The sequence below is a fragment of the Mesorhizobium sp. B2-8-9 genome, assembly GCF_006439475.1.
Taxonomy (GTDB): Bacteria; Pseudomonadota; Alphaproteobacteria; order Rhizobiales; family Rhizobiaceae; genus Mesorhizobium.
In genome coordinates this window covers 113,096-169,371 of the sequence record NZ_VFTQ01000014.1, presented here as the reverse complement: position 1 = coordinate 169,371, position 56,276 = coordinate 113,096, and the positions used below count along the sequence as shown (strand labels likewise).

Here is a 56,276-nt window from a genome sequence, read left to right as displayed (position 1 = left end):
GCGATAGAGAACAAGGTGAAGCAGCATCAGGAGGATGTCGCCGAATTGCGCCAGGAGATCGAGGCGAACGCCCTGCTCTTCAACGCGATCGATTCGCGACGAGTGCAGGCCGAGGACGTGCTCGCCGTAGAGTTCGACAATCCGGGGAAGGTCGTCATCTATGCCGCCGCCAAGCCTCCGAAGTGATGTGAGCGCGCCGGCGGACGTCACAGCTTGCCCATCACCTTTTGCTGGAAGCCATAGACCTCGCGTTTGCCGCCCAGCGGCACCAGCGTGACGTCGCGCTCCTGCCCGGGCTCGAAGCGCATCGCGGTGCCGGCGGCGATGTCGAGCCGCATGCCGCGCGCCCTCTCGCGGTCGAATGTCAGGCCCTCATTGGTTTCGTAGAAATGATAGTGGCTGCCGACCTGGATCGGCCGGTCGCCGCTGTTGGCGACCTTGAGCGTTACGGTCGGCAGCCCCTTGTTGAGCTCGATCTCGCCCTTGGCCGCGATGATTTCGCCGGGGATCATCGCGCCCTCACAACACGCCGAAGGCGAGGCCGACGCCGGCCGACGCGCAAGCCGCACCTGCAGCGCGCGCCAGGCTGCGGAAGCGCATGCCGAGGCTGAAGGCCGCCGCGATGCCCACGGCATGGAGAAGGGCCGTCGCGGCGGCGAAGCCCGCAATGTATTCCAGCCCGCCGGCGTTTTCGGGCACTTCCGTGCCGTGGGCGTGACCATGGAACAGCGCGAACAGACCGATGACCGCGATCCCGGTCGAGACCGGCAGGTCGATCGCCAGCGCCACCAGCAGGCCAAGCGTCACCACGGAAGCGAGGATGCCGGGCTCGACGAAAGGCATCGGCACATGCAGCATGCCGAGCGCGCCGCCGGCCAGCATCACGCCGACAAAGGCCAGCGGCCAGGCCCAGATAGCCTTGCCGCCCTTCAGCGCCGCCCAAAGGCCGACGGCGATCATGACCGTCATGTGGTCGAGACCGGACAGCGGGTGCGCGAAACCGGCGGCGAAGGACGAGGTCGTGGCGATGCCGACATGGGCATAGGCCGGCATGGCGGCTGCCAGGAAAAGGATCATGGCAAGCGTGCTACGTTTCGTCGAAGCGGGGATCATCTTTCTGCCCTTCCAATTGAGCCGGTCAAGCGGCCTTGCGCGGACCGCAGCCTTCGGCCTTGAGCACGCGCCTGGTCGACGGCGGATATTTCGTCAGCTTGGCCGCCGGCCGGATCGGCCGTGGCGCGAAATTGCCGCCGCAATTGGGGCAGACGCCACCCAGCACATTGTCCACGCAGTCGGCGCAGAAGGTGCATTCGAAGGTGCAGATCAGCGCATCGGTCGCTTCCGGCGGCAGATCCTTGTCGCAGCATTCGCAATTCGGCCTGAGCTCCAGCATCTGTCTTCCTCCTCACCGGATCGGTTCATGCACGGTCACCAGCTTGGTGCCGTCGGGAAATGTCGCCTCGACCTGGACGTCGTGGATCATCTCGGCGATGCCGTCCATGACCTGGGCGCGGGTGACGACATGCGCGCCCGCCTCCATCAGTTCCGCGACCGGGCGGCCGTCGCGCGCGCCTTCGACGACGAAGTCGGTGATCAAGGCGATGGCTTCGGGATGGTTGAGCTTGACGCCGCGCTCCAGCCGCTTGCGCGCCACCATCGCCGCCATGGCGATCAGCAGCTTGTCTTTTTCACGCGGCGTCAGGTTCATGCAACTTCCCGGCAATCGAAATCAGAGTGACCACAATTTAGGCAGTCCCGCCCGCCCATTGAGCAGTTCAACGAGCGGAACCAGCCGCTTGCGGAGCTGGTAGCCGTCGCCGGCACAGAGCCTCGCAAGAAGCTTGCCAGATCGGCCGACGCGCCAGAAACTGGCGCCGCCCCAACCACCGATGGCGGGGTCGCCGATGATGGCGCGGGCGGGCTCCAGCAGACTTTCGGCCTGCGGCGACACCAGCAGCAATGTGGCGACGGCAAGCGCGCCGCCGGTCGCCGCCGGCCGCTGGAGCGTTGCGGCGATGTCCGGGCCGAGCCGAAAATCCTCCGCATGGATCAGCGCGCCGCCCTGGCGGACCCGCCAGCGGTCATGGAAACTGCCGTTGGTTGTCCGCTCGCCCATCGCCAGCCGGCCGAACAGCGTGGCTTCGAGCATCAATGCCTCGGCATCGTCGCCAAGCTCGACATCCAGCGTGCGGACGAAGGCGGCCCGGTCGAAAACGATGGTTTCCTGCGGCAGCCAGGCGATGCGGCCGCCCGGACCGACCCGCAGGTTGACGCTTGTCTCGGCCCTGTCGGCGGCGGCACGATAGACCTTCTCGCAGGCCTGGGTGGTGACGGCGGCGGAGGCGTCGGCGCCGACCTCGACCGTCCAGCCGAGGCGATCACCGCCGGTCAGCCCGCCGGCGGTGTTGATCAGCACCGCCTCGAGCGGATCGCCTTGCACCGCCGGCAGGCGGATCTTGGCCGATCCGTCCTGATAGAGCCGCCGCAGGCGCGTCTGGCCGCCGCTCTTGCCGCAGAAAAGCCTGCCCAGGCCGGCAACGCGTTGCGCGGCAGGCAAAGGAGCGGCGGCCAAAGGCGAGGCAGGCTGGGATGTCAAAGTGTTGCCGATCATGTCCATGATCCCAGGTTAAGCACTCCGGCGGCTTTGTCGATATCGCTTGTTGCTTGACATCGTTTCGGTTTCTATAGAGGGAAGCCACCTTGGAGCGGTCGCGCGGTGCCTGGCGAGGTAAGGGCAACGGCGTTTGTTGGGTCCGGGGATCAAAAAAAGAGGCGCTGATCAGTTGGCGTCGGGCAACGACAGGGAAGGAACCGAATGGCTGACCAGCTGACGACCGAGATCATCGAAAAGATCAAGGCGCATGCCGATACCGGCGGCGAGGAAATCACCGCCAGCACCGATCTCGGCACGCTCGGCATCCATTCGCTGGAGCTGACCGAGATCATCTTCGATCTCGAGGAAAAGTACGGCATCGAGATCGAGATGAACACGGTCGATGCCTGGAGCAACCTCAAGAACGTCGGCGACATGGTCGAGGCGGTTCGCGAACTGATCGCGAAAAAAGCCTGACTGCATGCAAAAACGCGTCGTCATCACCGGTATTGGCGGGATTTGCGGGCTCGGCAACGATGCGGCGGCGATATGGGACGCCATGCGCGCCGGCCGCTCGGCCATCGGCCCTATCGACAATCCGTCGCTGCATGACCTCAAGGTCAAGACCGGCTGCGAAATCAAGCAATTGCCGGACCATGGCATCGACCGCAAACAAGTGGTGTCGATGGACCGCTTCAGCCTGCTGGCGGTGATCGCGGCGCGGGAAGCGATGCGACAATCGGGCCTGACCGCGCATGCCGACAACACCTACCGGATGGGCGCAGTCGTCGGCGTCGGCGTCGCGGGCTTCGAGACGATCGAGGAGAATTACCGCGCCATCCTGCTCGAAGGGCGCAACCGCGCCGCCATCTTCACCGTGCCGAAAGTGATGCCAGGCGCCGCCGCCGGCCAGGTCAGCATGAATCTTGGGTTGCGTGGCCCTGTTTTCGGCGCCACCTCGGCCTGCTCGTCGGCCAACCATGCGATCTCCTCGGCGGTCGACCAGATCAGGCTCGGCCGCGCCGACGTGATGGTCGCCGGCGGCACCGAAGCGCCGCTGGTGTGGGGCGTGCTGAAGGGCTGGGAGGCGCTCCGGGTGCTTTCGCCCGATACGTGCCGGCCGTTCTCGGCCGATCGCGCCGGCCTGGTGCTCGGCGAAGGCGCCGGCATGGCGGTGCTCGAAAGCTACGATCACGCGATGGCGCGCGGCGCCACGATTCTGGCCGAGATCGCCGGTGTCGGGCTTTCGGCCGATGCCTCCGACATCGTCGCGCCGACCATCGAGGGACCGGAAGCGGCAATGCGTTTTTGCCTCGCGGATGCCGGGCTCAATCCGGAAGATGTCGACTACCTCAACGCGCACGGCACCGGCACCAAGGCTAATGATCAGATCGAGACCGCGGCGATCAAGCGCGTCTTCGGCGAGCATGCCCGTTCGCTTTCGGTGTCCTCGACCAAGTCGATGCATGCGCATTGCCTCGGCGCTTCCGGCGGGCTGGAGATGATCGCCTGCGTGATGGCGATCCGCGACGGCATCGTGCCGCCGACCGCCAATTACCGCGAGCCGGACCCGGAATGCGATCTCGACGTGACGCCGAACACGGCGCGCGAGCGCAAGGTGCGCGCGGCGCTCAGCAACAGTTTCGCCTTCGGCGGAACCAATGCAGTGCTGGCCTTCAAGACGGTTTGACCGCGGCCCACTGGTTGACTGTGTATCCGTGCCAAGCCGCTTGCCGGTGTATTGATCCCGGCCGGCCGGGATCCTAATTCTCCTTCACCCGCCAAAAAGCGCCGCCCCGCGCCAATCCGCATCCGGAGTTTGCGATGACCGACCTGTCCGCCTTTCCGATCGCCAAGCGCTGGCCGGCCAAGCACCCCGAGCGCCTGCAGCTTTATTCCGCCACGACGCCCAATGGCGTGAAGGTCTCGATCGCGCTGGAGGAGATCGGCCTTCCCTATGAGCCGCATTATGTCGATATCGGCAAGAATGAGAGCTGGACGCCGGAATTCCTGTCGCTCAACCCGAACGGCAAGATACCGGCGATCATCGATCCGGACGGCCCGGGCGGCAAGCCGATCGGCCTGTTCGAGTCCGGCGCCATCCTGCTCTACCTGGCCGACAAGACCGGCAAGCTCATTCCCGCCGATCCGGCGCGCCGCTACGAGGCGATCCAGTGGGTGTTCTTCCAGATGGCGGCGATCGGCCCGATCTTCGGGCAGGTCGGCTTCTTCCACAAATTCGCCGGGCGCGAGATTGCCGACAAGCGGCCGCTGGAGCGTTACCGCGACGAGTCGCGGCGGCTGATCGGCGTCATGGAAACGCGCCTGAAGGGCCGCAAGTGGATCATGGACGACTATACCATCGCCGATGTGTCGATGCTGGGCTGGGTGCGCAACCTGATCGGCTTCTACGAAGCACGCGACCTGGTCGGTTTCGACGATTTCCCGACCGTTGCCGAATGGCTGGAGCGCGGCCTGGCACGGCCTGCGGTGAAGAGGGGCCTGACCATCCCGGCGAAGGGCTGAAGTAGCTTCGGGAAACGTGCAGCGGTGGGCGCAACAAAAAAAGCCCTGCGGGCGCGCTTGACCGAGGTTGATCGCGCGGCCCATGCCGGGCTGGTTCGACGCTCGGAAAAGGCGCTTTGGCTGAAGATGGCGGTGGCTAAGCGGGCGCGGCTAGCGCCTGCGTTGGAGATTAGCCGAAACCCCCGTGTCGTCGTCATACTCGGGCTTGACCCGAGTATCCATGCCGTGGCCCTTGCCGTAGAGTGCAACGGTGCAGAATTCTGTAACCGCAGCAACGCCTTAGCGTCACGGCATGGATTCTAGGGTCTGCGCGCGTCGCTTCGCTCCTTGCTCCGTCCTAGAATGACGACCGTGCTGTCGTGGTGGCCAATCGCGAAGGTCCGGCTCGGCGACTTCGCCGTCCGGAATCGCGTAAAGGGGCTACTTCGCCTTGGCCTTGGCATCACCGCGACCGAACACGGAAGCCGCGAGCCGCGCGGTGGCGACGACTGCTCCTGTGGCGACGCTGGCCACGGTGCGGATCGGCCCCGATTTGCTTGCCGGCGACTTGGCATGTTTCGCGCTCTTGGCCGCGACCTTGTGGGCCGCGCCGGGCGTCACTTTCTTCGGCGCTGCCTTACCGAAGGTCGGCTTGGCTTCCTTCGATCGTTCGGCCGCCGCGGCGCCGGCTTGGGCTTGCGTCGTCCTGGATTGGCTGGCCCTGGCCTTTTTGGGCGCGGTTTTTCTGCTGTTCGTTGCCATCTGACGGCTCCTGCATTCTCGGTCGCAGTTTCGGAGGGAAAGCGTCCACCGCCTTCCTGGAATTGCTCCGGCGCCGGACAATTCGGGATAGGGTCATAACGGCGCGAAAACCTTAAGGTTCCCGCCCAAAACTATTGAAAATTGAGCAGGTTAACCAATAACCAAGGAACCAACGACCATGTCGGCAGGCCGGCGCCGCGCCAGCACCCGCTCGATGTTGGGCATGTCGTTGGAGGCGATCCATGCGCGGGCGTCCTCGTCGGACTTGCCATGTTCGCGCCAGCGCTCCATCAGGCGGCTTTCGAGCTCGGCCCGCGGCACGTCGACGAAGATGGTGAAATCGAACAAAGGCGCCAGCCGCGACCACGGCTCCTCGTCGAGCAGCAGATAGTTGCCCTCGACCAGGATGAACTTGGTGTCGGTGCCGACGATTTCGGCCGCCGCGCGCGACAGTTCCATGCTGCGGTCGAACACGGGAATCGCGATATCGGGTTCGCCGGAGCGGATGCGCTTCAAGAGCGTCTCGAAACCGGCGAAATCGAACGTTTCCGGCGCGCCCTTGCGGGGGCGCAGGCCGCGGCGGTTGAGAATGATGTCGTCATAATGAAAGCCGTCCATCGGTACGACCTCGGATGTGCCTTCCGGCAGCAGTTCATGCAATGCAGCTGACAGTGTCGACTTGCCGGAGCCGGGCGGACCGGCGATGGCGACAACGAAGCGCCTGGCTCCGCCGGCGCGCTTGAAGATGGCGGCTGTGATATGGGCGATCTCGGACATCGGCGGCTTTCCGGCTGCGGTTCAGCCGACATCTTGGCGGGTGTCGGCGGAAAATTCAAACCTTAGGACGTCGTTTAGACTGCAGCCTGGCAGTCGCATGCTGCCGGTTCATGCAGAAATCCAAAACGCCGGCGGGACTGCACCCCCCTCTGTCCTGCCGGAAGGGGGGAGATTGGCGGTTCCGTCGACCGCGCTCTTCCTTCAACGCAGGCGATTGGCGAAAGCGGTGGCGACGTCTAATCTCCCCCCTTGCGGGAGATGGCCGGCAGGCCAGAGGGGGGTGTGACGGAACTCGGCGTCGCAGAGCAACGTAACCGTCCTTCCTTAGAGGCCCGCCCGGAATGACGAATTTCTAGACGCACTGCCCCAACTACGCAGGAACCGAGCGGCCGATGCGCAGGAACCCGCCGTCGAACGGCACCTCCCGCGCTGCCCCGCCGGCAGCGAGGACACGCAGGCGGTCAGGCGCCGATTCCAAGCCGCTCGGCGGCTCCACGTCCGCGGACGGAACCCCACCGATGACATGACGAAACGACACCGACCGCCCCTCGGCGAGTGCAAAGACTGTGGCCACGCCTTCATGCTTCAACCAGTTGTCGCCGAGCGAAGCGGCGTGGCCGACGGCCGTGCGGCCGTCCTCGATGCCGAGCACGCCGACGTGACGGCCGCTCCAGGGCGCGTAGTCGCGGCCACCATTCGAGAACCACAGCATGGTGACCGGCAGCTCGGCCGGGTTCTTCAGCACCAGAACCAGATCCTGCTCGGCGCGGCGGGCAATCGCCGACCAGCCCGGACCGCCGTGGTCCGCCTCGACCAGGGTGATGAAATCCTCGCGCCTGTCTTCCATGCGGTAGTCGGTGAGGTCGGTTGTGCCGCCGGCGGCGAGCGGGAACTTTGTGAGGTCGGCGGCGCGAGCCGGATAGGCCAGCATGAAGCGGCCGCGGGCCGGATCGGGCTCCGGCGGCACCGGCGGCGTGACGGCCATGCGTTTCGGCGAGAAGGCCAGCCGGCCGCCGCCTTGCATGACCGTCATCGGATGATGGGCGACGGAAATCGCGCCGGCGCCGCCGGAAAAGACGTGCTCCTGGTAGAGGAAAGGATGGCCGTCGCGCAGCGTGAAGACCTTGTCGACAGTGGCGCCCATCACCTTGCGGCGCAGCCGGAAACCGGCCCGCCAGCCGCCGGCAATGGCGGCGCTTTCGACGACATCCCATTCGCTGTTGGCCGGCCAGCCATGCAGGGGTGCGGCCTCGACGTCGCTGGCCGAGAAGGGCGCGCAGAGGAAATCGCCGGAGAGCCGCACCGTGCCTTCGGGAAGATTCGCGGGCAATGTCTCGCGTGGCGAGTCGACCCAGGGCGCTCGATGCAGCGGTTTCAGAGCACGGCCTTCGGCTTCGATCTCCATGGCACTGATGTGACCGACGGCGAGATCGAGCGAGACGGAGATGCCCTTTGCGGTGATGGTGAGCGTGTCCATGAGTGCTTCCCCGAATCTCTTTCGCGCGGCAGCAAAGCCTGTCCAGCACCGGATACGCAAGCGTGATGGCAGGCAATTCGCATCAGGCGTTTTCGCCCCCGCCAACCTATCCTTCGTCATTCTAGGGCGAAGCAAGGAGCGAAGCGACGCGCGCAGACCCTAGAATGACGAAGGATAAGTCGCCGCTTCACGCGCGATAAAAAATCGCAAGAGAGGGGAACAGCGCCACGCTGAAAACGACCCTACTGCCTTTTATACTCCCTGACCGGCGACTTGGTGCCATCGGTATAGGTCACCTGCACCGCCATCGATTTCACGTCATCCTTGACCTCGAAATAGGGCTGGTAGTCGGACGGAATTGCATAAGGGTCCTTGGCGTCGCAGGGCGGCATCTTGATCTCCTTGTCGAGCGCGGTTCCGTTCAGGCTGTAATGCACTTGCCTGATGGCGCAGCGGAAGGAGAGCATCTGGGTGAAATAGACCAAACCGCGATTGCCGCCTGCGTCGAAGGCGATCCATGAGGTCCAGAATTGGTCGAGGATCTGCTTGTTGCCCTGCTGGAGCGCTGAATCTGGATCGAAGCGGATGTCGAACGGGCCGGTCTCACGACCGCGGATGTCGAGATATTTGATGCCGATGTTGGTCGCCGCGGTGCTGTCCGGCAATTCGAAGCTCGGATTGGGCATCGGCTTGCCGGTGCGCTGGTCGTTCATCGCCAGCATGCCGGTGTCGGTGAACGGACCATTGTCGCCGAACCGCCAGGAAATCGCCGTCGCCGGCTCGGGCAGCGAGATCGTCATCGACCAGCCGGCGTTGGAGCGCGTCGGCGTCAGCGTCGGCACGAAGCGCGACGGGTCGAGCACGTCGCCCAATGCCGTCAGCCGGGTGCGGCTGCGGTCGAGCCAGTCGGCCAGTTGGGTCTGATCGACGAAATATTTGAGCAGGCCGCCGTCTTTTTCGTACGAGACGAATTTGGTCAGCGCGGTCGCCTCGCTGCGCTTGTCGGCCAGCGTCTGGCTGCCCAGGCGGTCTTCCGAAAATTCCTGCGCCAGGAGAAAGTAAGCCGGCGCGTAATCCGGGTTGGCGGCGATGAAGGCGTTCAGCTTGTCGAGCCGCTGCGCGTCGTCGAACTGCAACAGATGGACGAGCTTGAGCGAGGGCGCCTTGGCCTTTTCGGCGAGCTGGCCGAACACTTCGCGGGCGCTCGCCTTGCCGTCCTGGACCCTGAGCAGCGTGGCAAAGCGCGTATAGGGGTCGATCGCATCGACATCGAAGCCGGCAAAGGCAAGATAGGAACGGCGGGCGTTGAGCATGTCGCCGGCCAGCTCGTAGACGCGGGCATTGTGATAGAACTCGTCCGGGCGCTTCGGATCGGCGATCGTTCCGCCTTGCGCCGCAAGCTGCGCGAAGCCCTTGGCGATGGTGTCGATAGAAGCGGCGATCTGCTCGGTGGTCGCCTGCAGCTTTTCCACCTGCGCCTGCTGCCGTTGCTGGCCTGCGGCCAAAGTGTCGGTGGTCTGCTTCACCGCATCCACGGTCTTCTGCGTCTCGGTGCCCTGTTGGGTCTGCCTGGTCTGCGTCAGCGCGATCTCTTCGGTCGTCTTCGCTACCGTGTCGGTGGACTTCTTGACCGCTTCGACGGTCTTCTGCGTCTCTGTGACGGTCTTTTCGATCTTCGCCACTTTCTGCGAGACGATGCCCAGCGACTGCTGCAGCTCGGCCACCGCCGGCACGAGGCCGGCGATCACGCCATTCTGCGAATTCGTTTGCTGCTGGATGCCGTAGACGCCGCCGGCGATTGCCGCCGCGCTGGTGGCGAAGATCAGCGCCGGCATGGCTTTTGCCGCCAGCACCAGGCGCAGCACCATGGCGATGGCGATGATCAACGCCGCGACGGCGGCGCCGAGCGCGATATAGGCGGCAAAGGGTCCGAGCGGGTTGAGCACGTCGCCAATCGCGCCGCTGACAAAGGCGAAGCTCGCCGCCCATTTGCCGGTGCGGCTAAGCGATGCCCGCAGAAGCGAGGTGGTACCCGTGGCGATTTCCGACATTGCCGATCCCCCCAAAAACCAAGCCGGGCGCATATTAACGGAAAGGAGGGGCGGAAGGCAAAGCGGGGACATCCTGCAACGCTGGCGATTGGCGAAAGCCTGCGCGACATCTGATCTCCCCCCTTGCGGGCCGCAAGGGGGGGAGATTGGCCGCTTCGCCGGCAGCGCGCACCCCGAAAACCTGGGCAAATGCCTTATTGCCGCCGTTAACCCATTGGACGCGGCACATGCGGTACGTTAGCTTCGCCGCATCTCAGCAACAGCTTTAGAACCGTCTTGCCCCGTCCCTTCCCTTTCCTTCAGAAACTCATCGCCGCGATGGCCCTGCTGCTGCTCGTCGCCGGCTGCACCACGGCCGCGCCGCCTGAAAGCGTGCTTGCCGTGCCGGCGAAGCCGCAGAAATATGCGGCGATCGTGGTCGATGCCTCGACCGGCAAGACCTTGTTCGAGGTGAACTCGAGGTCGCAGCGCTATCCCGCCTCGCTGACCAAAATGATGACGCTCTACATGCTGTTCGAGGCGCTCGAGTCCGGCCGCGTCACCAAGCAGACGCAGATTCCGGTTTCCGACCACGCCGCCTCGCAGCCGCCGACGAAGCTGCGCTTCCGGCACGGCGAGACGATCGACGTCGATTCCGCCATCCGCGCCATGGTGGTGAAGTCGGCGAACGATGTGGCGGTGGCGGTGGGCGAGTATCTGGGCGGCGGCTCAGAGGACCAGTTCGCCGCCATGATGACCGCCAAGGCACGCGCACTCGGCATGACCGCCACCAATTTCCGCAATGCATGCGGCCTGCCCGACGACGGCCAGGTGACCACGGCCCGCGACATGGCGGTGCTGGGCATGGCGCTGGAAAAGCGCTTTCCGCAGCACTTCCACTATTTCTCCGAAAGCGACTTCATGTTCCGCGGCCGGCTGGTGCGCGGCCATAACGACATGCTGGGGCGCGTGCGCGGCGTCGACGGCATCAAGACCGGCTATATCCGTGCCTCCGGCTACAACATCGTCACCTCCTACAATGCCGACGGCAGGCATCTGATCGTGGTGGTGATGGGCGCCGACAGCGCGCGCCAGCGCAACAACCATGTCGAAGCGCTGATCCAGCGAAGCCTGGGGCCGACGACAGCCGATGCCGGCCAGCCCAGGCTGATGTATTCCGGGCAGCAGCCGGCTTCGCCGCCGCCTGGCCTGCAGCCGCCCGGCTCGGCATTGCCCGGCCTGTCCAAGCCGAATCAGGCGACGCCTGCATCGACGCTGCCGGGCCAGCCGGCGTCGGATCTGCCGTCGCCGGATCTGGCGTCGCCCAGTTCGCCTCTGCTGCCGGCGCAGTAGTATGGCGCGCTCGACGTCCAGCGCCTCGCCGTCCTAGGACCTACCGAACCACCAGCACCGGGATCTGCGTCAGCGACACCACCTCCGCCGTCTGGCTGCCCAGCACAAGGCGCCCCAGCCCGCGGCGGCCATGTGAGGCCATGACGATCAGGTCGCAGGCCTCCGCGGTAGCCACCTCGAGGATCGCCTCGGCGGGGGTGCGGTTCTCGATGTGCAGGGTTTTCGAACCGATGCCCTTCGCATCCGCCTCGGCCTTGCATTTGTCGAGCAGCTCGCGGGCAAATTTGCGCGCGCTTTCCTGGTAATTGGTGAGCTCGTCGGCGGCGACATAGCCGGCCATGGCGCCGCCCCAGGCCAGCGTCGGGAACGGCTCGGAGACGGTGACGAAGACGACGGCGGCGCCAAGGCCCACGGCCAGCTCCAGCCCGTGGGCGACGCCCTTCTGGGCCAGTTCCGAACCGTCGGTGGCGATCAGGATTTTCTTGTACATGGTGGCGGTCCCTCATTTGCGGGCCGCTGCGCGCGGCTCAGGTGGCGGGAGCCTGAACGCTCAGGCCTGATCTCGATATAGTCAGCCTATCAGGCCCGCCACAGGGGCCAGCTTGATCTGGATCAAGGCCAGGCGGCGGAGACGATTGCTCCAGGGTGGTGAGAAATTGCCGACGGCGCTCCCCTCTCCGTCTCGGCTTCGCCGAGCCACCTCTCCCCCGCCTCCGGCGGGGGCGAGGAACCCAGGATTGCGAACGGCGCGGCAATGGCGATTGGCGTTTCCTCGCCCCCGCAAAGCGGGGGAGAGGTGGATCGGCGCGAAGCGCCGAGACGGAGAGGGGGCTGCGCCGCCAGGTGCGATTGCAGCGCGAAGGTCGGCGGAGAAAGCAACGCCCGCCCAATCACAAGAACTTGTTCCGTCACACACTTTTCACACTGACCATGGATATGCCGCCGGCTTGGCGTATCGTATCGCAAAGCCTCGAACAGGAGCACCGACCATGGCCAGCGACCCGAAGGCAGCCGCGCAGAAGCAGGCGGACAACGAGAACGACGTCGCCGGCGAATATCTCGAGGCGGAAACCGTGTTGGAGGATGCCCAGCACGGAGCCGACGAGATCCTCGAAGCGCCGGAAGTGCCGGATTCCGAGCCGCACGCCGAACCGCATGTTCCGGGCGCCGCCAGGATCAAGCCGAAGAAAAAACCCTCGGCGATCAGCGGCCGGAAATTCCGCAAGCGCGACCTGGTGCGCATCGACGACCTCAGGCCCAGCCTCGCCGACCGCATCCGCTCCGACCATCCCGACCTGCCGCGCGGCGCCCGCATCAGCCGCGAGGAGCTCGGCCGCTACCGCATGCGCTACATGGAGGAGTTGCTGCAGCAGGAGCACGGCGAGTTCTCCGAGCTCGACCGCCAGGTGGTTGAATCGATCGCGAGACAAGACACGATCTCGGAGAACTCGGAAGAGGAGTTCGAGGAGCACCGCTCCTTCGCCGACCGCGTCTCCGACACGATGGCCGAGTTCGGCGGCAGCTGGTGGTTCCTGATCTCGTTTGGTACCGTGCTTCTGGTCTGGATCGGCATCAACCTGATCGCCGGCCTGGCGCACGCCTTCGATCCCTACCCGTTCATCCTGCTCAACCTTCTGCTCTCCTGCATCGCCGCCATCCAGGCGCCGGTGATCATGATGAGCCAGAAGCGCCAGGAAGCCAAAGACCGGCTGCGCTCCTTCAACGACTACCGGGTGAACCTGAAGGCCGAGCTGGAAGTGCGCCACCTGCACGAAAAGCTCGACTACCTGATCTCGCGCCAATGGCAGCGCCTGGCCGAGATGCAGCAGATGCAGCTTGATGCCATGCACGAGCTGGCAAGCGCGAAGAAGCAGAAGCACACCGCGCGGGCGGTAAGGCGGAAGACGGCGAAGGTGCAGGCGGAGGGATGAGGAGCTTGGGTTCCTCGCCCCCGCCAGAGGCGGGGGAGAGGTGGCTCGGCGAAGCCGAGACGGAGAGGGGGAGCGCCCTATCCGTCAGCCTATCGGTCGGACAACACCCAACTGGCCGGAGCACAATCGCCAATTGCCCGTTGAAGCCCGCAGCGGCTTCCGCTAAGAAGCCGTGGCTGGCTGGCTCACCGGCCGGTTCGTTTCCCCCGGGAAGCACCCGTAGCTCAGCTGGATAGAGCGCTGCCCTCCGAAGGCAGAGGTCACAAGTTCGAATCTTGTCGGGTGCGCCACTTCAGTACAGAACTGCGAACTCCCGCCACCGCCGTTTCTTCGCCTGATGCCGCGACCAGGGTTTGGAGCAATTCGGACTTTGATCCGATGATTCTGACTTCCTTCTCGGCCACTTCGATCCGCTGCGCCAACGCTCGCAGGTGATCGCGGCGGTAGCCGCCACGCGGATCGTGCATGCGCTCGCGAGCGGCGCGGGCGAATGTGGTGACCATTTCGGAAGTAATGGGCTGGTCGCCGGTGCTGTCGAGCGAAGCCTCGATGCGCTCGGCATCTGTCGTGGCTTGTTCCTTGATGGCTTTGAGACCCGCCATGCGATCCTTGAGAGCAGGATCGTTGATGTCTATGACGCCAGCCTCAATGGCGTCATAGAGCCGATTGAGGCGCTGGTCGGTCTCGGTGATCTTCCGCTTCAGTTCGCCCAGGTGCTCGCGGCGGCGCTCAGTGCGTTCCTGCCTCCGGCCCAGGACAGCCTCAAGAATGGTGGTGAGCCGTTCTGGCTTGAGAAGCCGCTTCTCCAGATGATTGGCAACCAGGTCGTCCAGAAAGGCCATGGGGATCGATTTGCCCTGGCAACCGGCCTTGCCCTGGCGGGCGCGTGTCGAGCAGGTGTAGTAACGATACATAGTGCCAGTGCAGCCTTTGCCGGTCCTGAGCGTCATGGCTCCTCCGCACTTTGCGCAAAAGCAGATACCGGTAAGGAGAACGGGACTGGTGGTGACCCTGGGTGGCGTCACCATTGGATGGCGAGATTTGAGACGCGCCTGCACCGCATCGAAGGTCTTGCGCTCGATGATTGCCGGCACCGCCATGACGACAACCTCGTCGTCCGGCTTCTTTGCCCTGCCCTTGAAGCTGCGCGTATTGAAGCGGTGTTCGCCGATATAGGTGGTTCGGGTTAGGACGGCGTGGATTTGCGCCAGTCCCCAGAGACCGCCGTCTCGTGTGAACAACCGGGTCTCATTCAGATGGCAGGCGATCGATTTGACGCCCATTGGTCCTGAGATTCCATTGCCCTGAAGAAAGAGGCGGTAGATCAATCGGACGGTGTCGGCGTGCAGCGGATCGACCTCCAGCTTCTTCTTGGTCTTCGATCCGCGCTGCTCTGCCGCAACGATCCGGTAGCCGATCGGAGGCAACGCCCCATTCCAGAAGCCCTGCCTGGCATTCTCGTTCATGGCGCGGAGCACATGCTTGGCGTTCTCTTTCGACTGGTACTCATCGAAGAGAGCCATGATCTGGCGCATCATGACATGCATTGGATCGTCACCCATCTCCTGGGTAATCGACACAAGTCTTACGCCGTTCTTGGCGAGCCGCCTGACATGGAACTCAAGCTCGAAGTGATCGCGGAAGAATCGGCTGAAGGAATGAACGACCACGACATCGAAGGGGGAAGGCTTTGATGTGCCTTCCTCGATCATGCGCTGGAACTCTGGACGCTTGTCATTGGTGGCCGATGCGCCTGCCTCGACAAAGGTATTGACCAGCTCATAGCCACGAGAGACGCAGTAAGCCTCACCTTGGCGCCTCTGGTCGGGAATGGAGACATCGTGCTCGGCCTGGCGGGCCGTGGATACGCGAAGGTAGAGGACTGCCCGCGATCCCTTTGTAGACTGCTGCTGTTGTGAAGCCGTCTTCATAAGCACTGTCTCCCTGTCATTTCATGGGCGATCTCCGAAAAGCTGATCGAAGATGTCGCCAAACCACGCCTCGAACGCGTCGATTTCCGGGGAAGTGACAGGGACGGGCTTTGGCAGATTGTCGGTAACGCGCCACTCGCGTGGATCGTGTTGAACCGGTCGGCCAACGCGTGGACGCGGCTCAACGTGTAGGTAGTCATACAGGTCGATCGGCAATGTACCGAGGCGGACCCGTGACAGTTCCGCAGAGGTCGCTTTGCGAGCCGGGTGGGACATGGCCCAAATATGCCCCAGCAACCCGTCAAAGCGGAACGACCTATGTATTCGCCAGAACCATCATTCGCACGATGACGGATCAGCTTTCGTTCAACCGGTTTGGCCGCATCGCTCCAAGGCATCTTCCTCCTCCAGGGCTGCGACCAGCTTGGCTGCCGCCTCCCAATGTCTGGCGATGTCGGCGCGGACCGTCGCCCTCTCCGGCCGATCCATACCTATGTCTCCAACGATCGCCTTCATGTCCCGAAGCACCGACGCGATGTGCGGCCAGGGGAAGTCAGACGGATCGTCGATCTCCCTGTCTGCTCCAACGATCATCTCCAGCTTGGCGACCACTCCAGCAAGCGAGGTCGCCGTGACATCGGGGATTGCGTCCAGATGCTTCAACTCCTCCGTCACGCCGAGCACTTCCGCTTCACGTGCAACCGCAAACTCTTGTCTCCCATCGACTGTCTGCCAGGCCGCGATCTGCGTCGCTCGGACGCTATTTCCGGAGCCCGATGCTGCCAGATCCGTCAATACCGGAATTCCGGTATTGACCAACATTCGGCTCTCCAGCCGTTGCTGTATTCGGCACAGTAGGAGCGCGACGTGATGGGCTCGCTGCTGGTGGGACCAAAGGTGCAGTGCTCGGTCATCGAACCGACTTTCCAATGCGGGTTGTCTATCGAATCTGTCCATGCGGGTGAGCCTTTTCGTTTGCTGGAAGGCATCTCCTCTATATCATATTGAATGCCGAATAGGAACTATCGTTCCTGGAATGATCGTTCCATTCCTGAGCTATCTCTGGGAATGGACCTCAAGGAAGTTTTTGCAAGCAACTTGCGTCAAATCAGAAGCAGCAAAGGGCTGACGCAGGAAGAGCTGGCAGAGCGCGCAGGGCTTAGCGCTAGATACATCGGCTCAATCGAGCGGGCACACGTTTCGGCAAGTGTCACCGTGCTCGGGCGCATCGCAGACGCGCTGGGTGTCGAGCCGCACACGCTGGTGCGGCTGAACAGATAGCCACACGCGACCGTTGAGCCGCCCGCGAGAGCGCCCTCAACAGCGCTGTAGCGAGCGGGCGGCGGCTTTGCGCCCAATCCACGACATTCAAGGCCCCGGATGACGATCCCGTAAGCTGCCGTTCGCTCGCATGCCTTCCATATCGGTGGAGATACCGCGGATCCATTTGCTTGTGGAGCGTCCGCCGATCCGACAGGTAGAGGAGGGAAAATAGCTCGTGGTCAAGATTCAGGCCGACTTTTGGAGCGCTGCGAGATGATCGGCCGGCCACAACGGCCTCCGCCAGCTCATCTCGAAAATCCGGGCGGCACGTTTTTCCATGGCACGCCGCCGCGGCCCATTTCATAGCCTTCTTTGAACAGCGCCCGCATGAACTTATTCTCGAACGGGGTTTTTGGCTCGTCGGTGAAGTCTGCCGGAACATCTATGAAGTTGTAGGCGATGCCGTCGCGCCTGGATATAGCGTAAAGCCTGTAGAGATCGCCGATCCCTTGCGTCTTGATCAGGGAAGAGACCGCCTTTTCCGCGATGTCGGGCAGCGTAGCCTTGACGACCCCTGGCGCCGGCGTCGTCCGGCCATTGCGGATGATATAGAGGCGTGCTTTGACCCGACCGTGGAACGTCCGATCAAGCTCGCGCAAGCTCAAGCCTGCGGGCATTAAGAAGACCTGGTTGCTGGTGCCACCGTCGACGTGCATTTCGTGGTAGGTTTTTCCGGCGGCGGTCACTTTCAGTTCGACGGGCGGGAAAATTCCGGGGATGGCGGTGGAGGCCAGGATAACTTGCTTGAAGAGCTGCAGCCGGTCCGGCCGATGGCTCGCCGCGATGGCGCCCATGTCCCAGATGACAGGCCGATCCGCATCAAGGTTGGTCGTTCCGATGAAGAGCCTCCGTCCCTTGCCGGACTCTGCGGCGATCTGATCCAGCATGTCTTCGGTGACTTCTTCGTCCAGCATTTTGGCAAGGGGAGCGTTGCTGGTGAACGATGCGCTCGACAGAACGCCGAGGAAGCTGTGCTCCGTATAGATGTTGGCGTCCTTTATTGTGGTGAAGGCATGCTTCAAGCGATCGTCATAAGCTGGGCCAAGGAACGCGAAGGGCGCAATCAACGATCCGGTGCTGATGCCGGTGACAATATCGAACCTGGGCCTCGTGCCGGCCTTTGTCCAGCCTGCGAGGATCCCGGCGCCGAAGGCGCCGCTGCTGCCGCCGCCCGAAATCGTAAGGGCGGCGAGCTCCCGCGGCTTCATCGACGGATCCGCCTTTGCCGCCTGAATTCTCTCGTCGCGGAATGCGATGAGACGATCTGGCGGAAAACTTTCGTCTGAATCGCCCCAGACTCGTATGTCGCTGGGATAGCCACTCACTTCGGCCGCAGCCATGCGTTCCGTCGGCACGCCATCGCGTGAATAGGCGGCGATGCAGCCCGTAAGCTCAATTGCGCACAGGCCAAGCAGGATGATCCTCAGCATAGCTCTCAAGCTCCTGACTCGGTTTCTATTCAAGCCAAGGCGAAGCTGCGGAAAAGCTGTTCGCCTCCAAGGACGGCGAAGGAGACGACGGTCATCAGCAGGGCACGATGGAAGCGCGCCTGTTTGATCTCTCTCACGCGTGAGGTTTTCAGCAGTTCAGCGGATACCACCGAGGTCCAATCGGATTGCAGCGCCAGGTGAACCAATTCGCGCACATCGGCGAAATATCCAGGGTCCACATGGTAGACGGGCGGGATAGCGCAGGCGCCAGCTATTTTGCGGTTGAGTTCCTTGTCCGCTCGCTTTCGGCTCGGATAGAGCACTTGTCCGAACTGCATGATCGGCATGATGACGATCCCCCAGACCGCCACGTAGAACAGCGGTCCGAGTGGAGCGTGCGACGGCAGCAGATCACCAAATCGCAGGATCAGGTTGAGGGCGAGGATGTAGCCCACGCCCACGATCTGAGCCTTGGTATCGTAGGAACGCGCGACCGATTGTGCCTCCTGCAGCGCCGCGGACAGCATCTTGTCGACATATTGTCGCGTGGTCCCGTCGGGTTCTGCGCACATGGTGGCGTCGGTCGCAAGAAAGCGGTCAAGGAGAGTGGGGCGTGTTTCCAGCATGGCCGTTCTCCTTTCTCAGTCCGACAAGGCCAGGATCGGGATTGCACCGATGCTTGGCTCTGGCGCCACCGATGGCTCGTCGCTTTCCCGGATCCGGTTCACCGTCACATAAAGGGACGGCAGGAAAACCAGCGTCAGCATGGTGGCGACGGCAAGTCCGCCGACGATGGCGTAAGCCATCGGCCCCCAGAAAACGTCGTGCATGATCGGAATCATGCCCAGGATCGCCGCGGCCGCGGTGAGCATGATCGGCCGGAACCGGTGGACGGTCGCGTCGATCACCGCCTTCCATGGCTCGATCCCCTGGGCCCGCTCATGCTCGATCTGGTGCACCAGGATAACCGAGTTGCGGATGATCATGCCGGCGAGCGCAATGATCCCGAGCGTCGCGATGAAGCCCATCGGCGTACTGGTTGTCAGCAGCGCGATCGCGACTCCGATGAGCCCGAGAGGCGCTACGCTGATGACCATGGCCACTTGTCTGAAGCTCCCGAGCTGGACCATCAAAACCGTAAGCATCAAGGTGATCATCAGCGGGAACTGGGCCAACAGGGCGGCGTTGCTGAGCGCGGTCTTTTCCACCGTGCCGCCGGTCTCGATCGATGTTTCCGCCGGCATCGACTTGGAAAGCGTGGCCAGCGCAGCGGCAACGTGCTGGTGAACGAAGGCCGGCTGCAGCCCCGGCAGTGGCTGTGCCTGGACTGTGATGGTGGGCAGGCGTTGGCGTCTCCAAACATACCCGTCATCGAGTTCGTATTTGAAATCGGCGAGCTCGCGCAACGGAACGGATGCACCCGTGGGCGTGGTGATCTGAAGGTGACGCAGGGCTTCGATTGTGGAACGCTCGTCGGTCTGAGCGCGTGCGACCACGTCGACCAGGTAGATGGAATCGCGCAGTTGCGTGACCGTCGAGCCGTTGAGCACGCGGCTGAGCGCCTGGGAGAGCTGTTCGGAGCTTAGCCCCGCCTGCCGGACACGGTCTTGGTCGACGACGATGCGCAGCGCCTTGTTCTTCTCGCCCCAGTCGAAGTTGACGGTCTCCACAAGGCCGGAAGCCCGCAGGACTTCGGCTACCTGCTCGCCATACTTCCGGGCATCCTCGGGAGTAGGCGCGCTCACCCGGTACTGCACCGGCCAGCCGACCGGCGGCCCCAATTCCAGGCGTGAAATGCGCACAGTTAGGTCCGGAAAATTGTCGGCGAACAGCGTCTGCAGTTTGGCCTGCACGCGATCGCGCGCCTGAAGGTCCTTGGCCACGACGACGGTCTCGGCCATGAAGTCGTTGTCGAGCTGCACATCCAGGGGCAGGTAGAAGCGGATGGCGCCGCCGCCGACATAGGAGGAGAAGCGCTCGATATCGGCGTCGCCCGCAAGGACCTTCTCCAGCCGTTCCGTTTGTGCCTCGGTAGCGGTGATCGAGGCATTCTTGGGCAGCGTCATCGTCACCAGGAGTTCAGGCCGGTTGGAGGCCGGGAAGAACTGCTGCTGGACGAAGCCCATGCCGTAAAGTGAAGCGCCAAAGGCAATGAGGGATGCGGCGATGGTGAGAAAACGGTGCCGCATGGTGAACGCCAGCAGGCGCCGGAACAGCCGCATGAACGGTCCTGGTTCGGCCTCCCCATGCGCTTTCATGTGCGCGGGCAAGAGGGTCAGCCCGAGTACCGGAGCGAAGATCACGGCCACGAACCATGAGGCGATGAGCGCCACCCCTATGACGGCAAACAGTGAGAAGGTGTATTGCCCGGTGTTGTTGTCCGCGAACCCGATCGGCAGGAAGCCGAGCAGCGTAATCAGCGTTCCCGTCAGCATTGGAAAGGCGGTGGACGTGTAGGCAAAGGTTGCTGCCTTGATCTTCGGCATGCCTTCTTCGATCTTGGAGATCATCATCTCGATCGTGATCATGGCGTCATCGACGAGAAGGCCGAGCGCGATGATGAGCGCACCAAGCGAAATGCGCTGCAGGCTGATACCCGCGAACTCCATGAATGCGAAGACGATGGCAAGGACGAGCGGGATGGACAGGGCGACCACCAGGCCGGCGCGCAGGCCGAGGCTGAGGAAGCTCACGACGAGCACGATTGCGACGGCTTCGAGGAGCGCCTTGGTGAATTCGCCGATCGCCTCACGCACGACCTCGGGCTGGTCCGATACCAGATTGAGCTCGATGCCGACCGGGAAACGCTGCTTGAGCCGCTCGGCCGCTGCGTGGAGACCCTTGCCGAAATCGAGATTGTTGCCGCCATCGCGCATGTTGATGCCGATACCGATGGCCGGCTTGCCGTTGACGCGAAACATCTTGCCGGGCGGATCGCTATAGCCGCGCTGCACCTCGGCGATGTCCGAGAGCTTGTAGAACCGCCCTCCCACCGACAGATTGAGCTTGGCTATGTCATCAGGTGCCAACAGGGAACCAGTCATGTCGACCAGCACGTTCTCGCTGGGCGTGTTGATGATTCCGGCAGGCACAACGGCATTCTGGCGGGCGATTGCCGACAGCACGTCGTCGAGGCTGAGCTTAAGATTGGCGAGCTTCTGCGGTGAGAAATTCAGATAGACCTTCTCGTCCTGGTCACCGTAGATGTCGACCTTGCCTACATCGGGAGCACGCAGGAATTCGGCCCGCGCGGTCTCGGCGAAGTCGCGTGCCTGACGCGGGCTGAAACCGTCATAGGTTATCCCGTAGATGGTGCCGAAGACGTCGCCAAACTCGTCATTGAAGAAGGGGCCGACCACGCCTTGCGGCAGCGTCTGCCTTATGTCGCTCACCTTCTTGCGGACCTGATACCAGATGCCGTCGAGGTCGCGCTTCTTGGTGGACTCCTTAAGGTAGACGAAAATCGTCGCCTGGCCTGGCTTGGTGTAGCTCTTGAGGTAATCGAGGTTCGGGGTTTCCTCGAGCTTCTTTTCGATCCGGTCCGTCACCTGCTGCTGCGTGTCTGCAGCGGTTGCTCCCGGCCAGTTTGCCTGGACCACCATGGTCTGCACCGTGAAATCCGGGTCTTCCTGACGACCGAGACGCTCGTAAGAAGTGATACCGGCCGCAACGCAGACGAGCATTAGAAAGACGACAATCGAGCGGTTGTGCACGGCCCATTCGGAAAGGTTGAAGCTGGCCATCACTCGACCTCCGCATTGGGCTTGACCACTTCGCCGTCGGCAAGGGAATTCACCCCGGCGACCACTACTTTGTCGCCCGCGGCCAGCCCCTGGCTCACGGTGACGGAACTTGCATCGAACTCGAGCAGTTGGACCTTGCGCCGCTCTACCTTGTCGTCTTTGCCAACCACCCAAACCTGGGGCTGGTCTCCGGACTGCAGCAGTGCGCTCGGGGGAAGTGTCGCGACTAAATGACCTTCGTCGCTTTCGACACGACCAACAACGATTGCTCCGAGCCGCATTTGCGGGGGCGGAGCAGGTACCGCAACTTTCACCTGATAGGTGCCGGTGGCGCTGTCGGCCTCGGGCGAAATCTCGCGGATCGTGCCTGTCACCGCGATTTCAGGGTGGGCCTGGAGCGCAACATTCACCGGCATGCCAAGGCTTGCCCTGACTATGTCCTCGCTCGCGACCGCAAAGACGGCTTCGCGCTCGTCATTGCGCGAAATCTCGATCACCATCTGTCCGGCGACCACCACCTGACCGGGGTCTGCCCCGGTCGCGGTCACGATGCCGTCGTCGGGCGCCTTGAGTTCGGTATAGGCAAGCTGGTTCTGTGCGATGCGCAGATTGGCGTCGGTCGCCTGAACTTGCGCTTGCGCGCTCCGCAGCGACTTCAGCGCGTCATCGTATTGCGAATGGGTGGCGAAGCCTTTGCCGAGGAGAAGCCGAAATCTTTCTTCCTGGGCGGCAGCCTGAGCAAGTGCGGCCTTGGCCGCGTCGAGGTCCGCCGCCGTGGCGGTGACCTTGTTCTGGTAATCGACGGCGCTGAGTTCCGCGAGCTTCTGGCCCTTTTTGACCATTGCGCCAGCATCGACATCGCGCGTGACGAGCCGGCCGCCGACCTCGAAGCCAACCTGGCTGACATAGCGCGATTGGATGCGGCCGGCGCCTTGCGTTACCAGCTTGAACGTGTGGGGCGTTACCACCACCACGCGGGCCGTTCGTGGCGCTGCCGGCGCCTCGGCCTCCTTTTGTGAACAACCGGCAAGACAAAGGCCGGCGATACCGGCCAACAGGAAATGACGCGACGACAGGCGCATGGAAGCCTCCGCTCGAAAGGTCGAGGTTGCAGGGAACTGTGAAAGGGCGAGCCGAGCTGAGTGGCTCGATTTCGATTTAGGCTATTAAGTCAAATCGACTATATAGTCAATATGAGTTGCGCGCAATCGTGCCATGCAAAAAGGCATGGCGAGTGAGAGGAGAGCTCAAAGGAGACGGAGTGGAGAGGCCCGACAACAGGCCGGTTCTGCGGCGCTTCACGGGGTGCTTGCTAGGCATGGAAGCCGTGTGACTTTGAAACGCCTGATCAGCATTCGCGGCCATGGGGTGCTTCCACCTGGTCGCATGTCTGGGCTGGTCGGGTCAGGATGGCCGAGGATAGCGGGTGGGAGTGGTAAGCTTGACAGGCGTGAACAGGCCGAAGTCTTGCTCCGACAGGATCTTCCAAGCAGTGTTTTTCATCGCTGCATCCCAACACACCCTGGAGCAGAAGTAATAGCGGACAGGGCGCGCCAGGAAGTTTTGTTCGCATACTATACAAGTCATAGTGATAGTGCCTGTGGTGCCGATCTGAAAAGGATTGAAATAATCAACTTCTAATGTCCAGCGCGAGCGATGCGTCCATGTCTTCGACCAGTGCCCGGACTACCCGGACCTCTTTGCCCATCGACATGCTCTGCAAAGGGCTACTGCATCGACCATCCATGGCTGACCACAAGCGACTGGCCGGTCAGAGCGTTAGAGGGGAAGGCCGCGAGAAACAACGCCGTCTCCGCCACATCCTGCACAGTCGTAAACTCGCCGTCGACGGTTTCCTTCAGCATGATGTTTTTGACGACCTCCGCTTCAGATATCCCGAACTCGCGGGCCTGTTCCGGTATCTGCTTTTCCACCAGCGGGGTGCGGACGAAACCGGGGCAAATCACATTGGCACGAACGCCGCGGTCGGCACCCTCCTTCGCTACGACCTTAGCCAGGCCGATCAAGCCGTGCTTGGCTGTCACATAAGGCGCTTTGAGCGGCGATGCTTCCTTGGAATGTACCGATCCCATGTAGATGATGCTGCCGCTGTTCTGCTTGTACATCTGCCGCAAGGCGGCGCGGGTGGTCAGGAAGGCGCCATCGAGGTGGATGGAAAGGAGTTTCTTCCATTTTGCGAATTCGAATTCGACGAGAGGGCCGACAATCTGGACACCGGCATTGCTGACTAGGACGTCCAATCGGCCGAAGGCCTGGATCGCTTGGCCCATGCCAATTTCGACCTGCTCCTCATTGCCGACGTCCATCGCGACTCCGAGGGCACGTTTGCCCGTCGGATCGATCTCGGCCGCGGTTCTTTGAGCCGCCTGCTGATCAAGATCCGCGATGACCACCTTTGCCCCCTCACTGGCAAAGGTGAGTGCAATTTCCCTGCCGATGCCGCTCGCGGCTCCAGTGATCATGGCGACCTTGTCCATAAGCCGGCCGTCGGGATTTGCAGCCTGCTTGACCGACGATGTTTCACTCAGCGAACGCATGGGTTTTTCCTTTGTTATAGGTGGGCTTCGTCTCGGCCAGATAGTCATGGACGACCGTCCCGAGCGGCAGGGTCAAATCGGCAATGATGTGCATCGCCGATACCACCTCCAGGACCGGTAATTCTGCCACGGGGGCCAGCGCGTGCGACCAAAGATCGAGCGATGCCGGGCCGTGCCAGGCTTCCTTGAGATCGATATCTTCCAAGCGGTATTCGACCAGTTCACAGATACGTGGCCTGCCGTCGACATGGGGGATGATCTTCAGCAGGAAATTGGGGCCGCTGAGTGAGGCCCTTACGGATGCGAGTTCGGCAGCCCGGTGCTTGTAGCCCATCGTTGCGGTGGCGACCCGGACCGGGCCGTAGTCGAGTGTGCCCACAAGAGTGTCGGTCTCCACGCGCAGCGTGGGACTGGCTAGCTTCTTTGGGAAACCCCACAGTTCGCGGCCACCTGCGATCGGCGGGTGATCGTCGAGGAACATGCAATGGGTGTAGCTGCCATGGCGGCCGCGAAAGGAAACAGGAATGACCTGTCCACTTTCCGTGTAGTCGCCGAAACCCGACGAGTCGGGCATGCGTATGAACTCGAACTTCACCAACGGGTCGGGCACCTCGAGCGGTTCCGGCACAAGCTCGCGCAGCTTTCTCGGATCCGTCCGATAGGTGATGATCAGATACTCGCGATTTCGGAAACGATATGGACCGACTGGATAGGCGGGGTTGGTCAGAGGCATGGCAAAGGCCGTTTCCCTGATAGTGTCTTGGTTCATGGCTGGTCTTCCTTGGGTGGAGCAGTCTGCTGGGTTTCAGGAGAAGCCCGTTTGAGTTTGGAGGATTGGAGCACGAGCTCGATCGCGCAGCCGCGTCGCGGCCGCTACCCCTGCCCGTTCTGGGCGAGATCGTAAGTGCTAACTCCCTCCAGATTGTTCGGTCTGCTCAGTGCCTCTGGCTGACGCAGCGTGCGCACCGCGTCGAAGTAACCCGCTTGCCAATGGTCCTCCATCGACAGCCGCGAAAATTCGTAATCCTTTGAGTGCGTCTCGTACTGTCTAGACCGATAGATCAGGTGAACCAATTTATAGACCTTGTGGTCGGCAAGAGAGCTCAGCATGGTCGCTTCATCGCTGCCGAGCAGGTCGGTGGGAAGCTTTGCGAGTAAGCCTGCAAGCGCGTGCCGGGACCGCTGGTGCTGCTTGAACTGCTCGGTGTTGGCGCGGGTGCGGCTGGAATACTGGATTTCCTTCTGCCTGGTCGCCACGTCGGCAAGATTACGAGGAAAATCACCCTGGGCGCTCCAGAGGTCCACCTGGAAGGCGAGCGTGTCCTGCCGAGGCCCGTTCTCGGCCACCCATTGCAACGGGGTGTTCGAGATGAGGCCGCCGTCCCAGTAGAATTCCCCCTCGATCTCAATGGCCGGGAAGCCTGGCGGAAGCGAGCCGCTGGCCATCACGTGCTCTGGACGGATCGTATGGGTTTGATTGTCGAAGTAGACGAAATTACCCGTGCACACGTTTACGGCGCCTGCGCTGAAACGCATGCCGCCTGCGTTGATCCGGTCGAAGTCGACAAGTCGTTCAAGCGTGCTCTTCAGGTGAGTGGTTTCGTAAAAACTTGTGCCCTCGATTGCTCCACCTGGGCGGAGCCAGGGAGCAGGTTGCCGGAGATTGAAAAAGCCCGGCGCGCCAGCTATAGCAGCGCAGGCTGCGCTGAACTGATTGAAGATCGCGCGGGGCAGGTCGCCTTTGGGAGCCAGCGCGCCTGCGGCGGCAGCCCAGTCGAGCAGGGGGTTCGCCGTAATCTCGCGCCAGAACGCACGCAGCTTTGAGACCCGTTCGGAAGGCTCGTTGCCGGCAATGATTGCCGCGTTGATGGAACCGATGGACACGCCGGCGACCCAGTCCGGATGAATGTCGGCTTCCGCAAGAGCTTCATAGACTCCCGCCTGGTAGGCCCCGAGCGCGCCTCCACCTTGCAGCACCAGGGCAATGCATTCGAACGGCAGCGGCCGGCTCTCTGATTTGAAGTGCTGGGACTGAACATTCATTGATGCCATTCCTTATTGTTCGGATACGCTTGTGTTGGGAAAACGAGAAATCGAGCTGCTGCCGGTTGGCTCAGCAACTTTCATATTGCACAATTAGGTCAAAACGACTATTTAGTCAATATGACATTTGCGTAATGATGCAATGCAGAAAAGGCAGGACGGATGGCAAAGGTTGATTTGGCGCGTAGGGCGGAGATCGGACGGGAGAAGCGAGAAAAAACGCGTGCCCTGATCCTGGATGCCGGGACGATGCTGATGGCAGAACGGCCTCGCGAGGCGGTTACGATCGATGCGGTAGTCGAGGCAGCCGGCGTCGCGAAGGGTACCTTCTACTACCACTTCCAGAGCATCGACGAACTGGCTGCAGCTGTGGGGGAAAAACTCGGGGAGAGCTTTGACGCAGTGTTGGGGGACGCGCGCCGCGCACTGGAGGATCCACTCAAACGCCTATCCTTTGCTTTCACGAAGTTCTTGGAAAAGGCGATCTCGGACGCGAACTGGGCACGTCTGGTCGTTCAAAGTTCTCAATCGCGCGGCGAGTATGCGCGAGGTGTCCGGACGAACCTCAAGGCCGATATCGCGCAGGCGATAGTTCAAGAGCGTGTGAGCATACGGGACGCGGAGCTGGCAGTGGACATCGTGATGGGCATATGGCTGCAGGTGACGCGCGGTATTCTTGATCGTGGCACCAGGCCCGAAGTGACACAACAGACCGTCGAGTCGGTGCTTCGGGCCTTGGGTGCGTCGCGATCGGACCAAGAGAATGCCTGGAAGAAATGGTCATAATGGCTAAGTGAGGCCGGAAGCTGTGGTGCCGTGCGCGTCGCAACTAACGGCAGCTATCCCACGGTCGGTGCCTCGTAACGGCCTGTCTGGAATCGGCCCCAGTGCAGACGTTTGAAGGATAAGGGCAAACCCGGTATGGGCCAGCGGATGTGCTCCGCACCTTGGAGATTCTCACACTAGATCAACAATTTATTATAAAATCGTACATTGCAGCGAAGGCGAGCAATGTGTGAGAAATGACGAAAACGCCAGCAAAAACAGCCAACCGATCGCCGCACAATGTGCGCCCTTTTATCTTGCCATCTTATTCGTCGCACTTTACGAGACCCCATTTCCATCGTCCTCCCTCCTATAATATACGATAGTACACTATTCTATTCTATATACCACGATTCCATACTCTTTCGTTGAGTTTCGATGCGCCGTGCAGTCTTGCGCGCTCTGCGACGGCGTAGCAGCGCTGCTTATTTGCAGCACGGGAACCGTTGTGGCGCACGTTTCCATCGGGGCTGACAGAGCCATGATCACAGGCAATCCGGCGCGGTCCGGCTGCCTCGCGATCAGCGCGGCCGCAGGCAAGATAACGTGCGTTCCGTCGTTCCTGGTCTGCATCGGTCCTCATCCGCCGGAGCGGATTCATTGTGTCAGATGGCGTCCGTCAACGTGCCGGCGCCATGAGTTTTAACCTGTCGGTCTTCTGTTCATCGATGCGCTTGCCGGCCTTGTCATGGGCACGCCGGCCGGCATCCGCCTGGCTTGCCGCTGGATCACAGACATAGAACGTTCTGCCGGTCCAGATCGCATGAATGATCACCGCCAGCTTGCGCGCCACGGCGACACAGGCCTTGCGGTGGCAGGAGCGTTTGGCGATCGCCTGGCCACAGCTCTTGACCTTGTCCCTGCCCTTGAAGCGCGTCATCAGCCCCGACGCCGCCTCGTATAGCGAGCGTCGCACGTCCGCGTCTCCGGCTTTCGATATGCGCCCCTGCACGTCGATCGAGGCGCCCGACTGCGAGCGCCGCGAGGTGAGTCCGAAGGCCGCCACGTCGCGCGAGCGGCGGAAGCGCGACGGGTCATCGATCGCCGTCATGAACGAAAGTGCCGTCACCGGGCCGGGGATCGCCATGGTACGCCGGCACAGCTCGCTGCGGGCCACCATTCTGACGCCGAGATCGTGCAGCCGGCAGTACTGCCTCCACAGCGCTGCGCGCGCCGACAGCATGGCGTCCATCACCTCGGACGACAGCGGATCCTCCGCCACCGCGGTGCGCACCGATTTCTCGAAAGCCCCTCGCCCGACCTTTCCCAGTCGGACGCTAAATGCCTTCAGCGATGGCAGATGGCGTTCTCCAGGTCGAGGAACATGGCCTTCGGGTTGCGCCGGTGCCTCAGCAAAAGCTTCGTCCGGTAGCAGCTTTGCGACTTGGTATGGGCCTGTCGGAATCCAGCCGGTGCGCATGATGTGGGCGATGCCCAGCGCATCGGCCTTGCCGGTCTTGTCGCGGTGGGCCGCCATCGCGGCGCGCGCAACGCCAACTCTAGGCCGATCGCCGGCAGACTCAGTTTCTTGAGCTCTGAACGCAACAATGACGACAACGATGTCGCCTCGTGGCCGATCGGACGAAGCGGTCCCAGGAACAGGCTGAGCGTCTTGAGGCTCGTGGCCAAGCGGTCAACAGCATCACAAACGTTGTGCACGAGCCATATCAAAAGTCAAAATAGGCCCTATTTGAACCCGCAACCAATCTGCTTGGGCGGTCCGATAGGGCAAGGTCTAAATGGACTATCGTTTCCCTCTGGTGCGGACGATAAATCCAACAGCTATCGCGCAAAGCCAAACGGCAGCGCCGAACAGCAAGGGGCCGACGACCTCGCGGACTTGCCCCGGCTTGAAGCCAGAGGCTCCACCTTTGAAAGCATAAGCGAGTAGGTTTGATGCCAACCAGAACCCCATTGGGATAGCGAACGCGAACGCCGCGAGGATCGACCCAGCGAAGCCAGCGTTCTTGCTGTCGCCGCCGAGGCCGACGTTGTAGCCACCGAAGGCCGCTGCTGCCGCGATGATCAGGGCGTATGCCTCCATCGGACTCTCCTACCGTTCCGCCACCCACCGGGAGGTAGCGCAGTTCCGCACTTGTCGAGCTCGAGGTCTCAGATTTTTTGGTGATTTCTAAACGTTGGGCTTCTGTACGGATGCCATCTGTGGAAGCGAACAGAATAGGCTCGTTACGACCGACGCCAACATAACGTATTTCTCTCTGTTGCTGCTTTCTCCAAACTCTTTATTGAACAATTTGCGTCCACTAATTTCTAGACGAAACTTATCGCTAAATTTGGGGTATATACGGCGAACTTGATGGTACAGGTCCAAAATCTGCTGATCTTCGATCAACAATTGGCCTTTGTGAGCAAAATCATTGCGCTGGTTGTTTATCGTCTGAATTGGTGCGGTCCACATGTCCCGGACGCCGAACATCCGGCACACTTCCAGCCGATTGGCGAAGGTCCACCCTTTCGTGCGCTTTGAACGCCCATCAGTTAGCTTTTCTAAAACGAAGTCGAGCGCTCGTTCCGCTTCGTAGTGGCACCGTACGATGGCCCCTACATCGTCTGCTTCGAACAACGCGCCGATGAGCCGGGAAGTGTCAACCTCGTGTTCCATGATGATCGTACCGACATCAGCCATAGTGCTTGTTTCCCCATTGCAGGATATCGCGACTATTCAATGGGATATCCAGCCGAGGTCCTCGCGGCAATCACGTTCTCGGCGGGCGGCAGCTTCACAGCTTCAACAATGGGAACGCGCCTGATTGCCGCCCGACCTTGGCGTGGCCACATCGGGTCTCTCCCCCTTGGCCCGCGAGTCCCGCCCCTTAAGAGGTCAGGCTTCTCGGATTTTTGTGCACAATTGAAGCATCCTCTGCGGAGAACGACTGCGTTATTACTGCTCGGAACGCGGAATATACCGCCCATTGCATTTAAAGGTGTAAGTGAACTATCTTCAACGGGGACTTTCGAACAGCTTGGGGGCAGTCGCTTCAATGTCAAATCCTATCGATGAAGCCCATGCCCGGCTTGTCTCGCTGTTGCCCGATTTTCGCGCCGCAATAGAGGCGGGTCAAAATGAAAGTGACACGCGGCTTAAAATCCTCGACCGGTTTCTTTTTGAGGTGTTGAACTGGAAACACGAAGCGGTTTTCACAGAGCCCCTAAGCGGCACCGGGTACATCGACTACCTTCTGACAATCGGGGGTCGGAACGAAACGATTTTGGAGGCTAAACGCGTCGGCCTGCTATCGCCCACGACTAAGGGGCGTGAGGTCATCAATGTCGCTCTAAGCGGCGCGGTAGTGAAGCCCCTTCTGCCCGGCATCCGACAAGCAATGGGTTACGCCATGGAGAAGGGCGTTGCAGTCGCGGCAGTCACTGATGGAAACACGTGGCTCTTTTTCAGAGGCTCTCGGACCGATGGAAAGCCCCCGATGGAAGGAAAAGGAATTTTGTTCCCGGACATCGATGCTGTTGCTAATAACTTCGCGAAGTTTGCCGATCTTCTCAGTCCCGCCTCAATCACCAATAGACACCATCTCGCGCACCTCAACGAGGCCGAAGGGATCACCATTCCAGAGGCAGAGCAGCAATTTTTCGTCCTCGATCCTAACTCGGCCAGAATGCGTCGTCGGGACCCCTTGGCCACGGACGCCGCGCTCCTGTTTGCTCAATTCTTCTCTCGCATGTCGAACGAGAAAGACCGCGAAATGTTGCGTGACTGCTTTGTGGAAACGGGGGAAAGCCGCAAAGCAGACGTGGAACTTGAGAAAATCATACAGCGTGTTCTAAACACGATAACGCCTCTTGAGACCGGCAAGGGCGGCGCATTGGTTGACGAGCTATCCCGCGCGATGGAGACGCGAGTGTCGGAAACGGTCCTGATAGTGGGCAACAAAGGCGCGGGGAAATCCACGTTCATTGATCGCTTCTTTGAACAAGTTCTGCCTTCGGGACTGCGCAAGAAATGTGTTGTTTGCCGGATCGATCTTGAAGATTTCCACGGCGACCGAGACGCGGTGGCCCGATGGGCGATGCAGCAACTGCTCCAAAGCTTGGAAGCAGCCGTTTGCTCAACCAATCCGCCCACGTATGACGAGCTACAGGGCATCTTTTTCTCGGAGTACCAGCGCTGGTCGCAAGGCACGAGAAAGAACCTATACGAGACCAACAAGAAGCAGTTTAAGGACGAGTTTGGCAAACACATTGAGGCTCGCCGGGAGGCATATCCAGATGAATACGTTAGGCTCCTTTTGGCTTGGTCGGCCAAGTCTCATCAGCAATTGCCATGTCTTGTCTTCGACAACACCGATCAGTTCTCGCCCGAAATTCAAGATGCGGTGTACCAATTAGCTCATTCGCTTGAGAGCGCGGCGTCGGTGTTCAACGTTGTGCCGATAACAGACAGGACTGTGTGGAGACTCTCCAAAGCGGGTGCGTTGCAGAGCTACTCGGCCCACAGTTTCTATCTACCTGTTCCCGATGCGAAGGAGATCATTTCGCGGCGCGTGAACTTCCTCCAAGCAAAGGTCGAAGCAGAGCCGGGCGCTGCAAAGTCTTATTTTTCACGCCTCGGCTTCCGCGTCGAAATCAACGACCTAGCCATTTTGGCGGATGCCGTGCGCCGAGTCTTCGTGGACAACGACTACGTGTCCGGTTTCATAGGCCGGCTAGGGAATTTTGATATTCGCAGGATGCTGCGGATTGCAGAGCGCATATTCTTGTCGCCCGAGCTCGCAATCGATGAGATTATAAAGTCGAGATTTGGCGGAGAGGACGTCACTACCGATAAAAACAAAACCCATAGAGCGCTGATACGAGGAGAGTACGATAGGTTTAACGAGATAGAGAACGAGTTTATTTCCAACATATTCTCCACCAATCCCCTAAGACCTGCTCCGCCTCTCCTTGCCTACTATATCTTGTGGTTGCTTCGGCAGAAGATGAACAGTGTCAGGCCCGACGACGACAATGTTGAGGATTGGCATTGGCGGGTCGGCGACCTATGCCGTTTGTTCGAAGGCTGCGGGGTACAAGAGGAACTCGTGCTGGCAGTGATCAACAGGCTGTACGAACGCAGGCTAGTGGAGGCCCTTGATCCGAACACTGGTCGCGTAGGGGTCGGGGATCAGGTGGCCATCAAGGAAAGCGGCATCGCTCATCTTGAACTCACGCTCAATTCAAGCGTCTATCTGGAGCAAATGGCGCTTGCGACCGGTGTCGCAGAAGTCTCGACCCGAGACGAGATGCAGACTGCGTTCAAGGCAGGCAAATTCCGCGACCTACAGGACGCATTCCTTCGATACATTCTAAAGGTTGATCGAGGCCGGCTAGGTATCCCGCCTAACCGACTGTACGAACACATCGAGATGGCTCGTAAGCAGATACAAGGGCTCGCTGACAGCCCGCACAAACGCCCTCCGCCCGCCCGCAAACCGCGCCCTCAACCCATGAGTACATAGCCGCTGTCGAATAATCCCCGTGAGACCGCTTCATAGAGGAAGTTCCACATGGCAAGATGCACAGCACCATCACAGGGCCATCGCACAGCGAGCGGTAGAGCGGCCTGCCCTGCATGCGGTGGTCGGTACGGCGGCTACAGCTATAGTAGCTATAGGTCGAACCCTTACCCGACCTACTCCTCCCCGTCCTACTCATCGCCAGGAAGCAGCGGGGGCGGTCGAAGCAGCAGCGGTGGTTCCAGCCGCAGCGTAAAGCCGAGATGGTCGCGGGCTAGTTCGTCCGTCCTGTACACACCTGCCGAGGTGCTCGCACTCACGCCGATCCGTGAAAGCGTCGAGAAGCAAGCATCGCTGGACCTGCGGGACGCCTTTCTTTGCCACGCGTGGGACGACCGGCTAGGTCCCGCCAAGGAGTTGCACGATTTGCTTGAGGCAAGCGGTGTCAAGGTCTGGTTCAGTGAGAAGGACGTTGGCCTCGGTGTGCCGTTGATGCGCGCTATCGACAAGGGCTTGGCGAAATCGCGGATTGGGATTGTACTGGTGACACCCGCGCTGCTTCGCCGCCTCCCAACAGAAAGTATCGCCGACAAAGAACTTTCGGCACTCCTTGCAGGCGAGCGTATCGTCCCTATAGTGCACAACACGACGTATGAAGCCCTCCGTGAAGTTAGCCCCCTGCTAGCCTCCCGGAGCGGCCTGAGCACAGCAGAAAATTCCATGGCAGAAGTGGCGGCCAAACTTGCCGATCTGGTCGCTATTTAAGTTTGATCTCCCGGTGCTGGCCCTAGCGCCGGGCTCAATTCTGGGCACCCTCTTGGCAATCCAAGAACTTCCCGTTAGCGTCCCGTCGCGGTACACAAATGTGCCGCATGAGGTACACAACCAAGAAATGCGGTAGGTGGACGGTAGTTTCCCAAGTTACTGAAATTATGCACTTAATTCGACTTTTTGCCGGTTCGATTTCGTTCGGTTTGTCCGGCCCGGGGAGCCATTTTTCCGCCTATCTGCCAACATCCTAGCCCAGCCTGATGCATCCCAACGTCGGGCTCGCAAGAGCGCGCGACTGGGCTGCAGGTTCGGTGTGCCGACCTCCGAACGTCGTCAGTGGCAGATAGCCAATCGAGCCGTAGGCCAAGCCATCCTAATTCCGAGCGATTTCGACGTTTACGCTCTATGCTGAGCGTTGCCGATAGCAAAAGAATGCCCCTTCAATAGTGGGTCTCACTATGTAGCGGTCTCCCGCTACCACCTCAAACCACTTTCCAACCTAGTGGGTTCCGCGATGTGTCTCCTGGGCGCCTACGACGTTCCCGACATAGTGCAGGCCTATTGTGATTTCGGCTCTCAGGTTCTGACTGTGTCCGATACCATAGCGAGGGCAGACTTTCGAACAGCTTTCTCAAGCTGACTTGAGGCGGAGCTGCCGCACAAGAGATTCATCCGACCTCCCCCTTCCTCCGCTTCCTCAAGAGCCTCACCGCCATGAATAGGAGCATAACGAAGGCGATGGACCTCGGCTATGGGTCGCCGTTCGAATCCGGGCAGAACTGTGGCAAAAATGCGACTGCACGTATCGGCGAGCTCTGCTACACAACGGTAGGTTACGAGGAGATCACCTATGAAGAAGCTGCTTCTTGCTTTGTCGTTGTCTCTGCTGGCGTCGTCGGCCTTTGCTGCCGATGCCATCGTTGCAGAACCTGCGCCGGTCTTTAGCTGGACAGGCGGGTATATCGGCCTACAGGCAGGCTATGCTTGGGGTAAAGGCAATATAGACCAGATCGGCGGACCGGGCTTTGTCGACACAGACCCTGACGGATTCCTTGGAGGCGTTTACGGCGGTTACAACTATCAGATGTCCAACAACATCGTGATTGGTGCGGAACTGGACGTCGTATATGCAAATGTTGATGGCAGCGGCGAAATATTCACCTCTCCTGGTGTCCCAACGGGCTTCGACGCAACCGAAGAACTCAAATGGAGCGGGGCGGCAAGACTTCGTCTAGGATATGCCGTTGATCGTTTTCTTCCTTACATTGCGGGCGGTGTTGCGTTTGGTGATGTCGACATTAGTGCTAATGTCCCTGGCGGAACTTCGTCCGATAAAACATTCACAGGATGGACGATAGGCGTCGGCTTGGATTATGCCATGACCGACAATCTGCTGCTGCGAGGCGAATATCGCTATACTGACTTCGGCTCAGAGTCCTTTGGAAATGCCAATGCCGATGTTGATCTGAAGACCAACGAGGTTCGCCTCGGCATCGCCTACAAATTCTAGTTCTCTGAAGTTCCAAATAGAGAGCCTGTCGCTTACCGCGACAGGCTTTTTTTCTGCAGGAAAAACCTCCGTCGTTGCGGCGGTAACTTCCGTGAGATAATCCCATAGCCGCGTAGAGGGGCGACGGACATGTCGTTGTCGCGTTGCAGTGGCGTTTATTGGCCCGCCGATTTAGACAAGCTCCAGCGGGTATTTAACCGGTTGTGTGCTGAGCGCCGCCTAGCCAAGAAGGACCGGGAGCAGCGGGAATAGCTGGCTGTGGAAATCTTCCAAATTTTCGACGACGGCACTAATGAAGAAGAGGCCCTGTGGCGCGCAATCTCCAAGCGCAGCAGAGCGTAACTATCTGGTTTCCTAATCAGTGAGGAATACGGGTAGGGTTGCAACATTTGCACCTGGCAGGGCGACATGATCGGGATGGCGGCGAGTTTGGTCACAGCTGGCCGGAAGACATACGTGCTTTGCGCCAATAGAGACCTTGACCGTCAGTTTAAATGTATATGCAAGTTGTAAGGCGACGTGGGGATACACAAGTGAGAATCGGCACCACTACCATAAAAGTTATAGCGGCAGTAGCACTCGGTATTAGTTTACATGTGTCAGCAAACGCTGACGCCAAATCGACCGCGTATGAAGGCGGATACATAATGGCGGCTTTTGGTTCGTGCCCTGTTGTGGCCATATTTGGCTCTATGAGCAGATTTATCAAATACCAGGGCTCAAAAGATTATAATCGCGGCTTTGCCGCTTTCGAGGCCGCGTTTAAAAAAGGCCCTCGGCCAAGCAAGTTATGCTTCGATGCAGCGCGTGAAAGCGGTTTTTTCAGCGTACGGTAGGCACAACGGCATCTGTCCCATGCGCAATGATGACGTTCGGGCGGCAAGCGCCGAAGACGAAGTCAAACTGCTCGGTCACAGGTTTTGGATAGGTACTTTTCCGCTTGGACGGGCGAGCGTCGATGTTAGCTTCCAGCACGCCGACGCCAGGCAAGCCGCGTACGATGTCTGTGATTTTGCCGCGGGGTCTTACTCTCACTCCCGCGCTGAGCAAGGTATTCGTCGTACCAAGCGTCCTTCTGATAGCTGTAGCCGCATTTCCAAAATCGCCAGCGGTCGCCTTCCACAGCGGTCGCTGGTTGTAGCCGACGATGAACACGTCGCAGCCAACCGGTGACCCCTCACAGACGAACGGGCGTAGGTCAGTCGGGCGTTCGATGACCTTTTAGCGAGGCCGATCGCAAACTCATCCACATTCATCAAAGCGCGCCCACTTCGCGCATGGCGGCTTCCAGCGCCACTCGCTTGTCGGGCGGACACGAATGCATGCGCGAGCCTGGGTCGGCGCGATTAGCTGCCCTTCGCGTAGTCAGGCCGTGTGCAGCCTTAATGTCGGCTATCCAACAAGTCTTCGGCACGAACGACGGGACATAGTCCTGGATTTCGTTATACGTCGGCATTGGTTATCTCCGATTCACGACACGGTGGTAATAGGCGCGTAGGCATCGAAAGGCTCCTGAAAAAGATCAATAATCATTAGTTGTGCCGCTCCTCCAGACCGATCACTCTGCCGCGTCCTCATTTATCGAGCGGAACTCGAGCCCTATCGGCAAAAACAGCACCCCTGCATTCGGCACGTGAAGGCGGCACACCAGGATCGAGGCTTTCGGTGAGAACTGGCTGCCGTCAAAGCGCGGCGGGTAAGCCTGAGTCGGAGGCTGGTCCTGTCACCGCTAACACCTCCAGGCTTTCAATCTCCTGCATCACGTTCCCGGCTATGCCTTGCAAATCACCATACATGCCGACTGTCGATTCAATGACACCTTGAATCTGCGCTTCTCGCTTGGCCCATAGTCGGATGGTGGCTTTGCGCTCACGTGCGAGATCATCCTGCATGTCGGAGAACTTTTCGACGATGGCCTCGATGCGCTGTCGAAAACGCGGTCCGGTCAAATAACCATACACCAGCTCCATTTTTGAGGCTTGACCGACCTGGACTAAACGGGTGTTCGACAATTCGATAAGCGACTGCCGCAATATGACTGCGATTGGGATGGCGCACTTGGGGTGGGCGACATATACCCCGTCGACTAGGTCGAATGTCTCAACGCCCGCAGGCAGGGCTTCAGAAATTAGCAAGGCGATGTCTGCCTTCGCAGCTCGCTGATCAGTCCTCAGCTTGCCGAGCCAGCCCTGACTCCAATTTTTGGTGCGCTTGGATTCCCAAAGTATCGCCCCGCATAGCTGACCAGCCGGGCCGATGACCCGCTGGAGGACATCGCCCCCAAACTCGCCCTTCGCGACCGGCTCGATCTCATCGACCGGGAAGCGACTGCTGATCAGCCCTTCCAGTTCCAACTCCAGAGCTTCACCTTGCAGCTGCTGGGAGCCCTGTTCAGCGCGGCGCTTCAGATCCTCGATCTGACGCTGCATGCCGGCGATTTGTTCCTCCTTCTCGACGATCTTCATTTTGAGACCGTCTTCGGCATCGGACTTGGCTTTTGCCCGAACCGCGTCGAGACTTTCCTGTACTTTTCGCTCGATGGTGAGGGTCATCTCCCGCCGCTCATCTTCGAGCGCGCGCTGCTTCGCGAGGAACTCTGCTTGCTGCTTCTGTGCCTTTTGGAGCTTGTTGTCGCGCGCCTTCAGCGTCTCCTCCAACTCGGCCACTTTGCGGTCGCGCTCATCCAAGTCCGCGGATAGCAAAAGCTTTGCCTTTCGCGCCTCATCGGCTGCAATGTGAGTTCGCTCGGTCCTAACTTTCTCGGCAACGAGCGTTTCAACGCTCTCTTTCGTAGCTGCGACTTCATGGCGTTGACGCTCGAGTTCTTCTTCTCTCAGGGCGATGGCTGCATTCGTCTGAGCGATGCGCTGCTCGTACTCCTCTCGCGTAGCAGCGATTAGCGGTGCTGCGAGAGACTCGTTCAGCTTGAAGTCAGTCTTGCAACTGGGACAGGTGATCGTCGGCTCGTTGAAGAACTTGTCGCCGTGGAGAGTTTTGCTGACAGGTTGAACGGTCATTGGAGCGCCTCGGGAGAATCGGTTCCTTGAGGCAATAGTTTAGCCGATGCTCGCTGCAGTGAATAGAACAAAAAGGGAACACCTGGGGCATTCCACCGAATTGAGTTGGTTCAAGTGGAGCGTCAGGGTTAGACCGCGAATCGCGCGCTCAACGGTCCAATAGCGTCCAGGGACGAGCCGCTACATCCACCTCAAAATGTGGGGTGTAATGAGGGTTTAGATGACCTAAATTGTGAAATTTGCTGATGATTCAATGCGCTAGCAATAGTGATGGCGGAGAGAGCGGGATTTGAACCGACTTAAAGGAGGGCTATAGCGTAGACGTAGTTCTCATCATCACCCGGCGCGGTGCGCCAATTTCTCACTGTATAACAGGTAGTTAGCACTAGGCTTGCTTAGCTGAAGTCGTTCGGGGTTGAGCGGCGTAAGCGCTGAGAACCGCGCTCGGCTGCGGCCTCGCCAGCCTCAATTCGGATTTGGCGGCGTCGCAACGTTGCCTCTCCGATCGAAACGCCCGAAACGCCTGGCAACCTCGCACATCCCGCTATGAGTGCCTGGACCCGAAACTCGTGATCAGGACGAGGATATCCGGTCGGCGGGCAAAGCGGTCAAGGAACCCGCCGCCGATCAGATCGTTTCGCGATATCTGGCCAGATCAACCGGACCGAGGAGAACTCGAAATTCGGCATGCTCGCAGTCGCGCGGTGCCGAATACCGGCCAGTTCCGCCAGTTTTAGGACTTTGGCTCAATGTTGCATGACGTCGACTATGTCCTGCGAAAACTCGATTGGCTGCGCGCCGAAGGCATCTGGCCCAACGGCTTGCGGTATCTTTGGACCGATGCATTCGGCGTCGTGCTCTATGTCTCGCTCTACACAGAAACTGGCGAAGAGCGCTGGCTGAGCGCGGCCGACCGGCTGGTGGCCGATGTCGAGCGTGTGCTCGGCCGCCGGCGCGGATTGAGGATCGGCGAGGCGGCGGATCGCGATGGCCAGTATTTCCATTATCTGGCGATGTGGCTGTTCGCCTTGGCGCGTCTGGGCGATCTGAAGCCGGAATACCGCAAGCGCGGCATTGCCCTGGCGCGTGACATTCACCCAGCCTTTGTGATCCCCGGCCGCGGCGTGATCTGGAAGATGCAGGAGGATCTGAGCAGCCCATATCCTGGCTACGGTCTCGGCAGCATGGATGCCTATGACGGCTACGTCTCTTACCGGATGCTCGGTGAGGACGCGCTGGCGGTCGAGATCGCGCAAATGCGCGACCTGATGGAGCGGGATTGGCGCACCCTCGACATCGAGCAGGACCTCGGCCTGGGCATGATGCTGTGGCTCGCCCATTTCTTTCCCGACGAGCCGTGGGCAGAGGCGCAGACGAGGCGTTCGCTGCGAACCCTGGAAACGATGTGGGTCGACCCGCCCGGCTATTTCAGCCGCGCCCCATGGCTGGGCGATACCAAGTTCGCCTTTACCAATTACGGCGTTTCACTCGGCCTGCAGGCCGCCGGTATCTGGCCAGGGCGTATCGACAGGCTGAACGCCTTCTTCGAGGACTGGCGCTCGGGCGACGAATACGACCGCGAGGCGATCACTTGGGTGATGGCCTGCACCTCGCACCTTCCCGGTGCTTTTTTGGCCAGGGGTGGCGAGCGATCGAATGAAAGCGACGAACCCCGGGAACGTTCCTCCGCCGGCCCGGTTGTCGATGGAAGCGCATCGAGACGCGAGGGACGCGGTTGAAATGGCCATTCTCTTAGGAAAACCGGGAAGCTGTTGGGTTGCGGCAGCCACCGCCACGAACTTTCCCCGGTTCGAAGGTTCGCTCCGTGCGGACGCCGTTGTCGTGGGAGCCGGAATTGTCGGCCTGACGACGGCGCTTCGTCTTTGCGAGGCGGGCCGATCGGTGTTCGTCCTCGAAGGCCTGCGGACAGGCGGCCAGGTCACCGGCCGCTCGACGGCCAAGATCACCACGCAGCATGCGCTGATCTATCGTCATCTCATCGACACTGTCGGCCTGGAGTTGGCCCAGGACTACGCCGACGCGAATTCCGCTGGCGCCCAACAAATCCGCGATTGGATCAACAACTACGCGATCGCCTGCGATCTCGAGAGCAAGGACGCCTATACCTATACGTGCAGTGAAAGCCGGCGCGCGGAGGTCGTGGCCGAGGCGGAGGCCGCGCGCCAGGTCGGGCTGGAGGCCGATCTCCTCGATCGCGCGCCGCTGCCTTTCGAAACGACCGCAGCATTACGGTTCCCCGACCAGGCGCAGTTCAATCCAACGATGTATCTGATTGGCTTGGCGGCAGCGGTGACAGCCCATGGTGGTCGTATTTTCGAAAACAGCCGCGCCACCTCGATCGACGAGGCAAGCCGCTGGCGCGTCGTCACCGATGGCGGCGCCGTTGATGCCGGGGACGTCATCGTGGCCACCAACATGACGGTGAAGAGTCCCGTCGGCATGGCGAACCGGACGCAACCGCGCTGCCACACCGCCATGGCCTTTCGGATCGATGATCCCCGCCCTGTCGACGGCATGTTTATCGGCATCGACGATCCGACGCATTCCATTCGCACGGGCCGTGATGCCGAAGGTCCACTGCTGGTCGCGCTCGGCCCCAAATTCAACACTGGCTGGGATGGCGACGTGGCGCGGCGGTTCATCGAACTGGAAAAATGGGCGAGAAAGAACCTTCCCGTCGGTGACGTTGCGTGGCGCTGGTGCAATGAGGACTATGACACGGCCGACAGGATCCCATACGCCGGCGAACCCGATCCCACCAAGGCGGCCGGCTTCCACATTGCCACGGGTTTCAACGCCTGGGGCATCACCAACGGAACGGTCGCGGGCACGATGATCGCCGACCTGATCTGCGGCCGCCCAAGCCGATGGCAAAACCTCTACGATCCGGCGCGGCCCTATCCCGAGGACTTCCACAAGAATGGCCGCAGTCAATCGATCGTCTCGAGCACGCACGATATCGCGCCCGGCATGGGTGGCGTGATCGTCAGGGGAGACGAAAAGATTGCGGCGTGGAGAGACACCGAAGGAGCACTCCGGGCGGTTTCGGCGACCTGCACCCACAAAGGCTGCACCGTATCCTGGAATAATGCTGACCGCACCTGGGATTGTCCCTGCCACGGCTCGATCTTTGCCGCCGACGGCTCGGTCATCCACGGCCCTGCCCGAAAACCGCTTGCCCAGATTGCATTGTGAAAGCGGCAGCTGTGAAGGCGGCGACCAATGCCGCCGACCTCATGCTGGCCGTTCGTAGGTTCCGACCAACTCCGTCTCCTGCAATGCGTGTTTCTGGGCTTGCTTCCAGACTTGATGCACGCCCGCCTGTCCCGGTACGCCGAGGCTCGGTACATCGAGCGCGGCCAGCCGAAAGTGGTAATGGTGGACGCCATGCCCCGCAGGCGGCTGCGGACCATCGTAATTGGCATTGCCGAAATCGTTGGTGCCTTGCCTGAGTGCCGACGGACCGGGCTTGCCATCTTCGGCTTCGGCAAGTCCGCCGGCATCCGGCGGGATATTGAAGACCGCCCAGTGCCCGAACGTCCCGCTTGGCGCATCGGGATCCTGCACGACTAGAACAAGGCTCTTGGTACCGTCAGGAACACCGGACCACTTCAGCGGCGGCGAGACGTTCTGGCCGTCGCGCGCGTACTTTTCGGGAATTTTTCCGCCTGCCGGGAACGCCGGGCTGATAAGGGTGAGTGGCATTGCTATTTCCCCAGGAGATTGCGACCGAGAAACCCGCGCCAGCGCCGTTCACGCCGCTTGCTGAGCTTCGGCGACCCGTCTGATCTCTCCTGGCAGGGAGTCCCAGACCTTGTGCATCTGTCCTTCTTCGACATGATGGGCAAGCACCTTGGACACGGCCCTGAATGCATCCTTGGAATCGAGCGGGCGGATGAGCTCAAGCTCCGCCTTGATCTTGGCCAGAAACTCGTCGAGCGACCGCACCTTCTCGGGAGCTTTGGAGGGCTGATATCGGTCATAGAAGGCGCCACGAACCAGAATCGGCAATTGCGAGCCGAGGTGGGCTGCAAGATCCGGCTGGATACGGTCGCGCAGGGCGTGCAGCACCGCTCCGAGAACGTGCCAGGCGACCTGCCGATCCGGTCCAATCTCGTCCATGATCTCGTCGAGCCAGATGTTTGTGGTCTGCAGTGTCTTGTCGAATACGTCGAGTCCGGTGGCGTTCATCGAAATCTCCTTTCGTTGAAATCCGACTGGGTGGATTGACCAAACAGGCGTGCCGGCCCGTTGTTCCGCGATGGCATGTCCCGATGCGCATTCTTGTCGGCTGTCGAGCTTCCGAAGAACCCCGCTGCAAAGGACAAGACACGCCGCATAAGCGCGATAGTGGCCAAACCGAAGGCTGCCTGAGCAGGGGACGTTCAGCCCCGACGGAGGAGGACGCATGCCAGCATCCGCTCAGGCGAGCGTCTAGAGCGGTTCAGTGTTTCACGGAATCCCCAAACCGCTCCAAGTTTTGGTTTTAAGCAATTCCGGAGCGAAAACCGCTACGCACTTTTCCTGGAATTGCTCTAGCGACGAGGATCGTCCGTCGCCTCGGAAATGCCTTCGAGGGCGATCTTGGCGGCTTCCTCATCGGTCCGCCCGAGGTCAGCCAGAGCAATGACGCCGACGAGACGCTTGTCGCGGTTGATCACCGGAAGACGACGCACCTGATGCTTGGCCATGATCTTCGCCGCATCGGTGATGTCGGCGTCATCGAAGCACCAATGGACATGCTCAGACATGACCTCGCGAACGGTCGTGTTGCCGGCTGAGCGCTCTTCGGCGACGCCGCGCATCACAATGTCGCGGTCTGTCACCATGCCGACCAACCTGTCATTCTCGCCGACCGGAAGGGCGCCGAGATTGTCGGCCCGCATTTTCCTGGCGGCATCCCTGATCGTCGTGTTCGGGCCGACCAGTTCGGTCCGACGGCACATGATCTCCTGAACTTGCATGGGATGTTCCTCTCTCTGATTGCTGGGGCCCACCCCGCCTCCTGCTGCGCAACGCGAGATCGCCACGCGTCCGGACACGGATCGCGGTCTGCTCGATCCGCGCGCCAACGCGCCTCCCTCGCGATCGAAACTATTCTTGGAACGTCGAGACAGCGAGCGAGTTCCAAAAACGATACCGGTGCCGCAGCCCATCCCACGGGATGTGGCCGCAGGCTGAAAGGATATGCACCGGGAAAACAGATGCACGCGGATCGAAGGTCATGGCTGCCATCTTCACAGATCGCCGCGAGGCCGGACGGCGACTGGCCAGGGAACTCGTTCGCTTTGTCGGGCGCGACGACGTCATCATATTGGCGCTGCCTCCCGGCACCTTGGACGAAGTCGCGGATCTCGCGGCTCAATGGTTCTTGCGCCATCTGATTTCGGACAGATCGGCGTCGAGGTTCTGACAGTCGGGGCTTGGATCACCGGTCCCGGGATCATTTGCACCGGCCCGTGAATGGCATCGGTCATTTCCCATGCATGGCCGCCGGATGTCTGCAGATGCTGTCTTAAGGTGCCAGTCGGGCACGGGCTGGGGAATGCGCTGCGTGCATTCGTTGTTCACGGCCGTAATCCGGATTCTACCTGGCTAGCACGAGTGATTTCGATCCCAGTGGAAATCTGATCAGGAGAAAAGCCATGGATTGGCAGTTGCCCGAGCGGTTCGACTTCAACGGTGATGAGATCGCCTGGGGCGTCATTGGCGAAGGGCCGCCCGCGGTCGTCATGCATGGCTCGCCATTCTCTTCGCTCGAATGGCGGCGGATCGTGCCATGGCTCGCGCGGCATCGACGGGTCTTCTACTACGACATGCTCGGCTATGGACGCTCGACCAAGCCCGAGGGCGACGTCCTGCACGGCACTCAGAACAGCCTGTTCGCGGCACTCGTAAACCATTGGGGTGCCGAGCAGCCCGATATCGTGGCGCATGACTTCGGTGGCTCGGTGGCGCTGCGTGCGCATTTGCTTGACGGTGTCGACTACCGCAGCCTCATATTGATCGACCCGGTCGCGATCAGCCCGCAGGGTTCAGCGCTGGTGCAAGCGGCGAAAGCGCATGGAGAGGTGTTCGCGAGACTGCCCGCCTATGTCCATGAGGCCATGCTGCGCGCGTATATCAGCGCGGCGGTCAAGCGCACTTTGGCTGAGGAGGAGGTGCGGCTCTATCTCGATCCCTGGCTTGAGGAAGAGGGGCAGAAGGCGTTCTGGCGCCAGATCGCTCAAATGGACGACAAATACAGCGAAGAGGTCGAATGGCGCTATGGCGAGATTCGCTGCCCAGTGACGATCCTGTGGGGCGCTGAAGACGAGTTCATCCCGCTGAAGGATGGGGAGGAACTCGCGAGGCGTATTCCAAACGCGTCATTCACGGTTATCGCCAACGCCAAGCACCTCGTCCAGGAAGACGCGCCCGAAGCAATCGTTGCCGCGGTGCTCGACGTCTGGCATCAGCACGCGTCAGGTTCGGGACTGTCGGCAGCAGCGCATAACAGCAATCATTGAGCGGCAGCAGAGTGTTCCGCCGAAAGGCGACGATGACACCCTCTTCGTCATCGTTCGGACGACGTGCCCGGCACTGATTCCACGCAAAGCAGTTCGCGGAACCCGTTGACGACACATTCAAACGGGAACGCGATCAGACAGAAAGCGGCGCCAGCCGCCGAATGACGAGATGTCGGAAGCGCCCAGCAAGCCCACGGATTCCACCAGGAAGCCTTTGGCGCTGCTGCCGTCGTCAAGCTCTATGTTGCCAATGCCCAGCGGCGGCGGGATGGCGGCCACGAAGTGGCCGAAGGCCTCGGCAGGCAGCCGCCAGACCTCTACCTCGATCGCAGTGCCGCCGCTCTCCACACGGACCAGTCCGGGCTTGGGCGTGGCTTGGCCGGCGAGGTGGTAAAGCTTGTATGAAGAAGCCGTCCTCGTCGCCCGGCAGAACCGGGCGCCGGCCTGCTTGAGCTGGCCATTGAGCGGCATTCCCGAGAGGTGAGCGCCGACCACCACCAATTCGATCGTGCCGTCTTCGGCCGACGCGCCGACAGGCTGCACGCTCGGCTGCCCCCAGCCGGTCGCGCCGAGTGTGAGACCGCTCGCGGCATGGAGATCGCGCGCGATAGACGCCACAAGGCCGTCCAGTCCGGCGGCCGCAAGCAGCGTCACGCTCATCGGCAGGCCGTCGTCGCGCGTGCCGGTCGGCACGGCGATGCCGCACATGTCGAGCAGGTTGACGAAATTGGTGTAGGTGCCGAGCCGGCTGTTGGTCTCGACCGGATCGGCGAGCACGGCGGCGGTGGTGTAATGCGTCGGCGCGGTCGGCACGCAGAACAGGTCGACCGAGGCGATGAGCGGGGCGAGCTTGGCCCGGTAGGCCTGCAAGGCATAAAGGCCGCGGAAAGCGTCCGCCGCCGACAGCTTCCTGGCGCCGCCGATGATCTTGCTCGTCACCGGATGCATGGCGGCTTCGTTGGCTTCCATGAAATCGCGGATCGCAGCATAGCGTTCGGCCACCCAGGCACCCTCATAGAGAAGGTTGGCGGCGGCGTAGAAATCGCCGAACGGGATTTCGACCAGCCGGCAGCCGAGCCGCGACAGCATGGCGAGGGAGGCCTCGAAGCCGGCCTGCATGGCCGCATCGCCGAAGAATTTCCAGTCGGCTCTTGCCGGGATGCCGACGCTCGGCACAGGCGGGCGAGCGGCGAGCGGCCGGACGGCGATGTCGCGCGAATAGGGATCGGCCGCATCGCGCGCTGCCGCGACGCAGAACACTGCATAGGCGTCGTCGACGGTCAGCGCGAACACCGACACGCAGTCGAGCGTGCGGCAGGCCGGAACGACGCCGCCTGTCGACAACGCACCGACGGTCGGCTTCAGCCCGACGATGTTGTTGAGGCCGGCCGGGATGCGGCCGGAGCCGGCGGTGTCGGTGCCAAGCGCGAAGGAGACGATGCCGCGCGCCGTCGCCACCGCCGAGCCCGAGGAGGAGCCGCCCGGCACCAGCTCCGCGTCGATGGCGTTGCGCGGGATCGGCCAGGGCGTGCGCACACCAACGAGGCCGGTGGCGAACTGGTCGAGATTGGTCTTACCCACGACCAGCGCGCCGGCGGCCTTGAGCCGCGCCACCACGGTGGCGTCCTTGTCGGGCCAGTAGGTGTATTGCGCGCAGGCCGCCGTCGTCGGCATGCCGGCGACGTCGATGTTGTCCTTGACGGCGAAGGGAATGCCCCACAGCGGTTTTGCCACCGGGTCGAACGGGCCGAGCGCTTCGGCCGCGGCAAGCAGATCCGGCCTGGCGGCGAGATGGATGAAGATGCCCGGATCGTCGGCAGCCTCGATGCGGGCATAAATCGCCGCGATCACATCGCCAACGCCGACACCTCCACGATAGGCGGCGCGCAGGCTCGCTATGTCGAAGTGGACATCGCTCATTTCGTCTCCCCCAGAATGATCACCGGCAGGTCCCATTGGATCAGCACGACACAGCCGTCCTTCGTCCACACCGAATGCTCGGTTCCGACCGGATTGAGGATCACGCTGCCGGCAGGATAGTCGCCGTTCTCGTCGCTCTGGGCGCCTTCCAGCACGACGATGGTCTCCAACCCGGGATGGCGGTGGCGCGGCACGCCGGCGCCCGGCCGGTATTTCAGGATCGCGACCGACGGCTCGACCGGCCCGCCCTGCAGCAGCCAATGCACGCCGATGCCGTCGCGGAAAGGCTCGAACGCCAGGTCGCGCCAGCCGCCGTCGAGCAGGCCGGTAAAGGCAAGATTAGGCATTGGCAATTCCCTCGAGCACCTGGTCGGTCGTCGCCGTCCAGCCGACGATGGCGCCCTGCGCCCTGATCATGGCGATCGCCGCCGCCTTGAACTCGGGAAAATAACTTTCCGTGGCGTCCTCGGCGAGCAGGCACTCATAGCCGCGATCGTTGGCCTCGCGCATCGTCGTCTGCACGCAGACTTCGGTGGTGACGCCGGCAAAGACGAGCTGCTCGGCGCCGAGCCTTTTCAGGTCATCGCCGAAGGAGGTCGCATAGAAGGCGCCCTTGCCTGGCTTCTCGATGACGATCTCGCCGGGCAGCGGCGCAAGCTCGTCGAGGATCGCGGTGCCCGGCTCGCCGGCGATCAGCACGCGGCCCATCGGCCCGGCATCGCCGATACGAACCGACGGATTGCCGCGATTGCGCTTGGCCGGCGGCAGGTCGGAAAGGTCGGGCCGGTGGCACTCCATCGTGTGGATCACCGGAAGGCCGGCGGCGCGAAAGCCGTCGATCAACCGCTTCACCGTCGGCACGATCGCGGTCACCCGGCTGACGTCATTGCCGAGGCTGGCGCCGAAGCCGCCGGGCTCGGCGAAGTCGCGTTGCATGTCGATGACGACCAGCGCCATAGTCCGCGGCTTGAAAGCGAACGGAAATGGCTGCGCTGCGATTTCCGCCATTAGTGATGTCCCGCCATGTGCTCGCCGATGGTCTGGACACTGGCCTGCGCGATCGGCGTCTCGTAGACCAGCGCACCGTCCGACATGACGAAGATGCGGTCCGAGAGCTCGAGCAGTTCGTCGAGATCCTCCGACATCAGAAGCACGGCGGCACCGGCATTGCGCGCCTTCATGATGCGGGCGCGGATTTCGGCCACGGCCGAGAAGTCGAGGCCGAAGCATGGATTGGAGACGATCAGAAGGTCGACCTTGCCGGTGAGCTCGCGGGCAAGCACGGCGCGCTGCACATTGCCGCCCGACAGCGAGGCGATCGGCGAGGCAAGGGATGCGGTCTTGACCTTGAACTGCTCGACCAGCCTGGCGCTGAATGCCCTGATGGCGCCGGCACTGATCCAGCTCACCGGTTTGCCGTTGGCGTCGATATCGAAGGTGCGGAAAGAAATGTTTTCGGCCACCGTCATTTTCGGCGCGCAGGCATTCTTCAGCGGCTCCTCGGGAATGAGCCGCACATTGAGAGCGCGCGCCTCGGCCCGCGTTGCCGCATAGGCGGTGCCGCGCACCATGACCTCGCCGGCATCGCGGGGGCGCTGCCCGGCCAGCACTTCGAGCAATTCCTTCTGGCCGTTGCCGGAAATGCCGGCGATGCCGACAATCTCGCCGGCGCGCACGCCGAGATCCTCGATCCGGATCGACTTCAGCCCGGTGCGGTCCGGCGCCTTCAGCGCCTTGACCTCGAGGACGATCTCGGCGTCCGGCCTGGGCTCGGCGCGGCTGTCGAGGACCGCGATCGGCTGGTCGCCGATCATCATCGCCGCCATGGCTTTGCGGTCGAGGTCGACGACGCGCCCAGTGCCGGTCAGCCTGCCCTTGCGCAGCACGCTGACATCGTCGGCGAATGCCGTCACCTCATGGAATTTGTGCGAGATCATCAGCACCGTCAGGTCGCCGGCCCTGGTCATGGCGCGCACCAGGCCAAGCACTTCCTGCGCCTCGCCGGGAGTGAGCACGGAGGTCGGCTCGTCCAGCACGAGGAAGGAGCGGCCGAGATAAAGCTGCTTGATGATCTCCAGCTTCTGCTTCTCGCCGGCAGCGAGCTCGGCCACCTTGACGTCGAGCGGCAGCTTGAACGGCATTCGATCCATGAACTTTGCGAGCTCGCCGCGCTCCTTGCGCCAGTCGATCACGCCGGGAACCTTCTCACGCGAAATGACCAGATTCTCGGCGCCGGTCAGCGAGGGGACAAGCGTGAAATGCTGGTAGACCATGCCTAGGCCGAGCGCCGAGGCGTCCCTGGGGCTGGCGATCGCGACCTCGCGGCCGTCGACGAGGATGTCGCCGGCGGTCGGGTGATAGAAGCCCATCATGCATTTGACCAGCGTCGACTTGCCGGCGCCGTTTTCGCCAAGCAGCGCGTGGAAAGATCCGGCCGGCACCTTGATGGAGACGTCGCCCAACGCCGTGAAGGCGCCGAAACGCATGGTCATGCCGATGGTCTCGACGCCGACGGCCTTGTTGCCGGTGATCGCGCTCATCCTGGTTTCCTTACGGCAGCTGGGCGACGAAGGACGCCGAGCTCGACACCGCGCCGAAGACGCCGCCCTGCATCTTGATCATCTTGATCGCGGCAAGATGATTGCCGTAGTCGGTCGCGCCGCAGCAGTCCTCTAGCATCACGCATTCGAAGCCGCGGTCGTTGGCCTCGCGCATGGTGGTGTGCACGCAGACATCGGTGGTGATGCCGGTGAGCACGATGTTTTTGATGCCGCGCTGGTTGAGGATCAGCTCCAGGTCGGTGGCGCAGAACGAGCCCTTGCCGGGCTTGTCGATGATCGGCTCGCCGTCGATCGGGTAGAGGTCGGGGATAATGTCCCAACCCGGCTCGCCGCGCACCAGGATGCGCCCGCAGGGGCCGGGGTCGCCAATGCCGGCATTGATGCGGCGCGAGCGCCAACGCTTGTTGGCGGGCAGGTCGGCGAGGTCGGGCCGGTGGCCCTCGCGGGTGTGGATAATGGTGTAGCCTTTCGCGCGCATGGCCGACAGCACGGACTTGATCGGCTCGATCGGCGCGCGCACCAGCGACAGGTCGTATCCCATATGATCGACATAGCCGCCCGGCCCGCAGAAATCGGTCTGCATGTCGATGACGATCAACGCCGTATTGTCGGGGCGAAGCTCGCCATTATAGGGCCATGGATACGGGTCGGCGTCGATATAGCGCTGGGTGATTTCGGCTCTGGCGTTCATGGCAAAAACTCCAGCTATTTGGTGATCGACAATTCGCCCGGCGCACCCGCCAGCGAGCGTGTCGGCGACGAGGTGGCGATCATGATGATGAGGGTGAGGATGTAGGGGGCGGCGTAGAACAAATAGTAGCCTTGCGTGACGCCGACCGACTGCAGCGCTGGTCCGAGCGCTCCGGCGCCGCCGAACAGAAGCGCGGCGGCAAAGCAGCCGAGCGGATTCCAGCGCGCGAAGATGACCAGCGCCACCGCCATCAGCCCCTGACCGGACGAGATGCGCTCGGTCCAGCTGCCGGGATAGTAGAGCGACAGATAGGCGCCGCCGATGCCGGCCAAAGCGCCGCCGACGCCCGGTGGCGATGAGGCGCACTGTGTTCGGGTTGAGGCCCATGGCGCGCGCGGCATCGGAACTGTCGCCGACGACGCGCACGATGAGGCCAGCGCGGGTATTGCGGAAGGCCCACCACAGGACCAGCGAAAGCACCGCACCGATCAGGAACAGGACGTTAACGTCGAGTGCCGCCTGCACCTGCGGAATGTCGGACCAGGCGCCGAAGGGAATGGCCGGAAGATTGGGCGCTTTCGGCTTGATGAACGGCTTGCCGAAGAAAAAGGCGAGCCCCGAGCCGAACAGCATCAGCGCAATGCCGATGGCGATGTCGTTGACTTTCGTGAATTTGCAGATCCAGCCATGGAACAGGCCGAAGCAAAGGCCGGCGGCCGCGGCGGCCAGCAGGCCGAGCCATGGCGAGCTGGTCATGACCGCGACCGCATATGCGGTCATGGCGCCGAAGACGAGCGTGCCTTCCAGCCCCAGATTGATGCGGCCGGAGCGCTCGGTGATGGCCTCGCCCAGCGAAACGAAGATGAAGGGCGTCGACACGCGGATCGCGCCGCCGAGGATGGCGAGCGGCACGCCCCAGAGGCCGATCCCGGTCGCATCCATCACGAGGCCCTCCGCCACAAATCGGGATTGAAGGCCTTGAAGCGGCCGTACAAGGTTTCGCTGAGCAGGATGACGATGAACAGCATGCCTTGCAGCACCAGCACGGTGGCGTCGGGCAGGTCCATGCGGCGCTGGATCAGCCCGCCGGATGCGTCGATGCCGCCAAGCAGGATGGCGACAGGGATGATGGCCAGCGGGTTGTGGCGGGCGAGGAAGGCGACGAGGATGCCGGTGTAGCCATAGCCGGCGGCGAGCGAGCCGTTGGCGCTGCCTTGCACGGCTGCGACTTCCAGCATGCCGGCAAGACCGGCAAAGCCGCCCGCAAGCGCGGTAAAGCCGACGATGAGCGGTCCGACGGCCAGCCCCTGCACCTGCGCTGCCCTGACATTGCCGCCGGCAATGCGGGCGGCAAAGCCCCAGCGGGTCTTTTCGATCAGCACCCAGGAGAGCACGCAGGCGACGACGCCGACGGCAAGCCCCCAATGCACCTCCATGCCCGGAATGTTGCCGATGCGGTAGATGTCGGCGAGCGGCTGGGTCGAGGGCTTGTTGAGCGAGGCTGGGTCGCGCAGCGGCCCTTCCACCAGCTGGTTCATCAGGGCGATGGCGATGTAGGCCATCAGCAGGCTGGAAATGGTCTCGTTGACGGCCCGGTAGTGGCGGAGCGCACCGAAGGCACCGATCCAGATGCCGCCGGCGGCCAGGCCCGCCACGCCCATGGCAAGAATGACGATGAAGGAAGGCGCGCCGCTCAGCATCACGCCTATGGCAGCTGCGCTGACGCCACCGAGCACGATGGCGCCCTCGCCGCCGATGACGACGAGGCCGAGCCGCGCCGGCAGTGCCACGCACAGCGCCGCCAGCAGCAGCGGTGCGGCCCGCGACAGCGAATTCTGGATGGAGAACCACGAGCCGAAGCCGCCCCGCCACATGGTCTCGTAGAGCAGGACCGGCGACTTGCCGACCAGGGCGATGAACAGGCTGAACAGCGCCATGCCGACGACAAGGGCCGCGAGCGGAATGACGAAAGCCTCCGCTCGCCGCGCGATCCATTCCAGCGCCGCCGGATATCCCCTGGCGCCGAGCAGGGCCGGCGCCTCCGCACTGCTGACCGTATCCGCCATCGTCCCCGTCTCCGCTCGGCTTTAGGCGGTCGAGCCGACGACGCCCTCGACGAGATAGTCCATGCTTTCGAGCTCGATGGCTGTCTCGACGAAGGCTTGGCCTTCCGTCGCCACGACAGCGCCCTTGTTGCTCTTCAGCGGGCCCTTGATGACGGAGAAGCCGCCCTTCATCATTTCGGCCAGGGTGGCGTCGAATTGCTTGCGGGCCGGCTCGCCGACGGCGGGACCGAGCGGGCTCATCTTGACAAAGCCGTCGGCCAGCCCGCCGCGGGTGAAATTGGGCAGCGGCGTGACGGCGATGAGGTCGTCGACGAACATCTTATAGACCTTGGCCCAGTTCCACTCGGCCCCGGTGAGGTATTTTTCCGGCGCCAGCGGGCTCTGGTTGGCGTGGTAGCCACAGATGAAGGCGCCGCGGCCCGCGGCCGTCTCGACCACCACTTTCGGGCTGTCGACATGGCAGGTGATGACGTCGGCGCCCTGGTCGACCAGCGCGTTGGTGGCTTCCGCTTCCTTCACCGCCAGCGACCATTCGCCGGTGAAGATGACCTGGCAGGTGATCGACGGATCGACCGAGCGCGCGCCGAGCAGGAAGGAGTTGATGTTGAGCAGCACCTGCGGAATGGGCTTGGCGGCGACGAATCCTAGCTTCTTCGACTTCGATGTGTGGCCGGCGACGACGCCGTTCAGGTACTGGCCCATGCCGATATAGCCGAAATAGGAGCCGGCATTCATCGGGTGCTTCGCCTTGTCCCACATGCCGCCGCAATGGCGAAACTGCACGTCGGGGAATTTCGCGCACATGGCCAGCATGTGCGGATCGAAATAGCCGAAGGAGGTTGGGAAGATCAGCGAAGCGCCGTCGAGGTTGATCATCGATTCCATCGTCTTCTGGACGTCGACCGTCTCGGGAACGTTTTCCTCCTCGACGACGGAGATGCCTTCGATGCCCTTCAGCGAGGCCGCCCCCTCGGCATGCGCCTGGTTGTAGCCATAGTCGTCCTTCGGGCCGACATAGATGAAGCCGACAGTGGCGGCGGCGGCGAAGGCACGGCTGATCGGAAAGGATGCCGAGGCGAGGCCGAGCGCGGCTCCCGCGGCTGAGGTCTTGAGCAGTTGGCGGCGGTTAAGCATGAATCTGTCGGTCATAGTGAATGCTCCCCTTTGGGACCCTTTTCCGGGTCGGTTAACATGCCGTCCAAGAAAGTGCATGCAACCGCCGTGCCAGTTTATGTCTTGGAATTTATCCAATAAAATCAGTTACCAGATCGAAGGCTTATGCCTATGCCGGAGGCAATTGCATGCACTTTTTGCCTTGAAAGTAGCCAATTTGACAGACAGATTAAAATAGAGGCATAGAGGGCATGTCTGAGTCGAAAGGCCAACGAGTCGGCCGACTCCACGAGAAGACGCGACGGAGGAAAATTGTCGGGGAAGCGCAGCTTGATCAGGTCGGGCACGACCGTGGATCAGATGGTTCGGGCGATCGGCGACCGGATCGTCACCGGCTACCTACGCCCGGGCGAAAAGCTGGACGAGACCGCGCTCGCCGCTCGCTTCGACGTATCACGCACCCCTGTCAGGGAGGCGCTCGGCCAGCTCAGCGCCATGGGCCTGGTCGAGAGGCGGCCCAACCGGGGCGCTATCGTTGCCGTCGTGACGCAGGAGCATCTCGCCTCGATGTTCGAGAGCATGGCCGAGCTGGAAGCGATCTGCGCGCGCTTCTCGGCCGAGCGCATGACCAGCAGCGAGCGTCGCGGCCTCGAGATCGAGCACCAGGCTTCGGCGCGGATGGTGCAGCTGGGCGCCGAGGAGGACTATGAGTATTTCAACACCGAATTCCATAGCCGGCTTTACCGTGGCGCCCACAATGCGCATATCCACGAACTCACCGTGATGACCCGCAGCCGGTTAGCACCCTTCCGCCGCGCCCAGTTCATGCTGCCCGGACGGCTGGCCAAATCCTGGCAGGAACACGACCTGATCGTCACCGCAATCATGCGCGGAGACAGCGTGGCTGCGGGCAAGGCCGCCAGGGACCATGTCTCTATCGTCAGTGAGGCGAGCGCGGTGTTCGCGGCTGATGATCGCAAGCCAATTCGGCGGGACGTGGCCTGAAATTTGCGAACGGTCCGAAGATGCGGTGCTGCTTCATTGGCCAGAAAATGCCCGCGACGGTCTCCAGCCGCGGGCATTGAGGGCGTTTCCGAGAGACCTGCGGTCAAATGTTGGCGAGCAATTCGTTGACGCGGCTTTCCATGTCGGCAAGTGCGGCATCGACGTCCTTCTGGCCGGTGATTGCAGCGCTCATCTCTTCGCCCACGATGTCCTGGATCGCGAACTGGCGCTGTACCGCGGACGGCAGCGGCCGGCCGAGATCGGCGACCGCGGCGATGGTGTTGCGATGCGGCAGCGCCTTGAAGGCGTCCGAGGAGATGATGGCTTTGTAGGCCGGCAGGTGGCCGGTGCGCGACCAATCGAAGTCATGGTCGGCGAAGAACTTCAGGAACTTGCCGATAGCCGCGGTCTGTTCGGGTGTGCGGTCCTTCTGCGAGACTGCCCAGGTGTGGCCGTCGGCATATTGCGCATGGGCGCCGGCAAATAGCTGCGGATACGGGTAGACTGCATAGCCGCCCTTGTTGAGGGCCGTGCCCTTGGTTTCGGACTGGGCGTTGTTGTCGCCGACGACCCACGTGCCGTTGAGCTGCACGCCGCCTCCACCGGCAAGGAAGGCGTTGATGGCGCCGCCATAGTCGAGGTCCTTGGTGGTGTAGTCCTTGTCGAAGATCGCCTTGTACATCTCGACGACCTTCTTGGCTTCCGGCGTGTTCAGCTTCACATGCTTTGGATCGGCGAAGAAATCGGAATTCTGTTGGAAGAGATAGGTGTAGAGATTGCGCGTGTAGAGCGCGGTCTCATTGGCCAAGTTCTGAACGAAGTAGGGCTTGCCGGTCTTCTGCTTGAACTGTTCGGCCTGGGCGAGCAGCTCCTCGGGCGACGTCGGAAGGATCGGCGTGCCGTCGGCATTGACGAGGCCAGCCTGTTTGAAGAGATCCATGTTGATGTGATAGAGCATCGTCCAGCTGTCGATCGGCAGGCCATAGATCTTGCCGTCCTTGGTGGCGCCGTTGCGCGCCGCGTCCGTGAAGGAATCGGGTGTGACGCCGACGGACTTCAACAGATCGTCAAGCGGCATCAACAGCCCCTTGGACTGGTAATCCGAAAGCGCGGATTCATGGATCGTGACGATGTCGGGAGCCTCGCCCGAAGCGAACTGCGCGGTCAGCTGGTCATAGCCCGGCCATTCCACGGTGCTGACACTGACGTGGACATCGGGGTTGTCGGCGTTGAACTTGTTGATCAGCGAGGTGATGATGCCGCATTCGCCTACTGCCTTGGCGACATCGGTGTTGGTGCCGAAATCGGCATCGCAGGCACCGAAAAACCGCTGCACCGTCAATTCCGTCGCTGCAAGGCTCGGGGCTGCGAGCATCAGCACGCCCGCCGAGACCGCTGCAAACAGGACTTTCTTCATTTTCATATCAGTTCCTCCTCCTGAGTCTGCGCCACTCCACGCTGGACTGGCTTCATGCTTCAATCGCTGCGACGCCCGCCGTCAGGCAATCTCGTCATCGCACCGCGGCGCCCGAGACGGCCGTGACGATGTATTTCTGGAAAAACAGGTAGACGATCAGGATCGGCGCGCCGGCGAACACCGCCTGCGCCATCAAGAAGCCGATGCCTTCCGACTGGGCGAAATTGGTCTGTGTCGAGGCCATGCCGACCGTCAGCGTGTACATATCCTTCTTGGTTGCCGAGATCAGCGGCCACAAGTAATCGTTCCACGCGCCGAGGAAGGTGAAGATGCCGAGAGTTGCCTGAGCGGGCACCGTGAGCGGCAAAAGAACCTTCCAGAACGTCCTGAACCGGCTGGCATTGTCCAGCATGGCGGCTTCGTCCAGCTCCTTCGGGATGGCCTTGAAATACTGGGTCATCAGGAAGACGCCGAAAGAAGCCGACAGGCCCGGGAGAATGAGCCCGTGATAGGTGTTGTGGAAGTTCAGCATGCTGAAGATCTGATGGCGGGCGACAAGCACGGCTTGTTCCGGAACCGCCAGGCCGAAGAGGACGATCACGAACAGGGCGTTTCGGCCGGGGAAATTCAGCCGTGCAAAGCCATAGCCGGCAAGCGATGACAGGATCAGCGTTCCGAGCGTCAATCCTCCGGAGACGATGATGCTGTTGAGCACCCAGACGAACACCGACGAGGTGCCGATGGTGTTGATGTAGTTCTTGAGCGTATAGGGTGCCTGAAACACCGAATTCGGATTTGCCATCAGCTCGGCATTTTCCTTGAGCGACAGGCCGATAACCCACAGGACCGGCGCGACCATGACCAGGGAAAGCAGGATGACCAGAGCCAGCAACACGTGGTCGCCGAATGCGCGTCCCTTGATGGAG

Annotated in this window: 51 protein-coding genes, 1 tRNA gene and 4 pseudogenes (2 of these 56 running past the window's edge); 18 read left to right on the top strand and 38 right to left on the bottom strand. The window is 61.6% G+C overall.

From position 1 onward, the window contains the following. Positions 1–186, top strand: partial view of a hypothetical protein gene (locus FJ423_RS18400; protein WP_140843683.1) — the final stretch only. It extends 300 nt beyond the left edge of the window; 186 of the gene's 486 nt are visible here — the last part of the coding sequence; the start codon falls outside the window, past its left edge; the stop codon is at positions 184–186. Between the two features lie 20 nt (positions 187–206). On the opposite strand, the gene FJ423_RS18395 is transcribed toward FJ423_RS18400, so the two are convergent. The 5 genes from FJ423_RS18395 to FJ423_RS18375 are packed head-to-tail and all read right to left on the bottom strand — an operon-like array spanning position 207 to position 2,611. Next, positions 207–512: an urease subunit beta gene (locus FJ423_RS18395; RefSeq protein ID WP_140843681.1), complete on the bottom strand. Its 306-nt coding sequence runs from the start codon at positions 510–512 to the stop codon at positions 207–209. A gap of 7 nt (positions 513–519) precedes the next feature. Further along, a complete protein-coding gene (locus FJ423_RS18390; protein ID WP_140843679.1) occupies positions 520–1,113 on the bottom strand; it encodes a HupE/UreJ family protein in 594 nt (197 codons plus the stop codon). A gap of 25 nt (positions 1,114–1,138) precedes the next feature. Further along, positions 1,139–1,393 (bottom strand): DUF1272 domain-containing protein, encoded by a 255-nt coding sequence (locus FJ423_RS18385; protein ID WP_140756795.1) that lies wholly within the window; start codon positions 1,391–1,393, stop codon positions 1,139–1,141. Between the two features lie 12 nt (positions 1,394–1,405). After that, a complete protein-coding gene (locus FJ423_RS18380; protein WP_041003069.1) occupies positions 1,406–1,708 on the bottom strand; it encodes an urease subunit gamma in 303 nt (100 codons plus the stop codon). Between the two features lie 21 nt (positions 1,709–1,729). After that, a complete protein-coding gene (locus FJ423_RS18375) occupies positions 1,730–2,611 on the bottom strand; it encodes an urease accessory protein UreD (protein ID WP_246680194.1) in 882 nt (293 codons plus the stop codon). Between the two features lie 204 nt (positions 2,612–2,815). Between FJ423_RS18375 and FJ423_RS18370 the strand changes: the two genes are divergently transcribed. From FJ423_RS18370 to FJ423_RS18360, 3 genes are all read left to right on the top strand, one after another. Then, complete coding sequence (locus tag FJ423_RS18370; RefSeq protein WP_041003067.1) at positions 2,816–3,070, top strand: acyl carrier protein; 255 nt, start codon at positions 2,816–2,818, stop codon at positions 3,068–3,070. A gap of 4 nt (positions 3,071–3,074) precedes the next feature. After that, positions 3,075–4,283 carry a beta-ketoacyl-[acyl-carrier-protein] synthase family protein gene (locus FJ423_RS18365; RefSeq protein WP_140843675.1) on the top strand — a complete coding sequence of 403 codons (1,209 nt, stop codon included), beginning with the start codon at positions 3,075–3,077 and terminating at the stop codon, positions 4,281–4,283. Between the two features lie 134 nt (positions 4,284–4,417). Further along, complete coding sequence (locus FJ423_RS18360; RefSeq protein WP_140843673.1) at positions 4,418–5,119, top strand: glutathione S-transferase N-terminal domain-containing protein; 702 nt, start codon at positions 4,418–4,420, stop codon at positions 5,117–5,119. Between the two features lie 420 nt (positions 5,120–5,539). Here the strand turns inward: FJ423_RS18360 and FJ423_RS18355 are convergent, their stop codons facing one another. The 4 genes from FJ423_RS18355 to FJ423_RS18340 all read right to left on the bottom strand — a co-directional run bounded on the left by FJ423_RS18355 (position 5,540) and on the right by FJ423_RS18340 (position 10,165). After that, the gene (locus FJ423_RS18355) at positions 5,540–5,860 is read right to left on the bottom strand and encodes a hypothetical protein (protein WP_140843671.1); all 321 of its coding nucleotides are present in this window, start codon (positions 5,858–5,860) and stop codon (positions 5,540–5,542) included. 150 nt (positions 5,861–6,010) lie between these two features. Further along, positions 6,011–6,637: a nucleoside triphosphate hydrolase gene (locus FJ423_RS18350; protein ID WP_140843669.1), complete on the bottom strand. Its 627-nt coding sequence runs from the start codon at positions 6,635–6,637 to the stop codon at positions 6,011–6,013. 370 nt (positions 6,638–7,007) lie between these two features. Then, complete coding sequence (locus FJ423_RS18345) at positions 7,008–8,114, bottom strand: hypothetical protein (protein WP_140843668.1); 1,107 nt, start codon at positions 8,112–8,114, stop codon at positions 7,008–7,010. A 242-nt stretch (positions 8,115–8,356) separates the two neighbouring features. Continuing rightward, entirely contained in the window at positions 8,357–10,165 is a 1,809-nt protein-coding gene (locus FJ423_RS18340) for a methyl-accepting chemotaxis protein (protein WP_140843666.1), read from the bottom strand. Between the two features lie 318 nt (positions 10,166–10,483). Between FJ423_RS18340 and FJ423_RS18335 the strand changes: the two genes are divergently transcribed. Then, positions 10,484–11,497, top strand: coding sequence for a D-alanyl-D-alanine carboxypeptidase family protein (locus tag FJ423_RS18335; RefSeq protein ID WP_140843664.1), 1,014 nt, complete (start codon positions 10,484–10,486; stop codon positions 11,495–11,497). Between the two features lie 40 nt (positions 11,498–11,537). Here FJ423_RS18335 and FJ423_RS18330 read toward each other — a convergent pair whose 3' ends face one another. Then, complete coding sequence (locus FJ423_RS18330) at positions 11,538–11,987, bottom strand: universal stress protein (protein WP_140843663.1); 450 nt, start codon at positions 11,985–11,987, stop codon at positions 11,538–11,540. Positions 11,988–12,486: 499 nt separating this feature from the next. Here FJ423_RS18330 and FJ423_RS18325 point away from each other — a divergent pair, with 499 nt between their 5' ends. Together FJ423_RS18325 and FJ423_RS18320 are read left to right on the top strand one after the other, a co-directional pair. Beyond that, positions 12,487–13,428 (top strand): DUF1003 domain-containing protein, encoded by a 942-nt coding sequence (locus tag FJ423_RS18325; RefSeq protein WP_140843661.1) that lies wholly within the window; start codon positions 12,487–12,489, stop codon positions 13,426–13,428. 213 nt (positions 13,429–13,641) lie between these two features. Beyond that, positions 13,642–13,718, top strand: a tRNA-Arg gene (locus FJ423_RS18320). Here the strand turns inward: FJ423_RS18320 and FJ423_RS18315 are convergent. Both FJ423_RS18315 and FJ423_RS18305 read right to left on the bottom strand, forming a co-directional pair. Further along, the gene (locus FJ423_RS18315) at positions 13,689–15,359 is read right to left on the bottom strand and encodes a recombinase family protein (RefSeq protein ID WP_140721882.1); all 1,671 of its coding nucleotides are present in this window, start codon (positions 15,357–15,359) and stop codon (positions 13,689–13,691) included. The two genes, FJ423_RS18320 and FJ423_RS18315, sit on opposite strands and share 30 nt — an antisense overlap. Positions 15,360–15,725: 366 nt before the next feature. Continuing rightward, positions 15,726–16,181 (bottom strand): hypothetical protein, encoded by a 456-nt coding sequence (locus tag FJ423_RS18305; protein ID WP_140843659.1) that lies wholly within the window; start codon positions 16,179–16,181, stop codon positions 15,726–15,728. A gap of 246 nt (positions 16,182–16,427) precedes the next feature. On the opposite strand from FJ423_RS18305, the gene FJ423_RS18300 reads away from it, so the two are divergent. Beyond that, positions 16,428–16,640: a helix-turn-helix transcriptional regulator gene (locus tag FJ423_RS18300; RefSeq protein ID WP_095790296.1), complete on the top strand. Its 213-nt coding sequence runs from the start codon at positions 16,428–16,430 to the stop codon at positions 16,638–16,640. A 287-nt stretch (positions 16,641–16,927) separates the two neighbouring features. On the opposite strand, the gene FJ423_RS18295 is transcribed toward FJ423_RS18300, so the two are convergent. The 7 genes from FJ423_RS18295 to FJ423_RS18265 all read right to left on the bottom strand — a co-directional run bounded on the left by FJ423_RS18295 (position 16,928) and on the right by FJ423_RS18265 (position 26,456). Continuing rightward, the gene (locus FJ423_RS18295) at positions 16,928–18,112 is read right to left on the bottom strand and encodes a patatin-like phospholipase family protein (RefSeq protein ID WP_140721876.1); all 1,185 of its coding nucleotides are present in this window, start codon (positions 18,110–18,112) and stop codon (positions 16,928–16,930) included. Positions 18,113–18,141: 29 nt separating this feature from the next. Further along, entirely contained in the window at positions 18,142–18,738 is a 597-nt protein-coding gene (locus FJ423_RS18290) for a hypothetical protein (protein ID WP_181174828.1), read from the bottom strand. A 15-nt stretch (positions 18,739–18,753) separates the two neighbouring features. Beyond that, entirely contained in the window at positions 18,754–21,855 is a 3,102-nt protein-coding gene (locus FJ423_RS18285) for an efflux RND transporter permease subunit (RefSeq protein ID WP_281407499.1), read from the bottom strand. Beyond that, positions 21,855–22,937 (bottom strand): efflux RND transporter periplasmic adaptor subunit, encoded by a 1,083-nt coding sequence (locus tag FJ423_RS18280; protein WP_140721870.1) that lies wholly within the window; start codon positions 22,935–22,937, stop codon positions 21,855–21,857. The genes FJ423_RS18285 and FJ423_RS18280 overlap by 1 nt, the downstream gene beginning before the upstream one ends. Positions 22,938–23,582: 645 nt before the next feature. After that, positions 23,583–24,353, bottom strand: a complete 771-nt coding sequence (locus FJ423_RS18275; RefSeq protein WP_246677870.1) for a 3-hydroxybutyrate dehydrogenase — start codon at positions 24,351–24,353, stop codon at positions 23,583–23,585. Between the two features lie 43 nt (positions 24,354–24,396). Further along, positions 24,397–25,182: an acetoacetate decarboxylase gene (locus FJ423_RS18270; RefSeq protein ID WP_140721864.1), complete on the bottom strand. Its 786-nt coding sequence runs from the start codon at positions 25,180–25,182 to the stop codon at positions 24,397–24,399. 104 nt (positions 25,183–25,286) lie between these two features. After that, the gene (locus tag FJ423_RS18265; protein WP_140843657.1) at positions 25,287–26,456 is read right to left on the bottom strand and encodes a patatin-like phospholipase family protein; all 1,170 of its coding nucleotides are present in this window, start codon (positions 26,454–26,456) and stop codon (positions 25,287–25,289) included. A gap of 162 nt (positions 26,457–26,618) precedes the next feature. Between FJ423_RS18265 and FJ423_RS18260 the strand changes: the two genes are divergently transcribed. Continuing rightward, a complete protein-coding gene (locus tag FJ423_RS18260; RefSeq protein ID WP_140721858.1) occupies positions 26,619–27,242 on the top strand; it encodes a TetR/AcrR family transcriptional regulator in 624 nt (207 codons plus the stop codon). 658 nt (positions 27,243–27,900) lie between these two features. Here FJ423_RS18260 and FJ423_RS18255 read toward each other — a convergent pair. The 3 genes and pseudogenes from FJ423_RS18255 to FJ423_RS18245 all read right to left on the bottom strand — a co-directional run. Then, a pseudogene (locus tag FJ423_RS18255) lies at positions 27,901–28,880 on the bottom strand (transposase); the annotation flags it as partial. Between the two features lie 145 nt (positions 28,881–29,025). After that, positions 29,026–29,325, bottom strand: a complete 300-nt coding sequence (locus tag FJ423_RS18250; RefSeq protein ID WP_140721855.1) for a hypothetical protein — start codon at positions 29,323–29,325, stop codon at positions 29,026–29,028. An 87-nt stretch (positions 29,326–29,412) separates the two neighbouring features. Then, positions 29,413–29,928 (bottom strand): hypothetical protein, encoded by a 516-nt coding sequence (locus FJ423_RS18245; protein WP_140721852.1) that lies wholly within the window; start codon positions 29,926–29,928, stop codon positions 29,413–29,415. A 355-nt stretch (positions 29,929–30,283) separates the two neighbouring features. Between FJ423_RS18245 and FJ423_RS18240 the strand changes: the two genes are divergently transcribed. The 4 genes from FJ423_RS18240 to FJ423_RS18225 all read left to right on the top strand — a co-directional run bounded on the left by FJ423_RS18240 (position 30,284) and on the right by FJ423_RS18225 (position 35,866). Further along, positions 30,284–32,752, top strand: a complete 2,469-nt coding sequence (locus tag FJ423_RS18240; protein WP_140843656.1) for an AAA family ATPase — start codon at positions 30,284–30,286, stop codon at positions 32,750–32,752. 48 nt (positions 32,753–32,800) lie between these two features. Beyond that, a complete protein-coding gene (locus FJ423_RS18235) occupies positions 32,801–33,514 on the top strand; it encodes a toll/interleukin-1 receptor domain-containing protein (RefSeq protein ID WP_140721847.1) in 714 nt (237 codons plus the stop codon). Between the two features lie 856 nt (positions 33,515–34,370). After that, positions 34,371–35,030, top strand: coding sequence for an outer membrane protein (locus tag FJ423_RS18230; RefSeq protein ID WP_140721844.1), 660 nt, complete (start codon positions 34,371–34,373; stop codon positions 35,028–35,030). 533 nt (positions 35,031–35,563) lie between these two features. After that, positions 35,564–35,866, top strand: coding sequence for a hypothetical protein (locus tag FJ423_RS18225; RefSeq protein WP_140721841.1), 303 nt, complete (start codon positions 35,564–35,566; stop codon positions 35,864–35,866). On the opposite strand, the gene FJ423_RS18220 is transcribed toward FJ423_RS18225, so the two are convergent. Both FJ423_RS18220 and FJ423_RS18210 read right to left on the bottom strand, forming a co-directional pair. Further along, positions 35,853–36,185 carry a hypothetical protein gene (locus FJ423_RS18220; RefSeq protein ID WP_140721839.1) on the bottom strand — a complete coding sequence of 111 codons (333 nt, stop codon included), beginning with the start codon at positions 36,183–36,185 and terminating at the stop codon, positions 35,853–35,855. The genes FJ423_RS18225 and FJ423_RS18220 overlap by 14 nt on opposite strands. Positions 36,186–36,712: 527 nt before the next feature. Next, positions 36,713–38,047 (bottom strand): DUF2130 domain-containing protein, encoded by a 1,335-nt coding sequence (locus tag FJ423_RS18210; RefSeq protein ID WP_140721833.1) that lies wholly within the window; start codon positions 38,045–38,047, stop codon positions 36,713–36,715. 749 nt (positions 38,048–38,796) lie between these two features. Here FJ423_RS18210 and FJ423_RS18205 point away from each other — a divergent pair. After that, complete coding sequence (locus FJ423_RS18205) at positions 38,797–39,786, top strand: hypothetical protein (RefSeq protein ID WP_246680193.1); 990 nt, start codon at positions 38,797–38,799, stop codon at positions 39,784–39,786. Between the two features lies 1 nt (position 39,787). Beyond that, a complete protein-coding gene (locus FJ423_RS18200) occupies positions 39,788–41,263 on the top strand; it encodes an FAD-dependent oxidoreductase (protein ID WP_140843716.1) in 1,476 nt (491 codons plus the stop codon). Positions 41,264–41,302: 39 nt separating this feature from the next. Here the strand turns inward: FJ423_RS18200 and FJ423_RS18195 are convergent, their stop codons facing one another. From FJ423_RS18195 to FJ423_RS18185, 3 genes are all read right to left on the bottom strand, one after another. Continuing rightward, positions 41,303–41,773: a YbhB/YbcL family Raf kinase inhibitor-like protein gene (locus FJ423_RS18195; protein WP_095768074.1), complete on the bottom strand. Its 471-nt coding sequence runs from the start codon at positions 41,771–41,773 to the stop codon at positions 41,303–41,305. Positions 41,774–41,821: 48 nt separating this feature from the next. After that, positions 41,822–42,259, bottom strand: a complete 438-nt coding sequence (locus tag FJ423_RS18190) for a DUF2267 domain-containing protein (protein WP_140843654.1) — start codon at positions 42,257–42,259, stop codon at positions 41,822–41,824. Between the two features lie 344 nt (positions 42,260–42,603). After that, positions 42,604–43,032 carry a CBS domain-containing protein gene (locus tag FJ423_RS18185; protein ID WP_095768072.1) on the bottom strand — a complete coding sequence of 143 codons (429 nt, stop codon included), beginning with the start codon at positions 43,030–43,032 and terminating at the stop codon, positions 42,604–42,606. A 260-nt stretch (positions 43,033–43,292) separates the two neighbouring features. Here FJ423_RS18185 and FJ423_RS18180 point away from each other — a divergent pair, with 260 nt between their 5' ends. Beyond that, on the top strand, positions 43,293–43,481 hold the full coding sequence (locus tag FJ423_RS18180) for a hypothetical protein (protein ID WP_140843652.1): 189 nt from the start codon (positions 43,293–43,295) through the stop codon (positions 43,479–43,481). A 232-nt stretch (positions 43,482–43,713) separates the two neighbouring features. Continuing rightward, positions 43,714–44,493, top strand: a pseudogene (locus FJ423_RS18175) (alpha/beta hydrolase); the annotation flags it as partial. A 31-nt stretch (positions 44,494–44,524) separates the two neighbouring features. Here FJ423_RS18175 and FJ423_RS34215 read toward each other — a convergent pair. The 9 genes and pseudogenes from FJ423_RS34215 to FJ423_RS18130 form a co-directional block, all read right to left on the bottom strand. Then, positions 44,525–44,626 (bottom strand): annotated as a pseudogene (locus FJ423_RS34215) (IS481 family transposase); the annotation flags it as partial. Between the two features lie 68 nt (positions 44,627–44,694). Next, complete coding sequence (atzF, locus tag FJ423_RS18165) at positions 44,695–46,497, bottom strand: allophanate hydrolase (protein WP_140843647.1); 1,803 nt, start codon at positions 46,495–46,497, stop codon at positions 44,695–44,697. After that, positions 46,494–46,844 (bottom strand): cupin domain-containing protein, encoded by a 351-nt coding sequence (locus tag FJ423_RS18160; RefSeq protein ID WP_140843645.1) that lies wholly within the window; start codon positions 46,842–46,844, stop codon positions 46,494–46,496. Before FJ423_RS18160 ends, atzF begins: the two co-directional genes overlap by 4 nt. Further along, a complete protein-coding gene (locus tag FJ423_RS18155; protein WP_140655605.1) occupies positions 46,837–47,505 on the bottom strand; it encodes an isochorismatase family cysteine hydrolase in 669 nt (222 codons plus the stop codon). Before FJ423_RS18155 ends, FJ423_RS18160 begins: the two co-directional genes overlap by 8 nt. Beyond that, positions 47,505–49,037, bottom strand: a complete 1,533-nt coding sequence (locus FJ423_RS18150) for an ABC transporter ATP-binding protein (protein WP_140843643.1) — start codon at positions 49,035–49,037, stop codon at positions 47,505–47,507. The genes FJ423_RS18155 and FJ423_RS18150 overlap by 1 nt, the downstream gene beginning before the upstream one ends. A 10-nt stretch (positions 49,038–49,047) precedes the next feature. After that, a complete protein-coding gene (locus FJ423_RS18145; protein ID WP_140843641.1) occupies positions 49,048–49,749 on the bottom strand; it encodes an isochorismatase family cysteine hydrolase in 702 nt (233 codons plus the stop codon). A gap of 14 nt (positions 49,750–49,763) precedes the next feature. After that, positions 49,764–50,691, bottom strand: a pseudogene (locus tag FJ423_RS18140) (ABC transporter permease). Next, a complete protein-coding gene (locus FJ423_RS18135) occupies positions 50,691–51,815 on the bottom strand; it encodes an ABC transporter permease (protein ID WP_140843639.1) in 1,125 nt (374 codons plus the stop codon). The pseudogene FJ423_RS18140 and the gene FJ423_RS18135 overlap by 1 nt, the downstream one beginning before the upstream one ends. Before the next feature lie 21 nt (positions 51,816–51,836). Continuing rightward, entirely contained in the window at positions 51,837–52,964 is a 1,128-nt protein-coding gene (locus tag FJ423_RS18130; protein WP_140843637.1) for a BMP family ABC transporter substrate-binding protein, read from the bottom strand. Positions 52,965–53,288: 324 nt separating this feature from the next. Between FJ423_RS18130 and FJ423_RS18125 the strand changes: the two genes are divergently transcribed. Further along, positions 53,289–53,933, top strand: a complete 645-nt coding sequence (locus tag FJ423_RS18125) for a GntR family transcriptional regulator (RefSeq protein WP_224631680.1) — start codon at positions 53,289–53,291, stop codon at positions 53,931–53,933. Between the two features lie 103 nt (positions 53,934–54,036). Here FJ423_RS18125 and FJ423_RS18120 read toward each other — a convergent pair whose 3' ends face one another. Both FJ423_RS18120 and FJ423_RS18115 read right to left on the bottom strand, forming a co-directional pair. After that, a complete protein-coding gene (locus FJ423_RS18120; protein ID WP_140843636.1) occupies positions 54,037–55,356 on the bottom strand; it encodes an extracellular solute-binding protein in 1,320 nt (439 codons plus the stop codon). Positions 55,357–55,444: 88 nt separating this feature from the next. After that, positions 55,445–56,276 carry the 3' portion of a carbohydrate ABC transporter permease gene (locus FJ423_RS18115; RefSeq protein ID WP_140843634.1) on the bottom strand. Its footprint extends 17 nt past the window's final position, so the window shows 832 of its 849 coding nt (coding positions 18–849); its start codon lies off the right edge, out of view; its stop codon occupies positions 55,445–55,447.

Bases quoted from the DNA above. Each gene is read 5' to 3' on its own strand.
- FJ423_RS18190 (WP_140843654.1), bottom strand. From the start codon at position 42,259: ATGAACGCCACCGGACTCGACGTATTCGACAAGACACTGCAGACCACA.
- FJ423_RS18315 (WP_140721882.1), bottom strand. From the start codon at position 15,359: ATGAAGACGGCTTCACAACAGCAGCAGTCTACAAAGGGATCGCGGGCA.
- FJ423_RS18370 (WP_041003067.1), top strand. From the start codon at position 2,816: ATGGCTGACCAGCTGACGACCGAGATCATCGAAAAGATCAAGGCGCAT.
- FJ423_RS18155 (WP_140655605.1), bottom strand. From the start codon at position 47,505: ATGGCGGAAATCGCAGCGCAGCCATTTCCGTTCGCTTTCAAGCCGCGG.
- FJ423_RS18355 (WP_140843671.1), bottom strand. From the start codon at position 5,860: ATGGCAACGAACAGCAGAAAAACCGCGCCCAAAAAGGCCAGGGCCAGC.
- FJ423_RS18340 (WP_140843666.1), bottom strand. From the start codon at position 10,165: ATGTCGGAAATCGCCACGGGTACCACCTCGCTTCTGCGGGCATCGCTT.
- FJ423_RS18350 (WP_140843669.1), bottom strand. From the start codon at position 6,637: ATGTCCGAGATCGCCCATATCACAGCCGCCATCTTCAAGCGCGCCGGC.
- FJ423_RS18375 (WP_246680194.1), bottom strand. From the start codon at position 2,611: ATGATCGGCAACACTTTGACATCCCAGCCTGCCTCGCCTTTGGCCGCC.
- FJ423_RS18120 (WP_140843636.1), bottom strand. From the start codon at position 55,356: ATGAAAATGAAGAAAGTCCTGTTTGCAGCGGTCTCGGCGGGCGTGCTG.
- FJ423_RS18290 (WP_181174828.1), bottom strand. From the start codon at position 18,738: ATGCTGGAAACACGCCCCACTCTCCTTGACCGCTTTCTTGCGACCGAC.
- FJ423_RS18325 (WP_140843661.1), top strand. From the start codon at position 12,487: ATGGCCAGCGACCCGAAGGCAGCCGCGCAGAAGCAGGCGGACAACGAG.
- FJ423_RS18300 (WP_095790296.1), top strand. From the start codon at position 16,428: ATGGACCTCAAGGAAGTTTTTGCAAGCAACTTGCGTCAAATCAGAAGC.
- FJ423_RS18125 (WP_224631680.1), top strand. From the start codon at position 53,289: ATGGTTCGGGCGATCGGCGACCGGATCGTCACCGGCTACCTACGCCCG.
- FJ423_RS18265 (WP_140843657.1), bottom strand. From the start codon at position 26,456: ATGAATGTTCAGTCCCAGCACTTCAAATCAGAGAGCCGGCCGCTGCCG.
- atzF (WP_140843647.1), bottom strand. From the start codon at position 46,497: ATGAGCGATGTCCACTTCGACATAGCGAGCCTGCGCGCCGCCTATCGT.
- FJ423_RS18205 (WP_246680193.1), top strand. From the start codon at position 38,797: ATGTTGCATGACGTCGACTATGTCCTGCGAAAACTCGATTGGCTGCGC.
- FJ423_RS18240 (WP_140843656.1), top strand. From the start codon at position 30,284: ATGTCAAATCCTATCGATGAAGCCCATGCCCGGCTTGTCTCGCTGTTG.
- FJ423_RS18285 (WP_281407499.1), bottom strand. From the start codon at position 21,855: ATGGCCAGCTTCAACCTTTCCGAATGGGCCGTGCACAACCGCTCGATT.
- FJ423_RS18390 (WP_140843679.1), bottom strand. From the start codon at position 1,113: ATGATCCCCGCTTCGACGAAACGTAGCACGCTTGCCATGATCCTTTTC.
- FJ423_RS18330 (WP_140843663.1), bottom strand. From the start codon at position 11,987: ATGTACAAGAAAATCCTGATCGCCACCGACGGTTCGGAACTGGCCCAG.
- FJ423_RS18245 (WP_140721852.1), bottom strand. From the start codon at position 29,928: ATGGCTGATGTCGGTACGATCATCATGGAACACGAGGTTGACACTTCC.
- FJ423_RS18235 (WP_140721847.1), top strand. From the start codon at position 32,801: ATGGCAAGATGCACAGCACCATCACAGGGCCATCGCACAGCGAGCGGT.
- FJ423_RS18150 (WP_140843643.1), bottom strand. From the start codon at position 49,037: ATGAGCGCGATCACCGGCAACAAGGCCGTCGGCGTCGAGACCATCGGC.
- FJ423_RS18360 (WP_140843673.1), top strand. From the start codon at position 4,418: ATGACCGACCTGTCCGCCTTTCCGATCGCCAAGCGCTGGCCGGCCAAG.
- FJ423_RS18270 (WP_140721864.1), bottom strand. From the start codon at position 25,182: ATGAACCAAGACACTATCAGGGAAACGGCCTTTGCCATGCCTCTGACC.
- FJ423_RS18185 (WP_095768072.1), bottom strand. From the start codon at position 43,032: ATGCAAGTTCAGGAGATCATGTGCCGTCGGACCGAACTGGTCGGCCCG.
- FJ423_RS18195 (WP_095768074.1), bottom strand. From the start codon at position 41,773: ATGCCACTCACCCTTATCAGCCCGGCGTTCCCGGCAGGCGGAAAAATT.
- FJ423_RS18275 (WP_246677870.1), bottom strand. From the start codon at position 24,353: ATGGACAAGGTCGCCATGATCACTGGAGCCGCGAGCGGCATCGGCAGG.
- FJ423_RS18200 (WP_140843716.1), top strand. From the start codon at position 39,788: ATGGCCATTCTCTTAGGAAAACCGGGAAGCTGTTGGGTTGCGGCAGCC.
- FJ423_RS18365 (WP_140843675.1), top strand. From the start codon at position 3,075: ATGCAAAAACGCGTCGTCATCACCGGTATTGGCGGGATTTGCGGGCTC.
- FJ423_RS18295 (WP_140721876.1), bottom strand. From the start codon at position 18,112: ATGCTGAGGATCATCCTGCTTGGCCTGTGCGCAATTGAGCTTACGGGC.
- FJ423_RS18385 (WP_140756795.1), bottom strand. From the start codon at position 1,393: ATGCTGGAGCTCAGGCCGAATTGCGAATGCTGCGACAAGGATCTGCCG.
- FJ423_RS18280 (WP_140721870.1), bottom strand. From the start codon at position 22,937: ATGCGCCTGTCGTCGCGTCATTTCCTGTTGGCCGGTATCGCCGGCCTT.
- FJ423_RS18210 (WP_140721833.1), bottom strand. From the start codon at position 38,047: ATGACCGTTCAACCTGTCAGCAAAACTCTCCACGGCGACAAGTTCTTC.
- FJ423_RS18335 (WP_140843664.1), top strand. From the start codon at position 10,484: ATGGCCCTGCTGCTGCTCGTCGCCGGCTGCACCACGGCCGCGCCGCCT.
- FJ423_RS18250 (WP_140721855.1), bottom strand. From the start codon at position 29,325: ATGGAGGCATACGCCCTGATCATCGCGGCAGCAGCGGCCTTCGGTGGC.
- FJ423_RS18230 (WP_140721844.1), top strand. From the start codon at position 34,371: ATGAAGAAGCTGCTTCTTGCTTTGTCGTTGTCTCTGCTGGCGTCGTCG.
- FJ423_RS18260 (WP_140721858.1), top strand. From the start codon at position 26,619: ATGGCAAAGGTTGATTTGGCGCGTAGGGCGGAGATCGGACGGGAGAAG.
- FJ423_RS18180 (WP_140843652.1), top strand. From the start codon at position 43,293: ATGGCTGCCATCTTCACAGATCGCCGCGAGGCCGGACGGCGACTGGCC.
- FJ423_RS18395 (WP_140843681.1), bottom strand. From the start codon at position 512: ATGATCCCCGGCGAAATCATCGCGGCCAAGGGCGAGATCGAGCTCAAC.
- FJ423_RS18380 (WP_041003069.1), bottom strand. From the start codon at position 1,708: ATGAACCTGACGCCGCGTGAAAAAGACAAGCTGCTGATCGCCATGGCG.
- FJ423_RS18345 (WP_140843668.1), bottom strand. From the start codon at position 8,114: ATGGACACGCTCACCATCACCGCAAAGGGCATCTCCGTCTCGCTCGAT.
- FJ423_RS18305 (WP_140843659.1), bottom strand. From the start codon at position 16,181: ATGTTGGTCAATACCGGAATTCCGGTATTGACGGATCTGGCAGCATCG.
- FJ423_RS18145 (WP_140843641.1), bottom strand. From the start codon at position 49,749: ATGAACGCCAGAGCCGAAATCACCCAGCGCTATATCGACGCCGACCCG.
- FJ423_RS18160 (WP_140843645.1), bottom strand. From the start codon at position 46,844: ATGCCTAATCTTGCCTTTACCGGCCTGCTCGACGGCGGCTGGCGCGAC.
- FJ423_RS18130 (WP_140843637.1), bottom strand. From the start codon at position 52,964: ATGACCGACAGATTCATGCTTAACCGCCGCCAACTGCTCAAGACCTCA.
- FJ423_RS18135 (WP_140843639.1), bottom strand. From the start codon at position 51,815: ATGGCGGATACGGTCAGCAGTGCGGAGGCGCCGGCCCTGCTCGGCGCC.